This window comes from Streptomyces sp. NPDC006235 (assembly GCF_040613735.1).
In the GTDB taxonomy this organism is placed as follows: Bacteria; Actinomycetota; Actinomycetes; order Streptomycetales; family Streptomycetaceae; genus Streptomyces.
The window spans coordinates 1-55,531 of sequence record NZ_JBEXSR010000027.1 but is presented as its reverse complement, the minus strand read 5'-3'; the positions used below and the strand labels follow the sequence as shown (position 1 = coordinate 55,531).

The 55,531-nt window shown below is 71.3% G+C and carries 57 protein-coding genes and 1 pseudogene (1 of these 58 cut by a window edge); 21 read left to right on the top strand and 37 right to left on the bottom strand.

Annotation, left to right across the window (positions count from 1 at the left end; translation table 11 throughout):
• The 3 genes from ABZ192_RS27455 to ABZ192_RS27445 form a co-directional block, all read right to left on the bottom strand.
• A protein-coding gene (locus tag ABZ192_RS27455) for a LacI family DNA-binding transcriptional regulator (protein ID WP_356927136.1) crosses the window boundary here: on the bottom strand, positions 1–896 show its 5' portion. It extends 124 nt beyond the left edge of the window; only the first 896 of its 1,020 coding nucleotides appear in the window; its start codon is at positions 894–896; its stop codon lies off the left edge, out of view.
• Positions 897–1,010: 114 nt separating this feature from the next.
• Entirely contained in the window at positions 1,011–1,787 is a 777-nt protein-coding gene (locus ABZ192_RS27450; RefSeq protein ID WP_356927135.1) for a carbonic anhydrase, read from the bottom strand.
• Between the two features lie 123 nt (positions 1,788–1,910).
• On the bottom strand, positions 1,911–2,402 hold the full coding sequence (locus ABZ192_RS27445; protein ID WP_356927134.1) for a pyridoxamine 5'-phosphate oxidase family protein: 492 nt from the start codon (positions 2,400–2,402) through the stop codon (positions 1,911–1,913).
• A gap of 196 nt (positions 2,403–2,598) precedes the next feature.
• On the opposite strand from ABZ192_RS27445, the pseudogene ABZ192_RS27440 reads away from it, so the two are divergent.
• A pseudogene (locus ABZ192_RS27440) lies at positions 2,599–2,853 on the top strand (TetR/AcrR family transcriptional regulator); the annotation flags it as partial.
• 30 nt (positions 2,854–2,883) lie between these two features.
• Here the strand turns inward: ABZ192_RS27440 and ABZ192_RS27435 are convergent.
• Both ABZ192_RS27435 and ABZ192_RS27430 read right to left on the bottom strand, forming a co-directional pair.
• Complete coding sequence (locus ABZ192_RS27435) at positions 2,884–4,152, bottom strand: MFS transporter (RefSeq protein WP_356927133.1); 1,269 nt, start codon at positions 4,150–4,152, stop codon at positions 2,884–2,886.
• A gap of 302 nt (positions 4,153–4,454) precedes the next feature.
• A complete protein-coding gene (locus ABZ192_RS27430; RefSeq protein ID WP_356927132.1) occupies positions 4,455–4,919 on the bottom strand; it encodes a helix-turn-helix domain-containing protein in 465 nt (154 codons plus the stop codon).
• Positions 4,920–5,005: 86 nt separating this feature from the next.
• Between ABZ192_RS27430 and ABZ192_RS27425 the strand changes: the two genes are divergently transcribed.
• The 3 genes from ABZ192_RS27425 to ABZ192_RS27415 are packed head-to-tail and all read left to right on the top strand — an operon-like array spanning position 5,006 to position 7,719.
• Positions 5,006–5,866 (top strand): methyltransferase domain-containing protein, encoded by an 861-nt coding sequence (locus ABZ192_RS27425; RefSeq protein ID WP_356927131.1) that lies wholly within the window; start codon positions 5,006–5,008, stop codon positions 5,864–5,866.
• 51 nt (positions 5,867–5,917) lie between these two features.
• Entirely contained in the window at positions 5,918–6,628 is a 711-nt protein-coding gene (locus ABZ192_RS27420; RefSeq protein ID WP_356927130.1) for a ThuA domain-containing protein, read from the top strand.
• Positions 6,598–7,719: a Gfo/Idh/MocA family oxidoreductase gene (locus ABZ192_RS27415; RefSeq protein ID WP_356927129.1), complete on the top strand. Its 1,122-nt coding sequence runs from the start codon at positions 6,598–6,600 to the stop codon at positions 7,717–7,719. The genes ABZ192_RS27420 and ABZ192_RS27415 overlap by 31 nt, the downstream gene beginning before the upstream one ends.
• Before the next feature lie 19 nt (positions 7,720–7,738).
• Here ABZ192_RS27415 and ABZ192_RS27410 read toward each other — a convergent pair whose 3' ends face one another.
• The gene (locus ABZ192_RS27410) at positions 7,739–9,217 is read right to left on the bottom strand and encodes a glutamate--cysteine ligase (protein WP_356927128.1); all 1,479 of its coding nucleotides are present in this window, start codon (positions 9,215–9,217) and stop codon (positions 7,739–7,741) included.
• Positions 9,218–9,338: 121 nt separating this feature from the next.
• Here ABZ192_RS27410 and ABZ192_RS27405 point away from each other — a divergent pair, with 121 nt between their 5' ends.
• The 3 genes from ABZ192_RS27405 to ABZ192_RS27395 all read left to right on the top strand — a co-directional run bounded on the left by ABZ192_RS27405 (position 9,339) and on the right by ABZ192_RS27395 (position 12,308).
• Positions 9,339–10,508: an MFS transporter gene (locus ABZ192_RS27405; protein WP_356927127.1), complete on the top strand. Its 1,170-nt coding sequence runs from the start codon at positions 9,339–9,341 to the stop codon at positions 10,506–10,508.
• A gap of 139 nt (positions 10,509–10,647) precedes the next feature.
• A complete protein-coding gene (locus tag ABZ192_RS27400; protein ID WP_307173606.1) occupies positions 10,648–11,526 on the top strand; it encodes an SDR family oxidoreductase in 879 nt (292 codons plus the stop codon).
• 53 nt (positions 11,527–11,579) lie between these two features.
• Complete coding sequence (locus tag ABZ192_RS27395) at positions 11,580–12,308, top strand: maleylpyruvate isomerase family mycothiol-dependent enzyme (RefSeq protein WP_356927126.1); 729 nt, start codon at positions 11,580–11,582, stop codon at positions 12,306–12,308.
• A 44-nt stretch (positions 12,309–12,352) separates the two neighbouring features.
• Here ABZ192_RS27395 and ABZ192_RS27390 read toward each other — a convergent pair whose 3' ends face one another.
• Positions 12,353–12,748 carry a MarR family transcriptional regulator gene (locus tag ABZ192_RS27390; protein WP_356927125.1) on the bottom strand — a complete coding sequence of 132 codons (396 nt, stop codon included), beginning with the start codon at positions 12,746–12,748 and terminating at the stop codon, positions 12,353–12,355.
• 86 nt (positions 12,749–12,834) lie between these two features.
• Between ABZ192_RS27390 and ABZ192_RS27385 the strand changes: the two genes are divergently transcribed.
• A complete protein-coding gene (locus ABZ192_RS27385) occupies positions 12,835–14,316 on the top strand; it encodes an MFS transporter (protein ID WP_356927124.1) in 1,482 nt (493 codons plus the stop codon).
• 197 nt (positions 14,317–14,513) lie between these two features.
• Positions 14,514–15,761 (top strand): ABC transporter substrate-binding protein, encoded by a 1,248-nt coding sequence (locus ABZ192_RS27380; RefSeq protein WP_356927123.1) that lies wholly within the window; start codon positions 14,514–14,516, stop codon positions 15,759–15,761.
• Positions 15,762–15,785: 24 nt separating this feature from the next.
• Here the strand turns inward: ABZ192_RS27380 and ABZ192_RS27375 are convergent, their stop codons facing one another.
• Genes ABZ192_RS27375 through ABZ192_RS27360 form a run of 4 tightly spaced genes read right to left on the bottom strand, consistent with a single transcriptional unit; the run spans position 15,786 to position 19,381 of the window.
• On the bottom strand, positions 15,786–16,526 hold the full coding sequence (locus tag ABZ192_RS27375; protein WP_356927122.1) for an ABC transporter ATP-binding protein: 741 nt from the start codon (positions 16,524–16,526) through the stop codon (positions 15,786–15,788).
• 3 nt (positions 16,527–16,529) lie between these two features.
• Complete coding sequence (locus ABZ192_RS27370; protein ID WP_356927121.1) at positions 16,530–17,393, bottom strand: ABC transporter ATP-binding protein; 864 nt, start codon at positions 17,391–17,393, stop codon at positions 16,530–16,532.
• On the bottom strand, positions 17,383–18,375 hold the full coding sequence (locus ABZ192_RS27365; protein WP_356927120.1) for a branched-chain amino acid ABC transporter permease: 993 nt from the start codon (positions 18,373–18,375) through the stop codon (positions 17,383–17,385). The genes ABZ192_RS27370 and ABZ192_RS27365 overlap by 11 nt, the downstream gene beginning before the upstream one ends.
• Before the next feature lie 10 nt (positions 18,376–18,385).
• Positions 18,386–19,381 (bottom strand): branched-chain amino acid ABC transporter permease, encoded by a 996-nt coding sequence (locus tag ABZ192_RS27360; RefSeq protein WP_356927119.1) that lies wholly within the window; start codon positions 19,379–19,381, stop codon positions 18,386–18,388.
• A gap of 114 nt (positions 19,382–19,495) precedes the next feature.
• Here ABZ192_RS27360 and ABZ192_RS27355 point away from each other — a divergent pair, with 114 nt between their 5' ends.
• Entirely contained in the window at positions 19,496–20,407 is a 912-nt protein-coding gene (locus tag ABZ192_RS27355) for a class I SAM-dependent methyltransferase (protein ID WP_356927118.1), read from the top strand.
• A gap of 48 nt (positions 20,408–20,455) precedes the next feature.
• Positions 20,456–20,740, top strand: a complete 285-nt coding sequence (locus tag ABZ192_RS27350) for a DUF6332 family protein (protein WP_356927117.1) — start codon at positions 20,456–20,458, stop codon at positions 20,738–20,740.
• Here the strand turns inward: ABZ192_RS27350 and ABZ192_RS27345 are convergent.
• Genes ABZ192_RS27345 through ABZ192_RS27335 form a run of 3 tightly spaced genes read right to left on the bottom strand, consistent with a single transcriptional unit; the run spans position 20,701 to position 23,038 of the window.
• On the bottom strand, positions 20,701–21,366 hold the full coding sequence (locus ABZ192_RS27345; protein WP_356927116.1) for a response regulator transcription factor: 666 nt from the start codon (positions 21,364–21,366) through the stop codon (positions 20,701–20,703). The two genes, ABZ192_RS27350 and ABZ192_RS27345, sit on opposite strands and share 40 nt — an antisense overlap.
• A gap of 42 nt (positions 21,367–21,408) precedes the next feature.
• Positions 21,409–22,632, bottom strand: coding sequence for a sensor histidine kinase (locus ABZ192_RS27340; RefSeq protein WP_356927115.1), 1,224 nt, complete (start codon positions 22,630–22,632; stop codon positions 21,409–21,411).
• Positions 22,633–22,684: 52 nt separating this feature from the next.
• Positions 22,685–23,038, bottom strand: a complete 354-nt coding sequence (locus ABZ192_RS27335) for an MMPL family transporter (RefSeq protein ID WP_356927114.1) — start codon at positions 23,036–23,038, stop codon at positions 22,685–22,687.
• Between ABZ192_RS27335 and ABZ192_RS27330 the strand changes: the two genes are divergently transcribed.
• Complete coding sequence (locus tag ABZ192_RS27330) at positions 23,016–23,585, top strand: AfsR/SARP family transcriptional regulator (RefSeq protein WP_356927113.1); 570 nt, start codon at positions 23,016–23,018, stop codon at positions 23,583–23,585. The two genes, ABZ192_RS27335 and ABZ192_RS27330, sit on opposite strands and share 23 nt — an antisense overlap.
• Positions 23,586–23,594: 9 nt before the next feature.
• Here the strand turns inward: ABZ192_RS27330 and ABZ192_RS27325 are convergent, their stop codons facing one another.
• Positions 23,595–24,296 carry a TetR/AcrR family transcriptional regulator gene (locus tag ABZ192_RS27325; RefSeq protein ID WP_356927112.1) on the bottom strand — a complete coding sequence of 234 codons (702 nt, stop codon included), beginning with the start codon at positions 24,294–24,296 and terminating at the stop codon, positions 23,595–23,597.
• Positions 24,297–24,477: 181 nt separating this feature from the next.
• On the opposite strand from ABZ192_RS27325, the gene ABZ192_RS27320 reads away from it, so the two are divergent.
• The gene (locus tag ABZ192_RS27320; RefSeq protein ID WP_356927111.1) at positions 24,478–24,927 is read left to right on the top strand and encodes a nitroreductase family deazaflavin-dependent oxidoreductase; all 450 of its coding nucleotides are present in this window, start codon (positions 24,478–24,480) and stop codon (positions 24,925–24,927) included.
• Here the strand turns inward: ABZ192_RS27320 and ABZ192_RS27315 are convergent.
• On the bottom strand, positions 24,911–26,155 hold the full coding sequence (locus tag ABZ192_RS27315) for a geranylgeranyl reductase family protein (RefSeq protein ID WP_356927110.1): 1,245 nt from the start codon (positions 26,153–26,155) through the stop codon (positions 24,911–24,913). The genes ABZ192_RS27320 and ABZ192_RS27315 overlap by 17 nt on opposite strands.
• 134 nt (positions 26,156–26,289) lie before the next feature.
• Between ABZ192_RS27315 and ABZ192_RS27310 the strand changes: the two genes are divergently transcribed.
• Both ABZ192_RS27310 and ABZ192_RS27305 read left to right on the top strand, forming a co-directional pair.
• Positions 26,290–27,645: a dipeptidase gene (locus ABZ192_RS27310; protein ID WP_356927109.1), complete on the top strand. Its 1,356-nt coding sequence runs from the start codon at positions 26,290–26,292 to the stop codon at positions 27,643–27,645.
• A 60-nt stretch (positions 27,646–27,705) separates the two neighbouring features.
• Positions 27,706–28,425, top strand: coding sequence for an MBL fold metallo-hydrolase (locus tag ABZ192_RS27305; RefSeq protein WP_356927108.1), 720 nt, complete (start codon positions 27,706–27,708; stop codon positions 28,423–28,425).
• Positions 28,426–28,494: 69 nt separating this feature from the next.
• On the opposite strand, the gene ABZ192_RS27300 is transcribed toward ABZ192_RS27305, so the two are convergent.
• From ABZ192_RS27300 to ABZ192_RS27235, 14 genes are all read right to left on the bottom strand, one after another.
• Positions 28,495–29,580, bottom strand: coding sequence for a dipeptide ABC transporter ATP-binding protein (locus tag ABZ192_RS27300; RefSeq protein WP_356927107.1), 1,086 nt, complete (start codon positions 29,578–29,580; stop codon positions 28,495–28,497).
• A 26-nt stretch (positions 29,581–29,606) separates the two neighbouring features.
• Positions 29,607–30,707, bottom strand: coding sequence for an ABC transporter ATP-binding protein (locus tag ABZ192_RS27295; RefSeq protein WP_356927106.1), 1,101 nt, complete (start codon positions 30,705–30,707; stop codon positions 29,607–29,609).
• 28 nt (positions 30,708–30,735) lie between these two features.
• On the bottom strand, positions 30,736–31,728 hold the full coding sequence (locus ABZ192_RS27290; RefSeq protein WP_356927105.1) for an ABC transporter permease: 993 nt from the start codon (positions 31,726–31,728) through the stop codon (positions 30,736–30,738).
• A 74-nt stretch (positions 31,729–31,802) separates the two neighbouring features.
• Complete coding sequence (locus ABZ192_RS27285) at positions 31,803–33,488, bottom strand: ABC transporter substrate-binding protein (protein WP_356927104.1); 1,686 nt, start codon at positions 33,486–33,488, stop codon at positions 31,803–31,805.
• A 77-nt stretch (positions 33,489–33,565) separates the two neighbouring features.
• Positions 33,566–34,597, bottom strand: coding sequence for an ABC transporter permease (locus tag ABZ192_RS27280; RefSeq protein ID WP_356927103.1), 1,032 nt, complete (start codon positions 34,595–34,597; stop codon positions 33,566–33,568).
• Positions 34,598–34,901: 304 nt separating this feature from the next.
• Positions 34,902–35,945 carry an NUDIX domain-containing protein gene (locus ABZ192_RS27275; protein WP_356927102.1) on the bottom strand — a complete coding sequence of 348 codons (1,044 nt, stop codon included), beginning with the start codon at positions 35,943–35,945 and terminating at the stop codon, positions 34,902–34,904.
• Positions 35,946–36,089: 144 nt separating this feature from the next.
• The gene (locus tag ABZ192_RS27270; protein ID WP_356927101.1) at positions 36,090–36,290 is read right to left on the bottom strand and encodes a hypothetical protein; all 201 of its coding nucleotides are present in this window, start codon (positions 36,288–36,290) and stop codon (positions 36,090–36,092) included.
• 67 nt (positions 36,291–36,357) lie between these two features.
• Positions 36,358–36,594 carry a hypothetical protein gene (locus tag ABZ192_RS27265; protein ID WP_356927100.1) on the bottom strand — a complete coding sequence of 79 codons (237 nt, stop codon included), beginning with the start codon at positions 36,592–36,594 and terminating at the stop codon, positions 36,358–36,360.
• Between the two features lie 50 nt (positions 36,595–36,644).
• Positions 36,645–36,920, bottom strand: coding sequence for a hypothetical protein (locus tag ABZ192_RS27260; protein ID WP_356927099.1), 276 nt, complete (start codon positions 36,918–36,920; stop codon positions 36,645–36,647).
• Between the two features lie 141 nt (positions 36,921–37,061).
• A complete protein-coding gene (locus tag ABZ192_RS27255; protein ID WP_356927098.1) occupies positions 37,062–39,455 on the bottom strand; it encodes an excinuclease ABC subunit UvrA in 2,394 nt (797 codons plus the stop codon).
• Between the two features lie 119 nt (positions 39,456–39,574).
• Entirely contained in the window at positions 39,575–39,988 is a 414-nt protein-coding gene (locus ABZ192_RS27250) for a VOC family protein (protein ID WP_356927097.1), read from the bottom strand.
• A gap of 10 nt (positions 39,989–39,998) precedes the next feature.
• Positions 39,999–40,442: a helix-turn-helix transcriptional regulator gene (locus ABZ192_RS27245; RefSeq protein ID WP_356927096.1), complete on the bottom strand. Its 444-nt coding sequence runs from the start codon at positions 40,440–40,442 to the stop codon at positions 39,999–40,001.
• 75 nt (positions 40,443–40,517) lie between these two features.
• Positions 40,518–40,985 (bottom strand): hypothetical protein, encoded by a 468-nt coding sequence (locus tag ABZ192_RS27240; RefSeq protein WP_356927095.1) that lies wholly within the window; start codon positions 40,983–40,985, stop codon positions 40,518–40,520.
• 112 nt (positions 40,986–41,097) lie between these two features.
• A complete protein-coding gene (locus tag ABZ192_RS27235; RefSeq protein WP_356927094.1) occupies positions 41,098–42,051 on the bottom strand; it encodes an ROK family protein in 954 nt (317 codons plus the stop codon).
• A gap of 160 nt (positions 42,052–42,211) precedes the next feature.
• On the opposite strand from ABZ192_RS27235, the gene ABZ192_RS27230 reads away from it, so the two are divergent.
• Complete coding sequence (locus ABZ192_RS27230; RefSeq protein ID WP_356927093.1) at positions 42,212–43,276, top strand: LacI family DNA-binding transcriptional regulator; 1,065 nt, start codon at positions 42,212–42,214, stop codon at positions 43,274–43,276.
• A gap of 37 nt (positions 43,277–43,313) precedes the next feature.
• Positions 43,314–44,129 carry a hypothetical protein gene (locus tag ABZ192_RS27225; protein WP_356927181.1) on the top strand — a complete coding sequence of 272 codons (816 nt, stop codon included), beginning with the start codon at positions 43,314–43,316 and terminating at the stop codon, positions 44,127–44,129.
• On the opposite strand, the gene ABZ192_RS27220 is transcribed toward ABZ192_RS27225, so the two are convergent.
• Positions 44,075–46,228, bottom strand: a complete 2,154-nt coding sequence (locus ABZ192_RS27220; RefSeq protein ID WP_356927092.1) for a protein kinase — start codon at positions 46,226–46,228, stop codon at positions 44,075–44,077. The two genes, ABZ192_RS27225 and ABZ192_RS27220, sit on opposite strands and share 55 nt — an antisense overlap.
• Positions 46,229–46,382: 154 nt before the next feature.
• Entirely contained in the window at positions 46,383–47,684 is a 1,302-nt protein-coding gene (locus ABZ192_RS27215) for an aldolase/citrate lyase family protein (RefSeq protein ID WP_356927091.1), read from the bottom strand.
• A 194-nt stretch (positions 47,685–47,878) separates the two neighbouring features.
• Between ABZ192_RS27215 and ABZ192_RS27210 the strand changes: the two genes are divergently transcribed.
• Positions 47,879–48,784 carry an endonuclease/exonuclease/phosphatase family protein gene (locus ABZ192_RS27210; protein WP_356927090.1) on the top strand — a complete coding sequence of 302 codons (906 nt, stop codon included), beginning with the start codon at positions 47,879–47,881 and terminating at the stop codon, positions 48,782–48,784.
• Between the two features lie 57 nt (positions 48,785–48,841).
• On the opposite strand, the gene ABZ192_RS27205 is transcribed toward ABZ192_RS27210, so the two are convergent.
• The 4 genes from ABZ192_RS27205 to ABZ192_RS27190 form a co-directional block, all read right to left on the bottom strand.
• On the bottom strand, positions 48,842–49,804 hold the full coding sequence (locus ABZ192_RS27205; RefSeq protein WP_356927089.1) for an electron transfer flavoprotein subunit alpha/FixB family protein: 963 nt from the start codon (positions 49,802–49,804) through the stop codon (positions 48,842–48,844).
• A 55-nt stretch (positions 49,805–49,859) separates the two neighbouring features.
• A complete protein-coding gene (locus ABZ192_RS27200) occupies positions 49,860–50,648 on the bottom strand; it encodes an electron transfer flavoprotein subunit beta/FixA family protein (protein ID WP_356927088.1) in 789 nt (262 codons plus the stop codon).
• A gap of 219 nt (positions 50,649–50,867) precedes the next feature.
• Positions 50,868–51,359 (bottom strand): flavin reductase family protein, encoded by a 492-nt coding sequence (locus ABZ192_RS27195; protein ID WP_356927087.1) that lies wholly within the window; start codon positions 51,357–51,359, stop codon positions 50,868–50,870.
• 83 nt (positions 51,360–51,442) lie between these two features.
• Positions 51,443–51,856, bottom strand: a complete 414-nt coding sequence (locus tag ABZ192_RS27190) for a thioredoxin family protein (RefSeq protein ID WP_356927180.1) — start codon at positions 51,854–51,856, stop codon at positions 51,443–51,445.
• 78 nt (positions 51,857–51,934) lie between these two features.
• On the opposite strand from ABZ192_RS27190, the gene ABZ192_RS27185 reads away from it, so the two are divergent.
• Entirely contained in the window at positions 51,935–52,351 is a 417-nt protein-coding gene (locus ABZ192_RS27185) for a DUF4395 domain-containing protein (protein ID WP_356927086.1), read from the top strand.
• A gap of 184 nt (positions 52,352–52,535) precedes the next feature.
• On the top strand, positions 52,536–53,264 hold the full coding sequence (locus tag ABZ192_RS27180; protein ID WP_356927085.1) for a lysophospholipid acyltransferase family protein: 729 nt from the start codon (positions 52,536–52,538) through the stop codon (positions 53,262–53,264).
• Positions 53,265–53,300: 36 nt separating this feature from the next.
• On the opposite strand, the gene ABZ192_RS27175 is transcribed toward ABZ192_RS27180, so the two are convergent.
• Positions 53,301–53,873 carry a transglutaminase domain-containing protein gene (locus tag ABZ192_RS27175; RefSeq protein WP_356927084.1) on the bottom strand — a complete coding sequence of 191 codons (573 nt, stop codon included), beginning with the start codon at positions 53,871–53,873 and terminating at the stop codon, positions 53,301–53,303.
• 170 nt (positions 53,874–54,043) lie between these two features.
• Between ABZ192_RS27175 and ABZ192_RS27170 the strand changes: the two genes are divergently transcribed.
• The gene (locus ABZ192_RS27170) at positions 54,044–55,414 is read left to right on the top strand and encodes a hypothetical protein (protein ID WP_356927083.1); all 1,371 of its coding nucleotides are present in this window, start codon (positions 54,044–54,046) and stop codon (positions 55,412–55,414) included.
• Positions 55,415–55,531: the final 117 nt, after the last annotated feature.

Sequence of the window (55,531 nt, the reverse complement as noted above, 5' to 3'; positions counted from 1 at the left end):
CCGAGGTCCTCGACCGGCTGCCGGACCGTCGTGAGGGTGATGGCGCCGAAGGTCGCGACGTCGAGGTCGCCGTAGCCGACGACCTGGACCTCCTCGGGGATGCGCACGCCCCGGTCGGCCAGCCCGCGGCACAGGCCCGCCGCGAGGAAGTCGTTGGTGCAGAAGACCCCGTCGGGCAGTGCCGCGAGCCCGTGCGCGATCTGTGTGCCGTACGCGACGGTCATCCGCTCGGCGACGGCCTGGTCCAGCCGTGCCTCGCGCCGGCTGCGCACGGCCTGCCGGGCGCCCTGGTAGCGGTCGGCGCACTGGCGTATGCCGCGCTCGCCGTTGACGACGAGGATGTCGCGCGCCCCGCGGTCGAGGAGGTGCTGCACGGCGAGCCGGCCGCCGGCGATGTCGTCGACGGAGGCCGAGCAGCCCTCCCGGTCGGGCATCGCGCGGTCGGCCAGGACGAGCGGGATGCCCCGCTCGCGCAACCGGGCGAGCCGGCCCGGGTCGGCGCTGAGCGGCACGACGACGACGCCGACGGCCCGCTGCTCGACGAGCATGCTGAAGTAGCCCTGCTCCCGTTCCGGGTCGTCTCCGCTGTGGCAGAGGACGAGGGAGTAGCCGTGGTCGTAGGCCGCGTCCGCGGCGCCCCGGGCGATGCGCGCGTAGAAGGAGTTGGTCACGTCGGGCAGCACCAGGCCGATGGCCGAGGCGCGCCCGGTGCGCAGCCCGGCGGCTCCGGGGTGCGGGACGTAGTCGAGGGCGGCGACGGCGATGCGGACGCGCTCGGCGGTCTGTGCGGTGACGCGCTCGGGCCGGTTGAGCACGTTCGACACGGTGGACACCGAGACGCCGGCGGCGGCCGCGACGTCCTGGATGCGGGCGGGGCGTGCCGGAACGGCGTCCACCCCCTCGCTGTTGCAGCCGTGCGACCAGGCACGACCGTGGTCCTCTTGGGCGCCGCAAGTATAACGTGACCGGGCGTGGAACGTTTTTCCCGCCCGGTCGCCGTTGTCCCCGGGTCAGGCGGAGGGCGCGCCGGTGAGGACTTCCACGCGGCCGGTGTCGAGCGAGTAGTAGGCGCTGACGACGGCCAGGTCGCCCTTCTTCACGAGCGGGGCGAGGTCGCGGTTGGTCCGCAGCTCGGCGGCGGTCTGCTTGGTGTGGATCCGCACCATGGCGTCGACCGGGTCGGCGTGCTTCCCCCGGGTGGTCTCCCGGTAGGCCGGCCGCAGGGCGTCGGAGATCGCCTGGAGGTTGCCGGGCAGCTTCTTGCCGTCGCGCATCGCCTCGTAGGCCGCCTTGATCGCGCCGCAGCGCTGGTGTCCGAGGACCACGATCAGCGGGGTGCCGGACGTCATCGGCCCGTACTCCACGGAACCGACGACCACCGGTCCCACGACCTGCCCGCCGGTGCGCATCACGAACAGGTCGCCGAGGCCCGTGTCGAAGACGAGCTCCGGCGGGACGCGGGAGTCGATGCAGGAGAGGATGACGCCGTAGGGGTCCTGTGCCTCGGCGACGAACTCGCGCCGCTCCGGGTCACGGTCGGGGTGCTGGAGCTTTCCGTCCACCCAGCGCTTGTTGCCGTCCATCAGCCGGGCGAACGCCGCCCAGGGGGAGTCCGGTCGCGCACCCGCCGCGGGTGAGGGCGAGGGGGTCTGCGCCGCGCCGACGGCCGACGTCTTCTCCCCGTTCGCGCTGCCCGAGTTCGACGAACAGGCGGTGAGCATGGCTGCGGTGACAGCCAGCCCGCCGGTGAGTATGGCCCTGCGCTGCGGTGTCCTGGCGGTACTCATGTGGCCGTTCCCTTTCGGTCCCCGTTCTCCCTGGCGGGAGCGGTGATCCAACTGTCGTGGGAGGCCGGTTAGCGCTCGTACAACGCTGATGCAGTGCAGGAGAAGCGCTGTTCCAAAACTCGGTTACAGGATGACTGTGGTGCGGTGCTCGTAATCCAGCCCGTGGTCGGCGCAACGCCCCTCCCCGCGGGGGCAGATCATCGAGTACTCGCTGACCCGGGCTCGGTACACCCGCCACGGCGCGGGCGGACGGACCTCCTCCGGGCCGAGGGAGCGGCCGCCGCGGCCGGCGGGGCGGGGAATCACCCGCAGACCCGCCAGGGCTGCCTCCCCGTGGAGTTCCTCCGCCGTGGCCTTCAGGTACAGGGCGAGGGGGCTCGCCGTGCCCACCGGGGCCCGGGAGTCGTGGAGGACGATGCCGATCCGGGGTTCGTGGGCGATGTTGCGGGAGTGCGTGACCTCGGGGGACGAGACCCAGTACAAGTCCCGTCCGTCCTCGGTGGAGTAGAAGACGGGCGAGGCCCAGGGGGCGCCGTCCGCGCCGACGGTGGCCAGCACCATGTACAGGTTCCGGTCGATGATCGCGCGTGCCGCGCTGCGGGTATCCTCACTCATGCGTTCCCCCTGTTTGCCGTGTTGCCGGTGCTTCCGGCCGACACGGGTCACTCTAGGAGGGCGGGCACCCTGAAGCGGCATCAGCGGCGGGTGAGGCGGGTGAGGGTGCCCCCGTTGGGAAAGGCGGTGCGCTCGGCGACATCGAAGACCGTGAGGTCGAAGACACCGGCGACAGGGCACGACGGTGACGGCCGGGTCGATGTCCGGCTTGAGGGTGCTGGAGCGGCTCCAGCCCGACGAGGCCACGATCGCCCGCCACCGGGCGGCCGACCGCGACCGGGAGACCCACGCGGAACTGATGCGCGAGCTCGTCGGCCACGGCCGTCAAACTGCTCATGCTGACGCTGGACTGGCTGCTCGTCGAGCAGCTCACCCTGCCGGACGTCTTCACGGAGAAGAGCGCGAACAGCTGGTGACGGCCGCGGTGGAGCGCATCGTGGGGGCGGAGTAGACGGCTCGGCCCGACCGCCCCACTGGCCCGTCAGGGCTGGGCCGTGCCCGTCGTCGCCGTGGTCGGGGTGTGCGGGCCGCTGCTTCCGAAGTGGACGCCCTTGGCCTCCTTGCCGATCGCGCTCAGCAGGATCACCACGGCCAGGGTGGGCACGACGGTCCACGCCATCGCCGCCGGATATCCGTGACGCTCGGCGATGGCCTCCTGGATCGGCAGGTTCAGCGCGGCGATCAGGTTGCCGAGCTGGTAGGTGACGCCCGGGTAGAAGCCCCGGACGGCGTCCGGGCTCATCTCGGTCAGATGGGCCGGGATGACGCCCCAGGCCCCCTGCACGCACACCTGCATCAGGAAGGACGACAGCATCAGCCAGCCGACGGTCGTGGACAGCACGAAGAACGGCACCACGACCAGGCCACCGGCCGCCGCGATCATGATCGTCCGGCGGCGGCCCAGCCGCTCGGAGTACGCGCCGAGCAGCACGCCGCCGATCATGGCGCCGATGTTGTAGACGACGGCGATCGCGATCGAGGTGTTCGCGGACAGCTCCAGGCCCTTCTTCACGAAGGTCGGGTAGATGTCCTGCGTGCCGTGCGACATCCAGTTGAATGCGGTCATCAGAGCGACCAGGTAGACGAAGCGCCGCAGCACCGCGGGGTTCTTGAACACCTGGTGTGCGGGGGTGCGGTTGAGCCGGACGGACTTCTCCCACACCTCGCTCTCCTCCACCCGGCTGCGCACCCACAGCGCGACCAGTGCGGGCAGCAGGCTGAAGGCGAACAGTCCCCGCCAGCCGAACACCGGCTCGATGACGAAGAACGCCACGGCGGCCAGCAGGTACCCCAGCGAGTAACCGCTCTGCAGCAGACCCGACCAGAAGCCGCGCCTCGCGGTCGGGATCTTCTCCATGGCCAGGGCCGCTCCCAGGCCCCACTCGCCGCCCATGCCGATGCCGTAGAGCAGGCGCAGCACCAGCAGCACGGTGTAGTTGGGCGCGAAGGCGCAGGCGAAGCCGACAATGGAGTAGAAGACGACGTCCACCATGAGCGGGACGCGACGGCCGCGCCGGTCCGCCCACATGCCGAACAGCAGCGCGCCGATCGGCCGCATGACCAGCGTCGCGGTGGTGAGGAAGGCCATGTCGGTCAGGGAGACATGGAAATCGTCGGCTATCTCGCTGTAGACGAGCACGACCAGGAAGTAGTCGAACGCGTCCATCGCCCAGCCGAGATAGGCGGCTACGAAGGCGTTGCGCTGGTCTGCCGTCAGACCCGCTGCCTGCGCTTTCACGGTGTTCAGCACTGCGGCCTCCCGAAGTTCGCAGCCGAGGCTAGGCAGGCGCCACCGGGAATCGGGCAAAGCACGAACCACGATTGGACCAAGAGCACCGACGGCTCGCTGGGGCCCGTCTGACACATCCCCGTCGTCCGCCCGGAGGACGGGCTCCGCGGCATCCGGTGGTGCGATGGCGCCGGAGCGCCCTCGATGAGGTCCCCTGCGCGAAGTTGTTCGAGCGCCAGGGAGGAGCCACGTGGGCGCTTCGGCAACGCGGCGAGCGTGCGTGCCAGACGCCGCGGAGCAGGCGGGGATTTGTCAGAACGGCCCTAGCGGCCCGGAACCCGCCTTCGCGGCGCCGCCACACCGCCGGAGGCCGCCGCGTCGAGGAGGCGGCGGAAGGTCGGGCACTCCATGTGGCTGGGGGCGGGGCACGCGGCGGCATGGCGCAGGGAGTCGCGCAGGGCGCCCAGTTCGCGGATCCTGTGGTCGAGTTCGTCCGCCTTGGCCGCCAGCATCTCCCGGTCGATCCGCGGCCGCCCGTCCGGCGCGAACATGAGCGCGATCTCGTCGAGCGAGAACCCGGCCGTCCGCCCCAGCGCGATCAGTGCCAGCCGCTCCAGTACGCCGGGGTCGTATTGCCGGCGCAGGCCGCGCCGGCCCGTCGAGGAGATCAGCCCTTTCTCCTCGTAGTAGCGCAGGGTCGATGCCGGAACCCCGGCGCGGTGCGACACTTCGGCGATGTCCAGTTCTGCCGTTTGTGTCGCGTCTGTTGTGTCTGTCGTTTCTGCCATGCCCGTCGTTGCCTTGACTTCAAGTCGACTTGAAGTAGAACGCTGTCATCCCGGTACGCCGAGGGCAACCAGAAGGAGAGAAAGCCATGGACGCTGAGCGCAGGGCCGACGAGGAGCAGGCAGCCCGCTGGAAGGGGCGCGCCGGTCACGCCTGGGCCGATCTGAAGGGTGTGCTGGACGGGATGTTCAGGCCTTTCGAGGAGCTCCTCGTCGAAGCCGTCGCCGCCGAACAGGCGCGGCACGTGCTCGAGGTCGGCTGCGGTACGGGCGGCGTCACGCTGGCCGTCGCGCGACGGCTCGGCCCGGCCGGTCGCTGTGTCGGCGTCGACGTCTCCGACGCGATGATCACCACCGCCCGGGAGTACGCCGGTCAGGAGGACGTACCGGCGTCCTTCCTCTGCGCCGACGCACAGGACCACGCCTTCGAACCCGGCGCCTTCGACGCCGTCATCTCGCGGTTCGGCGTCATGTTCTTCAGCGATCCCGTCCGCGCCTTCGCCAACCTCCGGCGCGCGGCCCGGGACGAGGCGCTGCTGCGGTTCGTCGTGTGGCGCGATCCGGCCGAGAACCCGTTCATGACGACCGCCCAGCGCGCCGCGTCACCGCTGCTCCCGGACCTGCCCGTCCGCAGGCCAGACGAACCGGGGCAGTTCGCCTTCGCGGACCCGGACAAGGTGCGGCGCATCCTGAACGAGAGCGGCTGGGACGGGATCGACATCCAGCCGGTCGACGTCGTCTGCACCCTGCCCGAGAAGGAACTGGTCCGTTACTTCACCCGGCTCGGTGCGGTCGGCATGCACCTGCCCGAGGTGGACGAGCAGACCCGCGACCGCGTCGTCGAGACGGTCCGGGCCGCCTTCGACCCCTTCGTGCACGGCTCGGAAGTCCGTTTCACCGCGGCCTGTTGGACGGTCGGCGCCCGGGCCTCGACAGCGAAATTTTCGTGAGGCCCTGCCCTCTTTCGTGAGCGCGGACGCCCGCCGCATAGTGAGATCACGATGACGCAGAAGAGAGCACTGGTGGTCCGCGGCGGCTGGGAGGGGCACCAGCCGGTCGAGGCGACGGAACTGTTCCTGCCCTTCCTGCGGAGCAACGGATACGCCGTCCGGGTCGAGGAGTCGACCGACGTCTACGCCGACGCCGCCGAGTTGGCGGGCACGGACCTGATCGTGCAGTGCGTCACGATGTCGGAGATCACGCGCGAGCAACTCGCGGGGCTGAGCTCGGCGGTCGTCGCCGGCACCGGGTTCACCGGCTGGCACGGCGGCATCGCCGACTCGTTCCGCGCCTCCTCCGACTATCTCCACCTGGTGGGAGGGCAGTTCGCCACACATCCGGGCAAGGAGCCGTGCGAGCGCCGGGGCGGGCCGGAGGACAACTTCCTGCCGCACACCATCACCCTCACCGAGGCCGGCCGCGAGCACCCCGTCACCGTGGGCATCGAGGACTTCGAGCTGCACACCGAGCAGTACTGGGTGCTCCACGACGACCTCATCGACATCCTGGCCACCACCACGCACCCCACCCGGCCGTGGGAGCCCTGGCACCGGCCGGTCACCTCACCGGCGGTCTGGACCCGCCGGTGGGGCGCCGGGCGGATCGTGGTGACGACACCGGGGCACAGCGTCGACGTGCTGGAGAACCCCAACGTCCGCGCCATCATCGAGAGGGGCATGCTGTGGGCGACACGCACCGCGTCGGCGTCGTAGGGCTCGGCGTCATCTCCCGCGCGTACCTGGAAACCCTCGTCGGCCGTTCCGCCGTGCGGGTGACAGCGGTCGCCGACCTCGACGCCTCCCGGTCGGCCGCGGTCGCCGCCGAGCTGCCCGGCGTCCGGGCGCTGACCGTCGAGGAGCTGCTGAGCAGCCCGGACGTGGACACGGTGCTGAACCTCACCACCCCAGGGGCGCACGCCGCGATCGCCCTCGAGGCCATCGGCCACGGCAAGAACGTCTACGGGGAGAAGCCGCTCGCCGCCACGCTCGCCGACGCCCAGGCCGTCATGGCGGCCGCCGCGCGGGCGGGCGTAGGAGTGGGGTGCGCGCCGGACACCGTGCTGGGCACCGGGGTCCAGACGGCGCGGGCGGCCGTGGCGGCGGGGTGCATCGGACGCCCCCTGTTCGCCTCGGCCGTGATGGTCACCGCGGGCCACGAACGCTGGCATCCGCACCCCGACTTCTACTACAGCGAGGGCGGCGGCCCCCTGCTGGACATGGGGCCGTACTACCTCGCGTCCCTGATTCACCTGCTGGGTCCGGTGCGGGCCGTGACGGGCGCGTCCAGCCGGCTGCGCGCCGAGCGGGTCATCGGTTCCGGTCCGCGTGCGGGCGAGCGGATACCGGTGGAGGTGGACAGCCATGTCTCCGGTGTGCTGGAGCACGTGGACGGGACACTGACGACGATCACGACGAGCTTCGACGGGGTGGCCACCACGGCGTCCCCGATCGAGGTCCACGGCGAGGCGGGCACCCTCGCCGTCCCGGACCCGAACCGCTTCGACGGCGACGTACGGCTCTTCGGCCTGGGCGACACCCAGTGGCGCACGCTCCCGCCGTCGGCGGGGTACGTCGACGGCGCGCGGGGCGTCGGCCTGCTGGACTTCGTCGCCGCCGACGGCCGGCGGGCCCCGCGTGCGAACGGCGAACTCGCCCTGCACGTGCTGGAGACGATGACCGCGCTCCTGCGTTCGTCGGTCGAGGGACGGCGGATCGAGCTGACGACGTCGACGGAGCCGCCCGATCCCGTCCCGCTGACGGCCGCCGAGGAGTGGGGAGGCCAGGCCGCCCCCAGTCCCGCGTGAGCCGGCGATGTCAGGGCGGTCAGTCCACGGGCCAGGTGTGCGCGGGCGCGTTCATGTGCATGTAGTCCATGTACGTGGCGGTCATCTGCCGCAGCGCCTCACGCCGGTCGGTGACGCCGGTCTTCTCCAGATGATGGACCATCTCCGCCTGCCACAGGGCGCCGTTGCGGGCGGTGACACAGCGCTGCTCCACGATGCCGAGCAGGGGTTCGCGCCAGGCCGCGTCCATGCCGGCCAGCTCCAGGCCCCGGTGGGCCAGCGGGAGCAGACGCCGCAACACCAGTTCCGTGGCCGGTACTTCGCCCACGCCGGGCCAGTACAGGCGGGCGTCGATGCCGTCGCGGGCCGCTGTGTGCAAATTCTCCTCGGCGACCGCGAAGGACATCCGCGTCCACACCGGCCGGTCCTCGTCGACGAGGGCGCGGGTGAGGCCGTAGTAGAAGGCGCCGTTGGCGATGATGTCGGCCACGGTGGGGCCGGCGGGCAGCACCCGGTTCTCGATGCGCAGGTGCGGGCCGCTCTCGGTGACGGCGTAGACGGGGCGGTTCCAGCGGTAGATCGTGCCGTTGTGCAGGGTCAGTTCGCCCAGTTGCGGAACGCCGCCGCGGTCGAGTTCCGCTTGCGGGTCCTCGTCCTCGCACAGCGGAAGCAGGGCCGGGAAGTAGCGCACGTTCTCCTCGAAGAGGTCGAAGACGCTGGTGATCCACCGCTCCCCGAACCACACCCGGGGCCGTACGCCCTGGGCCTTGATCTCCTCCGGGCGGGTGTCGGTGGCCTGCTCGAACAGGGGGATGCGGGTCTCGCGCCACAGCTCCTTGCCGAACAGGAAGGGCGAGTTCGCCGCGAGGGCGATCTGCACGCCCGCGATGGCCTGGGCGGCGTTCCAGTAGTCCGCGAACTGTCTGGGGGCGACCTGGAGATGGAACTGGGTGCTGGTGCAGGCGGCCTCGGGGGTGATGGTGTCGGCGTACGTCGACAGGCGCTCCACGCCGTCGACCCTGATCCGCAGGTCCTCCCCGCGCGCAGCGAAGATCTGCTCGTTGAGCAGCCGGTAGCGCGGGTCGCCGGAGAGGGCGGACTCGCTGACGTCCGCCTCGTCCAGGGTGGGCAGGATGCCGACCATGATCAGGTGCGCGCCGACGGCCGCGGCCCGGTCCTCGGCGTGGTTCAGGGCGTCCCGGATCGTCTGCTCCCAGGCGCCGGGGCCGCCGGTCGTCAGCTCCCGCGGCGGGATGTCGATCTCCAGGTTGAAGCGGCCCAGCTCGCTGGACCAGGCGGGGTCGGCGATCGCCTGGAGGACGTCGGTGCTGCGCATCGCGGGCAGCCCGTGGTCGTCCACCAGGTTGAGCTCGATCTCCAGCCCGACCCGGGGGCGCTCGCTCTCGAAGCTGGACTCGCGCAGCATCCGCGCCAGCACTTCCAGGCCGGTCTGCATCTTGGCCCGGTACCGACGGCGGTCCTCCCGTGTGAACACCAGGGCCGGCACGTCACGTCCCATGTACGCTCCCGAGGTCCCTCGGCGGATGGCTCTCGTCCCAGCGTCGCACCTTGTCGCGGTGCCCGCACCCACCTAGCCTGACTTTGTGCCGCAAATAAACAAACCCCGAACGCACAGTGCCGTGCCGGGCAACGGCAACTCCCTCACCCGACTCCGTACGGCCATCACCGTCTTCTTCGCCCTCGACGGCTTCGTCTTCGCCGGCTGGGTCGTGCGCATCCCCGCCATCAAGGAACAGACCGACGCCTCCGCCAGCGCCCTGGGCCTCGCCCTCCTCGGCGTCTCCGCCGGAGCCGTCGTCACCATGGTCCTCACCGGCCGCCTGTGCCGCCGCTTCGGCAACCACCGGGTCACCGTCGCCTGCGCCGTCCTGCTCTCCCTCAGCGTGGCCCTGCCCCCGCTGACCCACTCGGCCCTCGCGCTCGGCCTCGTCCTGCTGGTCTTCGGCGCCGCGTACGGCGGGATCAACGTCGCCTTCAACAGCGCCGCCGTGGATCTCGTGGCCGCCATGCGGCGGCCGATCATGCCGAGCTTCCACGCCGCGTTCAGCCTGGGCGGCATGGTCGGCGCCGGGCTGGGCGCCCTGGTCGCGGGGTCCCTCTCCCCCACCCGGCACCTGCTGCTGCTCACCGTCACCGGACTGCTCGTGACCGCCGTGGCGGGGCCCGTACTGCTCCGGCAGGAGCCGCCGGCGCCGCCGGAACCGGAACGTCCCGCGGAGGACGCCCCGCGCCGCCTGGACGGCCGCACCCGGGGGCTCGTGCTCGTCTTCGGCCTGATCGCGGGCTGTACCGCGTACGGCGAGGGAGCGCTGGCCGACTGGGGCGCCCTGCACCTGGAAGAGGACCTGGCCGCCTCGCCGGGGGCCGCGGCCATCGGCTACTCCTGCTTCGCGCTCGCCATGACGGTGGGCCGTCTGACCGGCACCACACTCCTGGAGCGCCTGGGGCGGACCCGGACCGTCGTGGCGGGCGGCGCCACGGCGGCGGCCGGGATGCTGCTCGGCTCGCTCGCCCCCGCCCTGTGGGCGGCCCTGCTCGGGTACGCGGTCACGGGCATCGGCCTCGCGAACCTCTTCCCCGTGGCCGTGGAACGCGCGGGCGCGCTGGCCGGCCCGAGCGGAGTCGCCACGGCCTCCACGCTGGGCTACGGCGGCATGCTGCTGGGGCCGCCCGCCATCGGGTTCATGGCGGACTGGTTCTCCCTCCCGGCCGCGCTCACCAGCGTGGCGGTCCTGGCCGCCGTGGCCGCGCTCATCGGTTTCGCGACGCGGCGCGCGGCGGCGGGCTGACCCGGCGGACCGGCCTGCCGGACACCCCGGTGGACCACCAGGTGATCGGTGCCCCGGCAGTGGGGTACCCGGGGCCTCGCCCGTTGTGGTCACCGGCTGTGATCACCGGGCCGTACGCCATGGACAAGGAGGCAGACCCGTGACCGATCAACAGCACCCCGGCGAACAGCACCCCACCCCGGAGTTTCCCTCCCAGGACCAGCCGCACCCGGGCTGGACCGGCCCCATGGACCCGCCCCCGGACCACGGCGAGAAGTCCTACCGGGGCAGCGGCCGGCTGGACGGACGCAAGGCCGTGATCACCGGCGGGGATTCCGGGATCGGCCGCGCGGTCGCCCTGGCGTTCGCCCGGGAGGGAGCCGACGTGCTCTTCACCCACCTGGACGACGAGAAGGACGATGCCGCCGAGACCGCCCGTCTGGTCGAGGACGCCGGGCGGCGTGCCGTGCCCGTCTCGTGCGACGTACGGGAGGAGGAGAACTGCCGGGCGCTGATCGACCGTGCCGTCGCGGAGTTCGGCCGGATCGACGTCCTGGTGAACAACGCGGCGTACCAGATGTCGCAGCCCGACGGCATCGAGGCGATCTCCACCGAGCAGTTCGACCGGGTGCTGCGCACCAACCTGTACGGCATGTTCTGGCTGTGCAAGATGGCCCTGCCGCACATCCCGGAGGGCGGCAGCATCATCAACTCCACGTCGGTGCAGGCCTACAAGCCCAGTCCGCATCTGCTGGACTACGCGACGACCAAGGGCGCGATCGTCACCTTCACGCAGGGGCTGGCGCAGATGGTGATCGACAAGGGCGTGCGCGTCAACGCCGTGGCGCCCGGCCCGGTGTGGACGCCGCTGATCCCGGCGACCATGCCCGACACCCAGAAGTTCGGCAAGCAGGCACCCATCGGGCGGCCCGCGCAGCCGGCCGAGATGGCACCGGCGTACGTCTTCCTCGCCTCCCAGGAGGCGTCGTACATCACCGCCGAGATCGTCAACGCCACGGGCGGCACACCGCTGCCGTAGCCCCCGAGGAAATTCCGGCGCCCGGAGTGCGCCCGGTACGGCAGACTCGCGGCATGGAGACCGCCGAGTTCCTTCACGCGCTGGACACAGAGGGCCGTTTGCTGGCCGCGGCCGCCGAGGAGGCGGGGGCCGACGCCAAGGTGCCGACGTGTCCGCAGTGGCACGTGCGCGATCTGCTGCGGCACACGGGCGCGGTGCACCGCTGGGCGGCGTCGTACGTCGCCGAGGGGTACGGCGAGCGCCGTCCGCTGGATGAGGTCCCGGACCTCGACGGCGCGGCGCTCGTGGCCTGGTACCGCGACAGCCACCGCCGCCTCGTCGACACGCTGGCCGCCGCCGCCCCGGACGTGGACTGCTGGTTCTTCCTGCCCGCCCCGTCCCCGCTGGCCTTCTGGACCCGGCGGCAGGCGCACGAGACGGCGGTGCACCGGGTCGACGCGGAGTCCGCGCGCGGAGCCGGCATCACGGCCGTCACCCCGGACTTCGCGACCGACGGCATCGACGAGCTGCTGCGCGGCTTCCACGCCCGCTCCAGGAGCCGGGTACGCACCCCCGAGCCGCGCGTCCTGCGCGTGCGCGCGGACGACACCGGCGCGGTGTGGACCGTACGGCTGTCGTCCGAGCCGCCCGTGACCACGCCGGGCGCGTCCGGGGACGCCGAATGCGAACTGTCCGGCCCGGCCGAGCAGTTGTACCTGGCGCTGTGGAACCGGGCTCCCCTGCCGTCGGTCACGGGCGACCGGGCGCTCGCCGAGCTGTGGCGGGAAACCTCAGGAATCTGACCCGAATCCGGGAATCGGACCCGGCTCGGGACATCCGACCGGGCTCAGTCCTCCGCCAGCATCCGCGCCAGCACCGCACGCTGCACGGGCAGCACCTCACCGTGCAGCGTGCGCCCCTTCGCCGTGAGGGCGACGCGAACACCGCGCCGGTCCTCCGGGCACATGCAGCGCTCGACGAGCCCTTCCTTCTCCAGCCGCGCGATCAGCCGCGACAGCGCGCTCTGGCTCAGGTGGACCCGCTCGGAGATCTCCTGGACGCGGTAGGAGGGCCTGCCCTTCGCCGCCCGGCACCCGGCGAGGACGTCGAGCACCTCGAAGTCGCTGGCGCACAGGCCGTGTTCATGCAGAACCCGGTCGAGTTCGCACTGTGTTCGCGCATGCAGCGCCAGAATGTCGCGCCACTGTTCCACGAGCGCCTGCTCGGCCTGCTTCGCCGCCATGCGCCGCACCGTAACAGAGACCCGAGACTGTTGCACCTGAATTAAATGCGCTTGCATCTCATGCATGCGCATGTAATGTCTCGGGCATGACCTCTCCGCTCACCTCCCCCACGTCCGACGGGCGTTGGACTCCCCGGCTCTGGGGCACCCTCCTGGTGCTCTGCGCCGCGATGTTCCTGGACGCCCTGGACGTGTCCATGGTCGGCGTCGCGCTGCCCTCCATCGGTGCCGACCTCGGCCTGTCGACCTCGGCCCTGCAATGGATCGTCAGCGGCTACATCCTGGGCTACGGCGGTCTGCTGCTGCTCGGCGGACGCGCCGCCGACCTGCTGGGCCGGCGCCAGGTCTTCCTGGTGGCCCTGGGCGTCTTCGCGCTGGCCTCGCTGCTCGGCGGCCTCGTCGACTCGGGCCCGCTGCTCATCGCCAGCCGCTTCATCAAGGGCCTGAGCGCGGCCTTCACGGCCCCCGCCGGCCTGTCGATCATCACCACGACGTTCCCCGAAGGCCCGTTGCGCAACCGCGCCCTGGCCATCTACACCACCTGCGGCGCGACCGGCTACTCGATGGGCCTGGTCTTCTCCGGTCTGCTCACGGAGGCCAGCTGGCGGCTGACGATGCTCCTGCCCGCCCCCATCGCGCTGATCGCCCTGCTCGTGGGCCTGAAGCTGCTGCCGCGCACCGAGCGCGAGCGCGGCCGGGGCGGCTACGACATCCCCGGCGCCGTCCTCGGCACCGCCTCGATGCTGCTGCTCGTCTTCACCGTCGTCGAGGCGCCCGAGGCGGGCTGGGGATCGGCCCGGACCGTCCTGTCCTTCGCCGCCGTGGCCGTCCTGCTGGCGTCCTTCGTCACCGTCGAGCGGCGCAGCCCCAGCCCGCTGGTCCGGCTCGGCGTGCTGCGCTCGGGTCCGCAAGTGCGGGCGCAGCTGGGCGCGTTGACGTTCGTCGGCAGCTACATCGGCTTCCAGTTCTTGGTGACCCTCTACATGCAGCAGCTGCTCGGCTGGTCGGCGCTGCACACGGCCCTGGCCTTCCTGCCGGCGGGCGCACTGGTGGCGCTGTCCGCGACGAAGGTGGGGGCCGTCATCGACCGGTTCGGCACGGCCCGGCTGATGGTGCTGGGCTTCGCCCTGATGGTGACCGGCTACGTGCTGTTCCTGCGCATCGACCTCGACCCGGTCTACGCGGCGGTCATCCTGCCGACGATGCTGCTGGTCGGCTCGGGCTTCGCACTGACCTTCCCGTCCCTCAACGTCCAGGCCACCAACGGCGTCGACGAGCACGAGCAGGGCATGGTCTCCGGGCTGCTCAACACCTCGGTCCAGGTGGGCGGCGCGATCTTCCTCGCTGTGGTGACGGCGGTGGTGACCGCGAACGCCCCCGAGCCGGGCAACGCCTCCCCGCAGGCCGTCCTCGACAGCTACCGGCCCGGCCTGCTGGTCGTGACGCTCATCGCCCTCGCCGGCCTGCTCATCACCCTCACGGGCCTGCGTACCCGGCGCGAGCAGCCGTCCGTCGTGGTCGCCCAGTCCACCCCGAGGGAGCCCGAGCGCGTCGCCGTGCGCGACTAGGGAGCGTTTCCGGATGTGACCAAAGGGCCCTGCGTGACTCAAGGGGGGAACGCAGGGCCCGGGCGAGCGCCACCACCGGCCGATAAAGAGCACATTTCACCTTTTCCGGATTCCGGAAGGGTTCTACGCTCGTGTACAGATGGCGGGCGGGAGGCCGGCCAGTCGACCACCGCCGCCTGTAACGAGCGGAGGCGGAGATGAAAGCGTCGATACGGCGGTCCGCGGTCTTCGCAAGCGCGGCCGCTCTCGTGATTGCCGTCTGCGGTACGACGGGCACTGCCCAGGCCGAGCCGGGCGATGGTGAGCTCCAGTTCGGCTCCGTCCTGCCGGAGACGGGACAGCTGGCCTACCTCGGCCCGCCCCAGATCGAGTCGTTGAAGTTCGCGATACAGAAGATCAACGACGCGGGCGGCGTCCTGGGCAAGCCCGTGCCGAATGTGGTCTCCAGTGACGAGTCGGGACAGGAGGCCGTTGCCGCGCAGTCGGCGGACCGGGTCCTCGCGGCAGGCGTGGACGCGATCATCGGTGCCGCCGCTTCCGGCATGTCGCTGGCGTTCATCGACCGGGTGACCGGAGCGGGCGTCGTGCAGTGTTCGGGGTCGAACACCGCTCCCACCTTCACCGACTACGAGGACGACGGCTTCTACTTCCGCACCGTCCCGAGCGACGTGCTGCAGGGGCCCATCCTCGCGGATGTCGTCCGCGACGACGGCCACGACCGGGTGGCCCTGGTCGCACGGGCGGACGACTACGGGCGCGGCCTGATGGAGGCCACCCGCAAGTCGCTGGAGGAACGTGGCGCGACGGTGACGCTCGCCGAGACCTATGACCCGAAGGCGACCAACTTCGACCAGGTCGCCCAGCAGATCGAGAACTCCAGGCCGGACGCCGCCGTGGTGATCGCCTTCGAGGAAGGCACCCAGATCCTGCAGGGCATGATCGAGTCCGGAGTCGGACCCGACCGGATCGGCGTCTACGGCGCCGACGGACTGCGCAGTGAGGAACTGCCCTCGCTGGTCGCCCCCGGCCAGCCCGAGAGGCTCTCCGGGATGAAGGGGACCGCCCCGGCGTCGGCGGAGAACGCGCAGTACGTGAAGGACCTCAAGGAGTTCGCGCCGGACCTGAAGGAGCTGCAGTTCGCGCCGCAGGTGTTCGACTGCGCGACGACGATCGCCCTCGCCGCCGAGAAGGCGGAGTCCGACGACCCGGGCGAGTACGCGAAGGAGATGAACGGGATCACCAAGGACGGCGAGAAGTGCAACTCGTTCGCCGCCTGCAAGGAACTGCTCGCCGACGGCAGGGACATCGACTACGACGGTGTGAGCGGTCCGCTCGACTTCACCGACAAGGGCGAACCCGGCCAGGCGACGATCGAGGTGTACGGCTACGACGACGCAGGAAAGCTGCAGACCCTGCGTACCGAGACCAGCAAAATCCAGGACTGAACGGAGGACGGACAGCAGCGGCGGTCAACGGACGCGGGCGAGCGTGCCGAGGTAGAGCTCGATCACCTTCTCGTCGTGCAGCAGGGCCGTACCCGTGCCGGTGTACGCGTTGCGGCCCTGGTCGAGGACGTAGCCGCGGTCGCAGAACTGCAGGCACCTGCGGGCGTTCTGCTCGACCATGAGCACGGCGACGCCCGCGCTGTTGATCATTCGGCACCGGTCGAAGACGTGGTCCTGGTGGAGCGGTGACAGGCCGGCCGACGGCTCGTCGAGCAGCAGCAGGTGCGGCTCCATCATCAGGGCGCGGGCCATCGCGAGCATCTGGCGTTCGCCGCCGGACATCGCGCCGGCCTTCTGCTTGCGGCGGTCGGCCAGCACGGGGAAGAGCTCCTCGACCGCCGCGACCCGCCGCGCGTGGTCCTTGGGCCGCAGGTAGACCCCCATCCGCAGGTTCTCCTCGACGGTCAGCGTGGGGAACACGTTCTGCAGCTGCGGAACGTAGCCCACGCCCCGCCGGACCAGCTCGTGCGCGGGGCGGTTCGTGACGTCCTCGCCGCGCAGCCGCACGCTCCCGCCGCGCACCCGCAGGAGCCCGAAGACGGCCTTGACCAGCGTCGACTTGCCGGCCCCGTTGGGGCCGATCACCCCGACCACCTCACCCGGCCGCACCTCGAGACTGCATCCGCGCAGCACGTCGACACCGGGGACGTACCCGGCGACGATGTCGTCGGCCGCCAGCACCGGTACCTGCTCCTCGGCGGTCATCTCTCACTCCTTCCCCTCGGGCGTCCCCGGTTCGTCGTGCCGCTTGCCCAGGTAGGCGTCCACGACGGCGGCGTTCCGGCCGATCGTGTGCGGTGGGCCCTCGGCCACCAGATGGCCGTCGGCCATGACGGCCACCCAGTCGCTGATGCCCATCACCACGTCCATGTCGTGCTCGACGAAGCACACCGTGAGGCCCTCGTCCCGCAACTGCGTGATGTGCCCGAGCAGCGACTGGGTCAGCGCGGGGTTCACCCCGGCCATCGGCTCGTCGAGCAGGAGCATGTCCGGCCGGGCCATCAGCGCGCGGGCCAGTTCCAGCAGTTTGCGCTGCCCCCCGGAGAGCGTGCCGGCGTGGTCGTCGCGCAGGGGCCCGAGCCGGAACCGGTCCAGCAGTTCACCGGCCCGGCGCTCGCACTCCCGCTCCTGCCCGCGCCACAGCGGTCGCAGCAGCGCGGGCACCACCCGCTCACCGCGTTGCCCGGGCGCGGCGAGCAACAGGTTCTCCAGCACGGTGAGCCGGGCGAGGGTTCTGGTGAGCTGGAACGTACGGACCATTCCCCGCCGCGCCACCCGGTGCGCGGGGGCGCCGGTGAGCGGCTGTCCGTCGAACGACCACCGGCCGCCGTCGGCCCGGTCGAAGCCGCTCACCACGTTGAACAGGGTGGTCTTGCCGGCGCCGTTGGGCCCGATGAGCGCGGTGATGGCCCCGCGCTGCACCTCCAGGTGTTCGACCCGCACGGCGACGAGGCCGCCGAAGGTGCGGGTCACCTGGTCCAGGACCAGCAGGGGGTCGGGCTTGCGCACGCCCGGCTCGGGATCGATCGCGGAGAGCCGGCCGGTGCCGGGTGCGTGGGTGTCAGCGGCCACTGAGCAGCATCTCCTTCCGGCTGCCGAGGATGCCCTGCGGCCGGAACGCGACCAGCAGGATCAGGGCGATGCCGACCAGGACGAAGCGGACCGCGCCGACCTCCGACGTGCTGATGAGGTCCGGCGAGATGTACTCGGCGTCGATGGCCTGGCGGAGCGCGCTGTCGAGGAAGCTGAGGACGAACCAGAACAGGATCGAGCCGACGACCGGCCCGAGGATCCGCCCTGCGCCTCCGAGGACGAGCAGCGTGTACAGGAAGAACGTGACGCCCGGGTCGTAGTTGTCCGGGTTCACGGACTGCACCTGGATCGCCTGCATCATGCCCGCGACCGCCCCGATGACGCCGCCGAGCACGAGGCTCTGCATCTTGTACGCGTAGACGTTCTTGCCGAGGCTGCGCGCGGCGACCTCGTCCTCACGGATCGACCGGATGACCCGGCCCCAGGGGCTGTGGATCAGGAGGGCCAGCAGACCTCCGACCACGAGGACCAGCGCCCATCCGATGATCATCACCCAGAGGTCGCGGGAGCTGAACCGCACGAGCCACACGCCGTAGGTGCCGGGCTCGATGGGGCTCAGGTCGTAGAAGTCGTTGGCGAACCTCTGCAGTCCGAACACCCCTCCGGTGACCGGCTCGGCCCAGCTGGACCGGTAGAACAGCCGGAGCGTCTCCCCCGCCGCGATCGTGGTGATGGCGAGGTAGTCGGCGCGCAGCCGCAGGGTGGGCAGGCCGAGCAGCAGGGCCAGCACGATCGCGCAGGCGATGCCGCCCAGGACGCCGAGCCACATCGGGCCGTCGTACGTCGACACCGTGACGGCGAGTCCGTAGCCGCCGACCAGCATGAAACCGACCTGGCCGAAGTTGAGCAGCCCCGTGTAGCCGAAGTGCAGGTTCAGCCCCATCGCGGCGAGCGCGTAGACGGCGGCGATGGGGCCGATTCCCGACCGCAGGGCGTCGGAGACGATGGCCGAGAAGTCCATGGCACACCCCTCACCCGACGCGTTCGGCCCGGCCGAGGATGCCCTGCGGCCGGACGAGGAGGACGAGGATGAGGACGAGCAGCGCCCAGGCGTACTGCAGGTCGACCGGGAACCACAGGGTGGACATCTGGGCGACGATCCCGATGACGAGGCTGCCGACCATCGCACCGTAGGCGGAGCCGAGGCCGCCCAGGATGATGCCCGCGAACATGAGCAGCAGGAGCTTGAAGCCCATGTCCCAGGTGACGATCTCCACCAGGCCGAAGAAGACTCCGCCGAGCGCGGCCAGCCCGCCGGCGAGCATCCACACGAACAGCACCACCCGCTGCACGTCGATGCCCGACGCCTCCGCGAGGTCACGGTTGGCGGAGACGGCCCGCACCGCCGTGCCGATCCGCGTCTTCTGCAGGAGCGCGGCGACGCCGAGCAGCACCAGCACGGCGAGCAGGGTGACGGTGAGGTCCCGCGGGGTGATGCCGGCCGGGCCCAGGTCGATCGTGCTCTGGATGTCGTACTGCGCGTAGGAGGCGGGCCGGGTTCCGTACAGCACCAGGACGACGTGGCGCAGCAGCAGCGAGAGCCCGATGGTGACGATGAACATGTTGATCAGCCCGGTGCCGCGCGCTCGCAGCGGGCGCCAGATGCCGCGTTCGACCGCGCCGCCCAGCAGGGCGCCGAAGACCACGGCGGCGAGGGCGGCGGGGATCAGGTGCCAGCCCGGGCCGGCCGCGGCGACGTTGAGGAAGAACGCGAAGGTGGCGCCGATCGTCACGAACTCACCGTGCGCGAAGTTGATCAGATGGATGGTGCCGAAGATCAGCGAGAGCCCGACCGAGGTGATCGCGATGATCACCCCGAACTGGATACCGTCGATCAGCGCCTGCAGAGCGCGTGCGGCGAAGGTGGGGCCGCGCGGAACTTCCTCGCCCTGTGCCCGGGCTGCGATCACGGGCACCGTCAGGAGGACCAGGGCGAGGGCCGGTACGAGCATCCGCTGAGAGCGCACGGCGATTCCGGTACGTCACGAACGTCCCTTATGGACTCAGTGTAAGCGCAGGTCGAAGCGGTGACACGGACAGTGGGCCCGGTAGGAGTGCCCTCGGAAAGGGGTGGATGCGGGATGGGTGACAGCGGGGACCTCGCGAGTGCGTACAACGACGACAGCGTGCTCTTCCGGGTGCTGCGGCACCTCGGCTGGGACAGCCTGGTCGACATCGGCTACTTCACGCTGCCCACCCTGCCGCTCGTGGTCCTGGCCGGGCCGGCGCCCTTTCAGCGCCGACTGGCTCGCCGGTCGCTGGACCTGCTGGACGCCCGGCCCGGGCAGCTCGTCCTGGACGCCGCATGCGGTCGCGGCGACACCACGGCGCGGTTGGGCGCCTCGGGATGCCGGGCGCTGGGCGTGGACATCCAGCCCGGGCAGATCGACCAGGCGCGTCGCCGCTTCGGCGGCCTGTCCGGCGTGCGTTTCGCCGTCGCCGACGCCACCGCTCTGCCGCGGCAGGCGGCGCGGATCCCGCTGACGGATGGTTCCTTCGACCGGGTGCACTGCCTGGAGGCCGCCTTCCACTTCGGCCATGAGGGCCGCAGGTCGTTCCTGAACGAGAGCTTCCGGCTGCTCCGCCCGGGGGGTCGGCTCGTCCTCGTGGACGTCACGTCCCGTACGGACCAGCGGCTCGGGACCCTCGACCCGGACGGCCTCGTACGCGGGACCTGGCGCTTCGACGACATCGAACCGTACGAGCGGTACCCGCTGATGGCTTCCGCCGCCGGCTTCACCACGCGCCGGATCCTCGACTGGACCACTCCCGTGCTCCACAGGGCGGCCCAACTCTGCGCCCTGTTCGCCGCCACCGCGTCCACCCGGGCCGGCCGGCAGGCCCTGTGCGTGCGGTGGCCGGGCCTCAGGACACTCGACGCACAGGACTGGGACGAGGTCGTCGCCGTCGTCCGGGCCCACCGGGCCATCGGGGGCGTCACTCGCTACACGGCGTACGTCCTCGACAAACCGGCGGGAGGCGTTGCTCCCTAGCCGGCGGGGCACTTGCCCACCGGGGTGCCCTCCTGTTTGACTCGCCGTATGACCAGTCACGGGGGACGCCGCACGCAGGCCGAACGGGATGCCGTCACCGTCGAGATCGGGTACGCGCTGTGCAGTGCGGCATTCGCGGGGGCGGTGGTCTTCGGGGCCGTGGCCGGTCCCGCGCTGCTCTTCGACCTCCCGGACACGCCGGAGCGTCTGCTGCTGCGCGCCGGACTGGTGCTCGCGCCCGTCCTCTTCGCCGCCCGGGTCGTCAGTGTGCTGGTCCGCTTCCGCTCGGCGGCTCAGCCCAGCCAGCCCGGCCGCACCAGCCCCGACTCGTAGGCGAGCACGACCAGTTGGGCCCGGTCGCGGGCGCCCAGCTTCACCATCGTGCGGCTGACGTGGGTCTTCGCGGTGAGCGGGCTGACGACCAGGCGGCGGGCGATCTCCTCGTTGGACAGGCCGATACCGACCAGGGCCATCACCTCCCGCTCCCGCTCGGTGAGTCCGGCCAGCGCGCCGGCCGCCCCGGGTTCCTTGGAGCGCGCCGCGAACTCGGCGATCAGGCGGCGCGTCACCCCCGGCGAGAGCAGCGCGTCGCCGGCGACCACCGCCCGTACGGCGCGCAGGAGTTCGTCCGGCTCGGTGTCCTTGACCAGGAAGCCGGAGGCCCCCGAGCGGATCGCCTCGAAGACGTACTCGTCGAGCTCGAAGGTGGTGAGCATGACGACCTTGACGTCCTTCAGGTCCAGGTCCCCGGTGACCCGGCGGGTCGCGGCCAGGCCGTCGAGCACGGGCATGCGGATGTCCATCAGCACGACGTCGGGCCGCAGTTCGCGGATCCCGCGCACGGCCTCCTCCCCGTCGGCGGCCTCCCCGGCCACCTCGATGTCGGGCTGTGCGTCGAGCAGCGCCCGGAACCCGGCCCGGACCAGTGACTGGTCGTCGGCGAGCAGTACGCGGATCACCGGTCCTCCTTCGGCACATCTCTGGTTCCGTTCACGTGCGGTTCAGGTCCCGGCTGCAGCCGTCAGGGGCAGCACGGCGAGCACCCGGAAACCGCCGTCCGGGCGGGGTCCCGCCTCGATGGTGCCACCCAGCGCGGCGGCCCGCTCCCGCATCCCGGCCAGCCCGTTGCCGCTGCCGCCCGCGTCGGCGCCGGTCGCCGGCCCGTCGTCGTCGACCCGCAGCCGCAGCACGTCCGCGTCGTGCGCCAGGTGCACGCGCGCGTGGCGTGAGCCCGAGTGCCGTACGACGTTGGTCAGGGCCTCCTGGACGATCCGGAAGGCGGCGAGGTCCGTGCCGGGAGGGAGCCGGGGCGGCTCCCCCTCGACCTCCACCGTGAGCCCCGCGCCGGCGGCCTGCTCCACCAGCTCGGGCAGCCGGTCCAGCCCGGGCGCGGGCGCGCGCGGCGCGTCACCGGGTGCGCGCAGTGTGTCGAGCACCTGGCGTACCTCGCCGAGTGCCTCCTTGCTCTGGGCCTTGATCGTGGTGAGCGCCGTACGGGCCTGTTCGGGATCGGAGTCGAGGAGCGCGAGGCCGACACCCGCCTGCACGTTGATCACGGAAATGCTGTGGGCGAGCACGTCGTGCAGCTCCTGCGCGATCCGCAGCCGCTCCTCGTCGGCCCGCCGCCGCGCGGCCTCGGCGCGCTCGGCCCGGTCCCGGGCCCACTGCTCGCGCCGGACCCGGGCCAGCTCCGACACCGCGGCGATCGCCACCACCCAGGTGGCGACCACCAGTTCCTCGCCCCAGGAGGCGGCGGAGTCCCCCGACGGCGGCAGCCACTGGTAGAGCCAGTGCGCCACCAGGGCGTGCCCGGCCCAGAGCGTGCCCATCGCCGCCCACGCCGCCCGGCGATGCCCGGCGACGATCGCGCTGAAGCACGCCAGAGCGACGGTGAGGAGCACCGGCCCGTACGGATACCCGGCCCCCAGGTAGACCATGACGGCACCCGCGGTGCCGAAGACCACGGCCACCGGATACCTCTTGCGCCACAGCAGCAGCGCCCCGGCCACCAGCAGCAGCACCCGTGCGAACGGGTCCAGGGCCGCCCGCTCGCCCTCCTGGCCGTGAGCGGCGAAGTTCGAACCGACCAGCACGAAGACCGTGACGACGACGGTGGACCGCCAGGGCCACCGGGGCGCACGCTCCCCCTCGCCCCACCGGTCCCACCAGGGAGGTCCGTGCCGCCACCACTGCGGCGGACCACCCCGCACCCGCTGCTCGTCCATACGGCCACGCTAGACGCCACCGGCCCGCGGCGGCGTCACCCGGGCGTGGCGATCACACGTACTCCCCGCGGAGTACGTCGTCCGCCGGGACGGCCTCGCCCTCCCTGACCCGCAGTCGGCGCAGCCGCCGCGGCGCCCACCAGTTCGCCCGCCCGGCCGGCCGCATGGTCACCGGCAGCAGCACGACCCGGATCAGGGTGGCATCGACGAGGATCGTCAGGGCCGTGCCGATGCCGAGTTCCTTGAGGAAAACGACCCCTCCGGTGGCGTACGACAGGAAGGACAGCGCCAGGATCCCCGCGGCGGCCGTGACCAGCGGGGCGCTGCGCCGGATGCCCTCGCCGACCGCGCGCCGGGTGTCGCCGGTGCGGTCGTGCTCCTCCTTGATCCGCGCCAGCAGGAACACCTCGTGGGACAGCCCCGGGCTGTCCTGGACCGGCTCCGGTTACCGGCTGACCGGCGTCCGCGCCGACGATCTGGCGCAGCGCCGCCTGCTGGTGGACGAGGCGCTCGCGGCGCGGCAGGCCGGTGAGATGCGGCGTGCGGTCGAACTGGCCCACCGCGCCGAGGAACTGTGGCGCGGCGACTTCGCCGAGGGCCTGCAGGCGCCGTACCTCACCGCGGAACGGCTGCGCTGGACGGAGAAGCGGCTCACGGTCCTCGAAGCGCGGCTGGAGGGCGAGATCGAACTGGGCCGCTCCTTCGAGTACGTCCATGAACTCGTCCGGCTCGTCGCGGCCCACCCGCTGCGCGAACGCCTCGCCGAACTGCTGATGCTCGCCCTGTGCCGGACCGGCCGCCCGGCGGACGCGCTCACCGTGTACGAGGAGGCACGGCGGCGCCTCGCCGACGCGATGGGCGCGGACCCGGGGCCGGGCCTGCGAGCCCTGCACGCCCGGGTCCTGCGCCAGGATCCGGCGCTGCTGCCCGGGTCGCCGGTTCCCGTGGGCTGAGAGTCCTGGTCATCCCTTCTGCGGATACACCAGCCCCACCCCGTGGGCGAGTTGCCCCACCGCATACCGGAAGAACGCCTCCCGGTCCTCCACCACCCGGTTGAACTGCCCGAACAGCTCGAACCCGACCAGCCCGTACAGCTGGGCCCAGGCCGCGACGAGCACCGTCACGACCTCCGGCGGGAGGTCCGGCGCGAGGTCGGCCGCCATCCGCTCGGCCTCCGGGCGCAGGTCCGCCGGGAGCGAGGGCCGGGCCAGGCCGAGTCCGCGGTACGCGTCGCGCACGATGCCGATGAGCAGGAGACCGACGCGGGCGGCGGCCGGGACGGTGGTGTCGGGGGCGGTGTAGCCGGGGACGGGCGATCCGTAGATGAGGGCGTACTCGTGCGGATGGCCGAGCGCCCAGCGCCGCACCGCCTCGCACACCACGGTCCAGCGCTGCAGGGGGCCGGAGCCGGCGGCGGCCTCGTGGGCGGCCTCGGCGGCCTCGCCGAGGGAGTCGTAGGCGTCGATGATGAGGGCGGTCAGCAGGTCGTCACGGCTGGGGAAGTAGCGGTACAGCGCGGAGGAGACCATGCCGAGTTCGCGGGCGACGGCCCGCAGCGAGAGCCGGGCGGCGCCGTCGGCCGCGAGCTGTCTGCGGGCCTCGTCCTTGATGGCCGCGGTGACTTCGATCCTGGCCCGGGCACGGGCGCCGTGTGCGGTGCTCATGCGGGTCATCGTGCCACGAAAGCAGAGCACTGCACACAAACGAGAGCAGTAATCAAAACGAGAGCAGTGCTCTTGCCATGGAGCACCGACCTCGTGCAGACTGGCACCAGAGAGCGAGAGCAGTGCTCACAAAAGAGAGCACCGCTCCACACCGCCGCTCCACATCGACCAGGGGGACCCCATGTCCACGCACGTCCGCAAGCCCGGCTGGTTCACCGTCAACGTCTTCAACCGGCTCGTCGCCTGGCTGACCCGCCGCGGCATCAGCGTCTGGGGCTCCCGCGTCCTCGCCGTCCGCGGCCGCAAGAGCGGCCAGTGGCGCACCACCCCGGTCAACCTCCTGACCCTGGGCGGCCGGCAGTACCTGGTCGCGCCCCGCGGCCACGTCCAGTGGACGCACAACATGCGCGCGGCGGGCGGCGGCGAACTGCACCTCGGCAAGCGCGTGGACACCCTCACCGCGACCGAGGTGGCCGACGACGACAAGACCCCGGTCCTGCGCGCTTACCTCAAGCGCTGGAAGGCGGAGGTCGGGGTCTTCTTCAACGGCGTCGGCCCCGACTCCCCGGACGACCAGCTGCGCCGCATCGCCCCCGACCACCCGGTCTTCGAGATCACTCTGAAGGGCTGATCTCCTCGCCCGTCACGGCGGGACGGCGGTCCAGCGCGGTCAGGGCCCGCTGGGCCACCGGATACGTGCGGACGATCTCACCCAGCGACGTCGAGCCCTGCGTGATCTCCTTGAACGCCCGCCAGGCCGGACGGAAGCTCGTCAGCGCCGCGTGGAACAGGCCGGGGCGGCGCTCGAACACCGTCAGCAGCCGCTTGCCGACGCTCATCTCCACACCGAGCCCGGCCTTGACCGCGAACGCGTAGTTGAGGGCCTGCCGGCGCGTGTCCACGGCGTCATGCGCCTCGGCGATCCGCACCGCCCACTCCCCCGCGAGCCGCCCGGACCGCAGCGCGAAGGAGATGCCCTCGCGGGTCCACGGCTCCAGCAGCCCCGCCGCGTCGCCGCACACCAGCACCCGCCCGCGCGAGAGCGGCGAGTCGTCGGCGCGGCAGCGGGTCAGGTGCCCGGAGGAGATGCTCGCTTCGAAGCCGGCGAGGCCGAGCCGCCCGACGAACTCCTCCAAGTACCGCTTCGTCGCCGCGCCTTCGCCCCGTGCCGAGATCACCCCGACCGTCAGGGTGTCGCCCTTGGGGAAGACCCAGCCGTAACTGCCGGGCATCGGGCCCCAGTCGAGGAGCACCCGCCCCTTCCAGTCCTCGGCGACGGTCTCCGGCACGGGGATCTCCACCTCCAGGCCGAGGTCCACCTGGTCGACCTTGACCCCCACATGCGCCCCTATGCGGCTGGCGCTGCCGTCCGCGCCGACCACGGCCCGCGCGAGCAGGACCTCGCCGCCCTGGAGGAGCACGGCGACCGTGCGCCGGTCGGGCACCGCCGAGCCGTGCTGCTCGACGCGCTGGACCGTGACACCGGTGCGCAGCTCGGCGCCCGCCTTCTGCGCGTGCTCGACGAGCTGCTGGTCGAACTCGGGCCGGTTGATCAGCCCGAACAGCATCTGCTTGGACCGGCGGGTGCGTGTGAAGCGGCCGTTGTGGGAGAACGTCACCGCGTGCACCCGGTCCCTGAGCGGGAGCTCGAAACCGGGCGGGAGGGCGTCGCGCGAGGGGCCGATGATGCCGCCGCCGCACGTCTTGTACCGCGGCAGCTCCGCCTTCTCCAGCAACAGCACACGTCTCCCCGCGACCGCCGCCGCGTACGCGGCCGAAGCGCCCGCGGGTCCCGCGCCCACCACGACGACGTCCCACACCTGTCGCACGTCGTCCGCCGAAGAGTTCTCGCTGCTCACGATGGTCTACTGCTCCCGATCAAGCCGCCTGCCCCTGCTGTCTCCCGCATCCTACGGCGGACCTGGCCACAGGCCGCTGTGGGAGGATCTACGGCACTCACCGCTACAACGTCGCACCCACGAGGAGCGTGCCCATGTCGTCGCATCCGGTCGCCGAGACCGTCGCCTCTCTGATGCCCAGGGCGAAGGAGGAGCTCACCGAACTGGTGGCCTTCCGGTCGGTGGCGGACTTCGACCAGTTCCCCAGGAGCGAGAGCGAGGGCGCCGCCCGCTGGGTCGCGGCCGCGCTCGCCGCCGAGGGGTTCCAGGACGTGGCCCTGCTCGACACCCCCGACGGCACGCAGTCGGTCTACGGCTGCCTGCCCGGCCCGGAGGGCGCGAAGACGGTCCTGCTGTACGCGCACTACGACGTGCAGCCGCCGCTGGACGAGGCCGGCTGGGCGACCCCGCCGTTCGAACTGACCGAGCGGGACGGCCGCTGGTACGGGCGCGGGGCCGCCGACTGCAAGGGCGGCGTCATCATGCACCTGCTGGCGCTGCGCGCGCTGAAGGCGAACGGCGGTGTCCCGGTCCACGTGAAGGTGATCGCCGAGGGCTCGGAGGAGCAGGGCACGGGCGGCCTTGAGCGCTACGCGGAGGCGCACCCGGACCTCCTGGAGGCCGACACGATCGTCATCGGCGACGCGGGCAACTTCCGGGTCGGGCTGCCGACCGTCACCTCCACCCTGCGCGGTATGACGCTCGTCCGCGTGCGGATCGACACGCTCGCCGGCAATCTGCACTCGGGCCAGTTCGGCGGTGCCGCCCCCGACGCTTTGGCCGCCCTGATCCGGGTCCTGGACTCACTGCGCGCCGCAGACGGCTCGACGACCGTCGACGGACTCACCGGGGACTCGGCCTGGGAGGGCCTCCAGTACGACGAGGAGCGGTTCCGGCAGGACGCCAAGGTGCTGGACGGCGTGGAGCTGATCGGCTCCGGGACGGTCGCCGACCGCATCTGGGCGCGCCCGGCCGTGACCGTCCTCGGCATCGACTGCCCGCCCGTCGTCGGCGCCACCCCGTCCGTGCAGGCGAGCGCCCGGGCGCTGATCAGCCTGCGGGTGCCGCCGGGCGTGGACGCGGCCGAGGCGACCAAGCTGCTCCAGGCACACCTGGAGGCGCACACGCCGTGGGGCGCGCGGGTGAGCACCGAGCAGATCGGCCAGGGCCAGGCCTTCCGCGCCGACACCACCAGCCCGGCCTACCAGGCCATGGCGGACGCGATGGCCGTGGCGTACCCGGGACAGGAGATGCAGTACGCCGGCCAGGGCGGCTCCATCCCGCTGTGCAACACCCTCGCCGCCCTCTACCCGCGTGCGGAGATCCTGCTCATCGGGCTGAGCGAGCCGGAGGCCCAGATCCACGCAGTGAACGAGAGCGTGTCCCCCGAGGAGCTGGAGCGGCTGTCGGTGGCGGAGGCGCTGTTCCTGCGCAACTACGCGGCGAGCTGACCGCTCTGCCGTCAGCAAAGGCCCTCGTCCGCCGACGGGGGCCTTGCCTACGGTCGTCCGATGGACGTCATCGAGCTCCTCCCCCGCCTCCACCTACTGCGTTTCCCCGTCGGCCAGGCCTACCTCTGGCGCGACGGCGACGACCGCGCCGGCCATGCCGAGCTGACGCTGATCGACGCCGGGCCGCCCGGCTCCGGCGCCCCGATCGCCGAGGCCGTGACAGCGCTCGGCCGTGATCCGCGGGACGTACGGCGGATCGTGCTCACCCACTTCCACTGGGACCACGCGGGCGGAGCGGGCGAGTTCGCCGCGCTCAGCGGCGCGCAGGTGCTGGCGCATCGGCTGGAAGCGCCCGTCGTACGGGGCGAAGTCCCGGGCCCGGCGCCGGTGTTCGAGGACTGGGAGCGGCCCCTGCACGAGCAGGCGCTCAAGCACCTGCCCGAGGGCGACCACGTCCGGCCCCGGGCGGTCACCGCGGTGTCGGGCGGGGACGTGCTGGACGTGGGAGGCGGCGCGCACGTCGTCCACGTGCCGGGCCACACACCGGGCAGCATCGCGCTCCATCTCCCGGAGCATGGCGTGCTGTTCACGGGTGACACGGTCGCGGCGTCACCCGTGGACGGCTCGGTGATCCCAGGTGTGTTCAACGTCGATCGCGGCCAGGTCCTCACCGCCTGCGGGCGACTGGCGGAGCTCGACGCCGACGTGGCCTGCTTCGGTCACGGGGATCCGGCGCTCGGGCAGGCGGCCCGGGCGCTGCGGAACGCGGCGCGGGGGTAGCCGGCCCCAGGGCGTGTCCGCGAGGTCCCGCCTGTCCCGCGGCGCCCGGCACGCCCTGGCGGACACGACCTAGCCGAGCGCCGGATCGAGGACGATGTCCTCCTCGCGTGGTGCGACCGTCGGCGCCTCGGGGAAGTGGCAGGCGGTGAGATGGCCCGGGGGGCTGCCCTCGGCCCGGGCCAGCCGTGGTTCCTCCGTGGCGCACTTGTCCTGGGCCTTCCAGCAGCGGGTGCGGAAGCGGCAGCCGGAGGGCGGGTCGATCGGTGAGGGCACGTCGCCGGCCAGCCGGATGCGCTCGCGCCGCTCGGTGGCGTCCGGGTCGGCCTCGGGAACGGCGGACAGCAGCGCGTGCGTGTAGGGGTGCCGTGGCCGGGTGTAGAGCGACTCCCGGTCGGCGACCTCGACGATCTTGCCGAGGTACATCACGGCGACGCGTTCGGAGAAGTGCCGTACGACGGCGAGGTCGTGGGCGATGAAGACGAAGGCGATGCCGAACTCCCGCTGGAGGTCCTGGAGCAGGTTGACGACCTGCGCCTGGATGGAGACGTCCAGCGCGGAGACGGGTTCGTCGGCCACGATCAGCTTGGGCCGCAGGGCGAGGGCGCGGGCGATGCCGATGCGCTGGCGCTGCCCGCCGGAGAACTCGTTCGGGTAGCGGTTGTAGTGCTCGGGGTTGAGCCCGACCGTCTCCAGGAGTTCCTGGGCGCGCCGCTTGTGGCCCTGGGGCGGGTTGATGCCGTTGAGCCGCATCGGTGTCTCGATGATGGTGCCGACGGTGTGCCGGGGGTTCAGCGAGGAGTACGGGTCCTGGAAGATCATCTGGAGGTTGCGGCGGGCCTGCAGCATCCGTCCGGGGGGCCGGTGGGTGATGTCCTCGCCGTCGAACACGACGGAGCCGCCGGTGGGTTCGAGCAGCCGGGTGATCAGGCGGCCGGTGGTCGACTTGCCGCAGCCGGACTCGCCGACCAGGCCGAGCGACTCGGCGGGACCGACCGAGAAATCGATGCCGTCGACGGCTCGTACGGCTCCGATCTGCCGCTGGAAGATGATGCCCTGCCGGAGGGGGAAGTGCTTCTGGAGACCGCGCACTTCGAGGAGGTTCTCGCCGGTGGGGCGGTCGGTGGTCGGCCCGGTGAGGGGCTGGGTGGTGCTCACGGCATGTTCCCTTTCGTCCGCCGCCGTCACTGCGCGGCCCGTGCGGCTGCGGCGCCGCGGTCGTCCGGGCCGGTCCCGCCGCGGATCTCCTGTTTGGCCTCGTCGCTGAGATGGCACGCGGCGAGGTGTCCTGCGGTGCCGGGGACGGGGCGCAGCTCGGGCCGCTCCGTGGTGCAGCGGCCCTCCGGGACCCAGCCCTTGTAGGCGCAGCGCGGGTGGAAGGAGCAGCCGTCCGGCAGGTTGATCAGGCTCGGCGGGGTGCCGGGGATCGGGTTGAGCCGTTCGCCGACGTCGCCGGTGAGGTGCGGCATGGACTGCAACAGGCCCCAGGTGTAGGGGTGCTGGGGCTGCTTGAGGACCTCGCGGGTGGTGCCGTACTCGATGCGGCGGCCGCCGTACATCACCAGGATGTCGTCGGCGATGTCGGAGACCACGCCGAGGTCGTGCGTGATGATGACGACGGCGGAGCCGAACTCCTCCTGCAGGTCGCGGATCAGGTCCAGGATCTGCGCCTGGACGGTGACGTCCAGGGCGGTGGTGGGCTCGTCGGCGATGAGCAGGGCGGGGTCGCAGACCAGGGACATGGCGATCATGGCGCGTTGGCGCATGCCGCCGGAGAACTGGTGCGGGTAGTCCCTGACCCGGCGTTCGGGCTGCGGGATGCCGACCCGCTTCAGCATCTCCACCGCGCGGTCCTTGGCCTCCTTCTTGGAGACCTTGTGGTGGACGCGGTAGGCCTCGGCGATCTGGGAGCCGACGGTGAAGAAGGGGTGCAGCGCGGACAGCGGGTCCTGGAAGATCATGGAGACCGTGCGGCCGCGCAGTGCGCGCGTCTCGGCCTCGGGCAGGGCGACGAGTTCCCTGCCTTCCAGCCAGATCTCGCCGGAGACCTGTGCGCGGGTGCCCTTGTGCAGTCCGAGCAGGGCCAGCGAGGTCACCGACTTGCCGGAGCCGGACTCGCCGACGATGCCGAGGGTGCTGCCCTTCTCCAGGGTGAAGGACACGCCGTCGACGGACTTGACGAGGCCGTCCTCGGTGGGGAAGTGCACCCTCAGGTCGCGTACGTCGAGGAAGGGGGCGGGCGCGGGGGTGACGTCCGCGGGCTGCGGTGAGGTCGATACGGACACGGGTGTTCCTAAGGACGAAAAGAAGGGCTCAGGCGAGGCGGACGCGCGGGTCGACGAGGCCGTACACCAGGTCGACGACCACGTTGGCGAGGACGACGAACGTCGCGGCGAAGAGCGTGGTGCCGAGGATGACCGGCAGGTCGGAGTTCTGGACGGAGTCGACCGCGAGCTTGCCGATGCCGTTGATGCCGAACACGGACTCGGTGATGACCGCGGAGCCGCCGATCAGGGAGCCGACGTCCATGCCGAAGATGGTGATGATCGGGGTGATGGCGGCCCGCAGTCCGTGCTTGAGGACGACGGTGGCGGCCGGCAGGCCTTTGGCGCGGGCGGTGCGCATGTAGTCCTCGGCGAAGACCTCCAGCATGGAGGAGCGGGTGAGCCGGGTGTACATCGCGAGGTAGACGATGACCAGGGTGGCCCAGGGCAGGATCAGGCCCTTGAACCAGCCGGCCGGGTCCTCGGTGATCGAGGTGTAACCGGAGGTCGGCAGGATCTGGAACTTGTCGACGAAGAGGTACAGCAGGAGCAGACCGATGAAGTAGATCTGCACCGACACACCGAACAGGGCCAGTCCGACCGCCGCCTTGTCGGCGGCCTTGCCCCTGCGGACCGCGGCGACGGTGCCGAGGCCCACGCCCAGGACGAGGAACGCCACCGCGGCGCCGAGTCCGAGGGAGAGGTCCGCCGGGAAGTCCTGGAGGAGCGTCGTCAGCACGGGGGTGTCGGTCTGGAAGGAGATGCCGAGGCAGGGCGCCGCGCAGTGGATACGGACGCTCTGGTCGCCGTAGTCGCGGCCCACGACCAGTCCCTTGACGAACTCCCAGTACTGCGTCAGGTAGCTCTGGTCCAGGCCCAGCGAGTGCTTGATCTCCGCGAGGCGGGAGGGCGAGCAGGTCTTTCCGCAGGCCAGGAGCGCGGGGTTGGACGGCAGCGCGAAGAAGATGAAGAAGGTGATCGTCGTGATCACCAGCATGATCACGGCCGCTGCCAGCAGGCGTCTGATGAGGTAACGAAACATGGGGTGCCGGGACCTGACGTGAGTGGGGTGCCCGCCGGCGGACCGGGCCGCCGGCGGGGTTCAGAGGGGTTGCGTCACTGCTTGATGTAGGCGTGCACCAGGCTGGGTTCGGCCATGATCGAGTCGTCGATGACACCGCCGACCTTCGAGCCGCTCACCTCGCTGAAGTTCATGTACATCAGCGGGACCACGGCGGCGTCCTTCAGGATCTGCTCGTCCAGCTCCCCGTAGGCGGTGTTGCGCTGCTTGATGTCGGTCATCTTGCCGATCTTGTCGATCTGGGCGTTGATCTTCGGGTCGTTCAGGTACGAGATGTCGTTGTTGGACTGCGGGAGCTTCTTGATCTGGCGCCCGTCGAAGAGGGTGGGCAGCACGGTGGAAGCGTTCGGCCAGTCCGCGATCCAGTCGCCCCACGTCAGGTCGTACTGGTTCTTCACGTTGTCCACGGTGCTGAAGTAGTTGTTCTTGTCGATCGGCGTGATGTTCACCGTGATGCCGATCTTCGCCAGCGCGGTCTTCACGGCGTCGGCGAAGTGCTCGTGCGTGGGGATGTTCTCCACCGCGAGCGACATCGTCGGCTTGGGGTTGCCGGCCTGCTTCATCAGGGCCTTGGCCTTGGTGAGGTCACCGGCGGGGTTGCTGCTGTAGAGGTTGAAGTCCTTGTGGCCGTCGATGCCGGGGGCGAGCATCGTGGTGGCGTAGTTGCCGTAGGCCGAGCCGCCGAAGGCGCCGCGTACGGTGGTCTTGTTGACGGCGTACTCGATCGCCTCGCGGACCTTGATGTCCTTGACCCGGTTCATGTTGATCGCCATGTAGTTGATGCCCGGGGCCGGGATCTTGTAGTAGCGCGACTTGAGCGACGGGTCGGTCGCCATCGTCGTCAGGTCGGATCCGGCGATCGGCGTCTGTGTGATCGCGGTCTGGGCGGAGCCGCCGTCGGACTTGATCTGCTGGTCGATGGCGGCCTGGTCCTGCCCGAACTTCGCGTCGATCTCGTCGAGGTTCTGCTGACGGATCGGATCGGTCGGCTGGCTCCAGTTCTTGTTCCGGACGAGGACCATTTCCTTGTTCTTGGCGTACGACTTGATCATGTAGGGCCCGTCGGACCAGACGTGCGTGTCGTACGTGGCGCCGGTGTCATGGGCCTTGGGCACCGCCGACCACCCGGTCATGGTGGTCGTCTCGTTGAAGTCGGCGACGGGCTGGTTGAGATGGAAGACGAGGGTGTACTTGTCCGGTGTCTGGATCGAGGCCAGCTGCTTGCCCTGGTACGGGCCCTTGTAGGAGTCGCCGCCGACCAGCCACTGACTGGCGTACGGCGGGCCGCCGTTGATGTCCGGGGAGAACGCCCGCTCGACGCCGTACTTGACGTCCTGCGCGGTGACCTCCGTCCCGTCCTGCCACTTGACCCCGTGGCGCAGGTGGAACGTCCACACCGTGGCGCCCTTGCTGGGCGTGCCCGTGTCGGTGGCCAGGTCGCCGACCAGCTTGGGCGCGGCCCCCGTCTCGTTCCATCCGGTCAGGGTGCGGACGAGTTCGTAGTCCATGCTCGAACCCTCGGTGGTGTACGTCCGCTGGGGGTCGATGTGGTTGAAGTCGGCGTCGTCGAGGATCGTCAGCGTGCCGCCCTTGGACGGGGAGCCGCCGGCGCTGTTGCCGGAGGACCCTCCGCATGCGGTGGCCCCCAGGGCGATCACCACGGCAGAGGCCGTGAGAGCGACCGTGCGCGATCTGCGCGTGCTGCGCGTGCTGCGCGTCATTGAGGAAACTCCGTTTCTTGCTACGGGCTCGGCGGCCGTTCGTGGGGCCGCCGGGCCGACACTCGGGGGGTGGTTCGTCAGCCGCGCCGGGCGCGGGGATCCAGGGCGTCCCGGACGCCGTCCCCGAGGAGGTTGAGCGCCAGGACCAGGAGGAAGAGCAGGACGCCGGGCACGAAGAGGTACATCGGGTCCTGGAGGAAGAACTGGGAGGCGTCCGACAGCAGGGATCCCCAGTCGGGATTGGGCGGGATGACGCCGACACCCAGGTACGACAGGGCCGCCTCGGTGGTGATGTTCTGCGGGACGGCGAGGGCGAAGGAGATCAGGATCGGCGCCCACAGGTTGGGCAGCAGCTGCCGGAAGAGGATGTGCCGCCGGCCGGCGCTCATCAGCCGCGCGGCGTCGACGAACTCCCGCTCGCGCAGGGACAGCACCTGTCCGCGCACCAGACGCGCGGTGTACGCCCAGGCGAAGACGGCGATGTTGAGGACGAGGACGAGCAGCCGGAGGTTCTCGTCGGTGCCGCCGTGGCTGTTGGTCTGCAGGGCGTTCTGGATCACCGGGGTGAGCGCGATGATGAACAGCAGCTGCGGGAAGGCCAGCATGACGTCCATGACCCGGGACAGCAGGGAGTCGACCCAGCCGCCGAAGTAGCCGGCCGCGAGCCCCGCCACGACACCGACCACGGTGGACAGCAAGGCCGAGGCGAAACCCACGTAGAGGGACGTGCGCAGGCCGTAGACGATGCGGGCGAACAGGTCGTAGCCGGTGCCCGGTTCGACGCCGAGGAGGTGCTGGGCGCTGATGCCGCCGAGCGATGCGTAGGGGAAGTTGCCCGTGTCGGGGTTGATCGCCTTGTTGTCGGGGGTGATCGGTCCCCAGCTGGTCAGCGCGGTGAGGACCGGTGCGAGCAGTGCGACCGCGATGAACAGGAGGGTGGCCGCCAGGGCGGCCGTGGTGACCTTGTCCCGCTTGATCCGCTTCCAGGCCATGCGGGCCGGTGAGCGGCCGGTGACGGCCGTGTCGGCGGGTCTGGGGTCCTGAGTCGACGGCTCGGCCAGCAGGGCGGTGCCGCCGCCGGCGTCGGCCGGCTGGTGTTGCGTGGTCATCGTACGGACATCCCGGATCTGCCCCTGAGGCAAGGAAATTGGGTGGCGGTCGAAAGTGCCGCCGTGAGACTCTGCGGACTTTCGCAACGGCGTGCGAGTCCGGTCAAGCCGAGCAGGGGCCGGAAAAGGGATTGTTTGCGGTCATGGAAAAGTGTTGACGAGCACGGGGAATGTGATTACCCGCCGCGTGAGGGAGTGCGGGAGATTCCTTGGGCAGCGGTTGGCAGTGGCTCCGTGGATGTTTCCTTTTGCTTTTCCCTCGGAATCCCCCGCACCCGGTAAAGGGCGAGCGGAAAGCCCGGTGTCAGCCGACCGGCACCCCGGCTTCCAGATAGAACGCCGCTCCGCGTTCGCGTGCCCTCAGGGCCCAGCGCAGCCGCTCGTAGCGCACCGGTGGCAGCAGGTCGGCGGCCTCCTCCTCGGTGACGAACCGCCAGTCACGCAGCTCCGGCCCGGGCAGCAGCAGCCGCCCGGCCTCGGCGGAGTCGAGGACGCCGCCGTCGAAGAGAAGCCGCAGTCCGCCGAATCCGGGGGGCGAGGGACGCTCCCAGTCGACGACGAGGAGGCTCGGTACCTCGTCGAGGTGGATGCCGGTCTCCTCGGCGACCTCCCGCACTCCGGCACGCGCGGGCGCCTCGCCGGGTTCGACGACCCCGCCGGGGAACTCCCAGCCGGCCTTGTAGGTGGGGTCGACGAGCAGCACCCGGTCCTGTTCGTCGAAGAGGAGCACTCCGGCGGCGAGCGTCTCGGCGGTGGGCTCGGGCGTCTGCACGATGTCGCAGGCGGGCACGGACCCGCTGGTGACGGCGTCGGCTATCCGGGCGGCGGTCTCGCGGGGCGTGAGGTCGCTGCTGTCGACGAGGTGGGCGTCGGCGGTGAGCCAGGAGGCGAGGGCGGCGCGGTACGGCTCGATGTGGTCGAAGGACCACCGGCGTATTCGCATCTCGCCGTCCGGCAGGTCCGGCGGAACCTCGCGGCCCGCTATCCGCTCCCGCAGTATCGTTTCGGCCGGAGCGAGCAGGATGTGGCTGACCGGAATCCTGCGGGCGGCCAGGCCGCCGAAGATCTCGTCGCGGTACTCCTGGCGCAGCAGGGTCATGGGGACCACCAGGGTCCCGCCGAGCTCGGCGAGCATCGCGGCCGCCGTGTCGATCACGAGCCGTCGCCAGATCGGCAGGTCCTGGAAGTCGCCGACCTCGGCGAGGTGTTTGGGCGGCAGCAGGTACCGGAGCGCTCCGCCGATGACCTCGGGGTCGAAGAGCGTGCTGTTCGGGATCAGTTCGATCAGTTCCTGTGCGGTGGTGGTCTTCCCCGCACCGAACGCGCCGTTGATCCAGACGACGGTCACAGGTCCCCCTCTTCTGTTGGCCCCCTGAGGCTTGCCCGCTCCACCCTGCCACGGAAACCAGCCGCAGTTGAGGGCGCATGACGACGGCGCCGGCGCCCCCTGACTCGGGTGCGCCGGCGCCGTGGGCCGGGGACGGGCGGGCCGTCAGCCCTTCTCCTTTTCCTGGGCGCCGTCCTCCCTGTCCAGGGACAGGCTGTCCTCGGCGACGGTGTCGGGGAGGGTGCGGAGGGTCTCGTCCACGTTGAGAGGGCCGAGGCTCTCTCCGAGGGCGTGCGACGGGGTGACCGCCGCGACGACGAACCCGGTGGCGAGGGAGGCGATGGCGAGCATGCTGCGCTTCTTCATGCCCGGCTCAACTGCCGGACCCGCCGCGCGGTCACGCACCCGGACCCGACCGGGCGAAGCCGGCACGTCACGCCAGGTCGTCGTCCGGGGCGGTGCCCCACGCTCCGGGGCCGCCGCCACGCCACTCGATCAACCCGGACGCCGCCACGTACGCCTCGTCCGCGTCCTCGATCCCCGCCCGCCGCAGGAACTCGGCGACGTCCAGCAGCCCGTAGGCGATCCCCAGGAACTGGTCGTCCACGCGCACCCGCCGGCCACCGTCCGCGGCGGGCGGATAGACGACGACGGGTTTCACGGACGCCATGGCACCAGCGTGCGCGGGAACGGCGCCGGGCGCTCGCCGGAGTGGGCCGTTCAGCCCGCCTTCTGCGTCTGGCGGAACTCGTGGACGTCGGCGGTGAGCGTGCCGTCCTGCTGTTCGTAGTGGGACAGGGCGAGTCCGAGACCGAAGAAGGTGGGCGCCCATTCGCCGACGAAGATGCCCCAGCGGTCGGCGCGGGCGACGTTGACGCCGGGCTCCACCTTCAGGGAGCCCGCCCAGGCGACGACACTGAGGCCGATGGATGCCATGGCGGCCATGTAGGCGTGCTCGCTGCGGACGCCCATCTCGTGCATCTTCTTGATGATCATCAGCGGCTCCGTTCTGTGGGGGGTCAGGGGACGGAGTGCCCTCGAAGGGTGCCGTTATTCACACTTTTGCCGCTTATGACCAAAAGGTAGGGGCCGTGCGACGAGCTCGGTGTACTCGTCTCACGGCCCCGCGGAACGTCGTCAGGCGCCCACGTAGGCGGCCAGGTGCTCCCCGGTCAGGGTGGAGCGGGCCGCCACGAGATCGGCCGGTGTGCCCTCGAAGACGATCCGGCCGCCGTCGTGGCCGGCGCCGGGGCCGAGGTCGATGATCCAGTCTGCGTGGGCCATGACCGCCTGGTGGTGCTCGATGACGACGACCGACTTGCCGGAGTCCACCAGCCGGTCGAGCAGGCCGAGCAGCTGCTCCACGTCCGCGAGGTGGAGGCCGGTGGTCGGCTCGTCGAGGACGTAGATGCCGCCCTTCTCCGCCATGTGCGTGGCCAGCTTGAGGCGCTGCCGCTCACCGCCGGAGAGCGTGGTGAGCGGCTGGCCGAGGGTGAGGTAGCCGAGCCCGACGTCGGCGAGCCGCTCCAGGATCTTGTGCGCGGCCGGGGTGCGCGCCTCTCCGGCGCCGAAGAACTCCTCGGCCTCGGCCACGGACATCGCCAGCACCTCGCTGATGTCCCGGCCGCCGAGGTGGTACTCCAGCACCGAGGCCTGGAACCGCTTGCCCTCGCAGTCCTCGCAGGGGGTGTCGACGCCGGCCATCATGCCCAGGTCGAGGTAGATGACTCCGGCGCCGTTGCAGGTGGGGCAGGCGCCCTCGGAGTTGGCGCTGAAGAGGGCCGGCTTCACGCCGTTGACCTTCGCGAAGGCCTTGCGGATCGGGTCGGCCAGCCCGGTGTAGGTCGCGGGGTTGCTGCGCCGCGAGCCCTTGATCGGGCTCTGGTCCACCGAGACGACCCCCGCGTCGGCGGGGATCGACCCGTGCAGCAGGGAGCTCTTGCCGGAGCCGGCGACACCGGTGACGACGGTGAGCACCCCGAGCGGGATGTCGACGTCGACGTCACGGAGGTTGTTCGCCGAGGCGCCCCGGATCTCCAGCGCGCCGGTGGCCTTGCGGACCGTCTCCTTGAGGGTGGCCCGGTCGTCGAGATGACGGCCGGTGACGGTGTCCGCGGCCCGCAGCCCTTCGAGCGTGCCCTCGAAGCAGACGGTGCCGCCCGCCGTGCCGGCGCCGGGACCGAGGTCGACGACGTGGTCGGCGATCGCGATCGCCTCCGGCTTGTGCTCCACGACGAGCACCGTGTTGCCCTTGTCCCGCAGCCGCAGCAGCAGGTTGTTCATCCGCTGGATGTCATGGGGGTGCAGGCCGATGGTCGGCTCGTCGAAGACATAGGTGACGTCCGTGAGCGAGGAGCCGAGGTGGCGGATCATCTTCACGCGCTGCGCCTCACCGCCGGACAGCGTGCCCGCCGGCCGGTCGAGCGAGAGATAGCCCAGGCCGATCTCCACGAACGAGTCGAGCGTCCCCTGCAACGCGGTGAGCAGCGGCGCCACGGACGGCTCCGAGAGCTTCCGGACCCACTCGGCCAGGTCCCTGATCTCCATCGCGCAGGCGTCGGCGATGCTGATGCCGTCGATCTTCGAGGATCTGGCGCCCTCGCTCAGCCGGGTGCCGTCGCACTCGGGACAGACGGTGAAGGTGACCGCCCGCTCCACGAACGCCCGGATGTGCGGCTGCATCGCCTCCTTGTCCTTGGACAGGAACGACTTCTGGATCTTGGGGATCAGCCCCTCGTAGGTGAGGTTGATGCCGTTGACCTTGATTTTGACCGGTTCCCCGTAGAGGAAGGCGTGCATCTCCTTCTTGGTGTACTCGCGGATCGGCTTGTCCGGGTCGACGAAGCCCGACTGGGCGTAGAGCTGCACGGTCCACTGGCTGTCCGACTTCCAGCCGGGGATGGTGAACGCCCCCTCGGACAGCGACTTGGAGTCGTCGTAGAGCTGGGTGAGGTCGATGTCGGAGACCTTGCCGCGGCCCTCGCAGCGGTTGCACATGCCGCCGGTGCGCTCGAAGGTCGCTTTCTGGGCCTTGGTCTTGGCACCGCGCTCGACGGTGATCGCGCCGCTCGCCCGGACCGAAGCGGTGTTGAAGGAGTACGCGCTGGGCGGACCGATGTGCGGCTTGCCCAGCCGGCTGAAGAGGATGCGCAGCATCGCGTTGGCGTCGGTGGCGGTGCCCACCGTGGAGCGGGGGTCGCCGCCCATCCGCTGCTGGTCCACGGCGATCGCGGTCGTCAGCCCGTCGAGCACGTCGACCTCGGGCCGGGCCCGGTTCGGCATGAAGCCCTGCAGGAAGGCGCTGTAGGTCTCGTTGATCAGCCGCTGCGACTCCGCCGCGATCGTGTCGAACACGAGCGAGCTCTTGCCCGAGCCGGACACACCGGTGAACACCGTCAGCCGGCGCTTGGGGATCTCGATGCTGACGTCCTTGAGGTTGTTCTCGCGCGCGCCGTGCACACGGATCACATCGTGGCTGTCGGCGACGTGCGGTCCGGACGACTCTCTGTCCGTCCTCGTGGCCATGCTCATCGGTCTCCCCTGTGTCGGGCGGCGCTGCCGCGGTCGGGCGATCTGGTCTCCCCGCGCCGGCCCGGAGGTGCGGCGCGGGGGTGGTGCGGGTGGATCCGTGGGCCGGCGCTACCGGGCCGTCACGGCTTGAGCTGCTGGATGCGGACCATGTTGCCCGCGGGGTCGCGGAAGGCGCAGTCGCGAACGCCGTACGGCTGGTCCACGGGCTCCTGGACCACCTCGGCGTCGCCCGCCTGCACCTGTTCGAAGACGGCGTCGACATCGCGCGTGGCCAGCACGATGCTGGCGTAGGTGCCCTTGGCCATCATCTCGGCGATGGTCTTGCGCTCGTCCTCGGTGATGCCGGGGTCGGCCGCCGGCGGATGCAGCACGATGTTCGTGCCGGGCTGGCCGACGGGGCCGACCGTGATCCAGCGCATGCCCTGGTATCCGACGTCGTTGCGGACTTCGAAGCCGAGGGTGTCGCGGTAGAACGCCAGGGCGGCGTCCGGGTCGTCGTGCGGAAGGAAGCTGGCGTGAAGGGTGAGGTCCATGGCCATCACGCTAGTTTCGGCCCGGGGTGGGCGCTTCTCGATTCCTGATCGGTCTGGTCACCTGTTTCGCCACGCACGACGGAATGCCCGCGGTGGCGAGGACGGCCTGGCGCCGGAAAGCGCTGGGCGGCATGCCGACCAGTTCCGTGAAGCGCGTGCTGAACGTGCCCAGCGACGAGCAGCCGACTTCGAAACACACCTCGGTGACGCTGAGGTCCCCACGGCGCAGCAGCGCCATGGCGCGCTCGATGCGGCGCGTCATGAGATAGCTGTACGGCGACTCACCGTAGGCGCGCTTGAACTCGCGGCTGAGATGCCCGGCCGACATGTGCACACCCCGGGCCAGCGCCTCGACGTCCAACGGCCGTGCGTACTCCCGGTCGATCCGGTCCTTGACCCGGCGCAGGAGGGCGAGGTCGCGCAGGTGCTGCGCCGGGGCGGGTCTGCTGCTCACATGCGCGATCGTGCCACATCGCACTGACATTCGGTTGCTTTCCGCGGGAAAGCGTGTATTCCGGATAGGCGCCCGTCAGGTGTAGTAGGTGTCGAACGTTCCGATCCACCATGCGGCGAGCGGCAGAACGCCCACCTGCACACCGGCCGTGATCCAGCACCGGCCCAGGACCGCGATTCCGAAGGTCCACCACGCCGTCGAGCGCAACGCGCTCACCACTGCGGCCTGGTATCCCTGCCCGGTGGGATCCATCATGCCGGGATAGCCCATCCAGTCCTCGGTGAAGACGCCGTCCGCCCCGAACACGATGGCCGTCGACACGAGCCACAGGTCGGCCAGAAAGGCCGTCACGGCGAGCGCCACGTCGAAGCGCAGGTACGCGGGTGCCGGCAGCAGCAGCCGCGCCGCGGGGTGTCCGTCGCGCCGCATCCAGTCCTCCGGCCAGACGCGGACGAGCGTGGCGGCGGCGTGCACCAGGGCGCCGGCCACCGCCGCCCAGCCACCCATGAACGCGAGCCCGAAGAACATCATCCCGACACCCACGCCGGGCCAGATGCCGCCCGCGCCGGAGTGGTTCCCTCCGTATCAGCAGCTGCCCGGGGTCAGGAACGCGGCGGGCTCCGGAGATACTCCGCATGAACGTTCCTGCCCGGTCTCACACCCCCGCCGCGGCCGCGTCCGTCCGCTTCGCCAGCGCTGCCGCCGCCGCGCCCACCAGCCCGGCGTCGGTGCCCATCTGGGCCGGGGCCACGGTCAAGTGCCGGACGAAGGACAGCGTCGCGTAGGCGCTCAGGGCCTTGCGCAGGGGGGCGAACAGGACGTCGCCCGCCTTGCCCACTCCCCCGCCGATCACGGCGATGTCGATCTCCACGAGGGTCGCGGTCGCGGCGATCCCGGCGGCCAGGGCCTGGGCGGCCCGCTCGAAGGACGCGACGGCGACCGGGTCGCCGGCCCGGGCCGCGGCGGCCACCGCGGCGGCGGAGGTGTCGCCGTCGGGACCGGGCCGCCAGCCGTTCTCCAGGGCGCGCCGGGCGATGTTGGGGCCGCTCGCGATGCGCTCCACGCAGCCGTGCGAGCCGCACGGGCACGGATCGCCGTCGAGGTCCACGCTGATGTGGCCGATGTGGCCCGCGTTGCCCGTGGGCCCGGCGTGCACCCGGCCGTCGAGCACCAGGCCGCCGCCGACGCCCGTGGAGACGACCATGCACAGCGCGTTGTCATGACCGCGGGCGGCGCCCTGCCAGTGTTCGGCCGCCGTGATCGCCACACCGTCGCCGATCAGCTCGACGGGCAGGTCCCCGGCCGCGGCCCGCACGCGCCCCACGAGCGGGTAGTCGCGCCAGCCGGGCACGTTCACCGGGCTCACCGTGCCCGCCGACCGGTCGACGGGACCGGCGCTGCCGATCCCCACGGCCGTGACCCGCGCCCACAGGGACGCCCCGGCGAGTTCGCCGAGCACCTGCTCCACGGCCCGCATCACGGTGTCGCCGTCCTCCCGGGCGGGCGTCGGCCGCTGGGCGCGGACCAGGATCCGTCCCTGACCGTCCACCAGAGCGCCGGCGATCTTGGTGCCGCCGATGTCGAGCGCGGCCACGAGGTCGGTGTGCATGAGTGTCGGAACTCCCCGTCTACGGTGAAAGAACTGGCCGGCCAGCAGCGGAGCACGGTCCGGAGATTGCGGTGGACAGTCTCCCCCGAGCCTGACAACGTTGTCCAGGCTCTATGCTCGACGCCACATCCTCATACAAACCCAGGACCGACGCACCCCCGTGGACCACAGGACAGGACACCGCACCGTGCCCCAGACCAACCTCCGATCCGCAGCGCGCTACGGCACCCGGCCGACCATGAAGGACGTCGCGGCACGGGCCGGGGTCGGACTGAAGACGGTCTCCCGCGTCGTGAACGGGGAGCCGGGCGTGACCCCGGAGACGGAGCGGCGCGTCCAGGAGGCGATCGAGGCACTCGGTTTCCGCCGCAACGACAGCGCGCGTGTGCTGCGCAAGGGCCGGACGGCGAGCATCGGCCTGGTGCTGGAGGATCTCGCGGACCCGTTCTACGGGCCGCTGAGCCGGTCGGTCGAGGAGGTGGCCCGCGCGCACGGCGCCCTGCTGATCAACGGCTCCAGCGCGGAGGACCCGGACCGGGAGCAGGAGCTGGTGCTCGCCCTGTGCGCGCGGCGGGTGGACGGGCTGGTGGTGATCCCGGCCGGTGACGACCACCGGTATCTGGAGCCGGAGCTCAAGGCGGGTGTCGCCACGGTGTTCGTGGACCGGCCGGCCGGGCACATCGACGCCGACGTGGTGCTGTCGGACAACTTCGGCGGTGCCCGGGACGGCGTCGCCCACCTCATCGCGCACGGGCACCGCCGGATCGGCTTCATCGGCGACATGCCCCGCATCCACACCGCCGCCGAGCGGCTGCGCGGCTACCGGGCCGCGATGGAGGACGCGGGCATACCGGTGGCGGACTCCTGGATGTCCCTCGGTGTCACCGACCCCGAGCGGGTGCGCAGGGCGGCCGGGGAGATGCTGTCCGGCCCGGAGCCGGTCACCGCGATCTTCGCGGGCAACAACCGGGTGACGGTCACCGTGATCCGCGTCCTCGCCGAGCATCCCCGCCGCGTCGCCCTGGTCGGCTTCGACGACATCGAGCTCGCCGACCTGCTCCAGCCGGGCGTCACCGTCGTCGCCCAGGACGCGGCGGCCATCGGCCGTACCGCGGCGGAGCGCCTCTTCCGGCAGTTGGACGGCACCCTCGTCGCCCCCGAACGCATCGAGCTGCCGACCAGGCTGATCACCCGCGGCTCGGGCGAGCTGCCCCCGGCGGACTGAGCGGCCCATGGACCATCCCACGGAACATCCGGAGCATATGGAGCACCTCACCGATCGCACGCTGCGCGCACTCGGCCTGGCCGAGGCCCCGCGCGAGCACCCCCTGCTCTACCCGGGCGCTTGGCCCGTCGGCTCCGGGCTCCTCGACGGGGACCGCTACCTGCCGCTCGACCAGCTCGTGCACGAGGACCGCACCCCCGTTCTCGCCATCGGCTCCAACGCCTGCCCGGGGCAACTGCGGCACAAGATGGAGGAGTTCGGGATCATGTCGCCGATCCCGATGGTGAAGGCGCGGGTGACGGGCGTCGACGCCGGCGTGTCGGCGCATGTGAGCCGCATGGGGTACGTGTCGGCCTCGCCGGTCAGCGCCCCGGACACCGTGCGGGAGTTGTTCGTCCTCTGGCTCGACGCCGAGCAGCTCGCCGTGATCGACGCGAGCGAGGGCGTGCCGGTGCCGACGGGCAACTACGACCGTGCCTGGCTGCCCTCGCCCGACGTGCGCATCGACTTCGAGGACGGCACCCGCCTGCCGGGCGCGTACGTGTACGTCAACCGGCACGGCGTCCTGCACGACGGCACGGGCGTGCCGCGCACCCACCCGGGCCAGCGGGCGCTGCTCACCGAACTGCTCGTCGGCCTGCCGCGCTTCCGGGAGCTGTTCGGTGTCGTGCCCGAGGAGTTCTGCGCACGGGCCCGCTCCGACCGGCGGCTGTGCGAGCGGGGGACGCGGCTGTTCGTCGAGGAGAAGCTGGTGACGGCCTCCGGGCTGGAGCGGTACGCGGCGGTGTCGCTGCGCGCTCAGCAGACCGGGAGCCCGGGGACGGGCGCGTCGTTGTCGCCGCCCTTGATGTAGACATCGCTGACCCAGACGTCCGTGTTGCCGCTGTCGTCGTCCGTCTTCGCCCACCAGACGTTGGTCCACCGGCCGTCGGTCTCCCGCCGGCCCAGGTTCTGCTGGCAGTAGAAGTAGTTGGTGCCGGCGTTGAGGACGCCGACCTCCGTGCCGGAGGCGGTGTACGACTTGGCGGTCTTCCAGACGGTGCAGTTGTGTTTGCCGCCGCCGATGGGGTCGCAGACCGGTGCGGGCGTGGGGGAGCCGCCGCCTGTCGTGCCGCCGTCGCCGGAACCGCCTGTGGTGGTGCCACCGCCGGTGGTACCACCACCCGGCTTGTGGCCGGTGGTGCCGCCGGAGGACTTCTCCGGGGCCGGGGCGGAGGGTCGGCCGGAGGACTCGGGCTTCTTGTCGTCCTCGGCCTTCTCGGAGGGGGACTTGCCCTCCTCCTCGCCCTGGGGGGTGGGCCTCTGCTCGTTCGAGCCGTCGTCGATGCGGCCGGGGTCGGAAGAGGCCGCCGCGTCCACGCCGGCGGCGTCGGTCCGGTTGCCGGGGTCCGGGTCGTCCGAGCCTCTGAGCACGGCGACCGTGGTGCCGGCCGCCGCGAGGACGACCGTGACGGCCGCTGCGGCGAGCAGGGCGCGGGTCTTCTTGCGGCGGGGGGCGGGGCTCGGGTTCATCGGGCTGGTCGGCGAGGTGCTGCCCGGGTCGGCCGGACCGGAGCCGTGGATGCCGGGGGTCGAGGCATGGGTGCCGGGGGCCGAGGCATGGATGCCGGCCCGAGTGGCGGGGCCCGGGCCTGGCGGTCCTGACATCTGCGAGCCGGGGCCCGAGGCCTCGGTGCCGGGGTTCGGAGTCTGCGGTCCTGACATCTGTGGGCCGAGGCCCGAGGCCTCGGTGCCGGGGCCCGGGCCCTGCGGTCCTGGCGCCTGCGGTCCTGACGCCTGCTGACCGGGTCCCGGGGGCTGAAGGCCGACGTTCGGGTCCTGCGGGCCGGGGCCTGCTTGCGCCGGCTGCCCGGTGCCCGGTCCGTCAGCCCCGGTCCGCTGTCCTGCCGCTCCTGGAGCCCCGGCGGCCCCGAAGGCCGCTGCCGGGCCGAACCCGGGCGTGCTCTGGCTCTCGTGCGGCCCGGCAGCGCCCGGCCGCGCCTGCTGCGGCGGCCCGAACCCCGGCGGCACCGACGGGGCACCACGCTCCGTCTCCGGGCGCGGGGACGGAGCGGGCACCGGCCCTCGCAGCGATGACGTCGGCGTGTCCGTGCCGCCCGAGTCCGCGATGGCCTGGAGCGTCTCGCGGGCCTGTTCCGCCTCCGGGCGGGCCTCGGGGCGCTTGTCCAGCAACCGCTGGAGGACGGGGGCGAGGGGCCCGGCGCGGCGGGGCTCGGGCAGCGGCTCGGAGACGATCGCGGTGAGCGTCGAGAACGTGGACGTACGGCGGAAGGGCGAGGCGCCCTCGACGGCCGCGTACAGCGTGGCGCCCAGGGCCCAGACGTCGGAGGCGGGGCCCGGGTCGGCACCCTGGGCCCGCTCGGGGGCGAGGTAGTCGAGGGAGCCGACGAGTTCGCCGCTGCGGGTGAGGTGCGTGGCCGAACCGTCGCCCGGGTCGTCCATCGTGGCGATGCCGAAGTCGGTGAGGACGACCCGTCCCGAGCGGTCGAGCAGGATGTTGCCGGGCTTCACGTCGCGGTGCAGGACGCCCGCCCGGTGGGCGGCGGCCAGGGCGTCCATGACCTTGGCGCCGATCCCGGCCGCCTCGCGCGCGTCCAGCGGACCGCGGTCGCGCAGTACGTCGTCCAGGGACGGCCCGTCGACCAGTTCCATGACGATGAGGGGGCGGCCGTCGACCTCGGCGATGTCGTGCACGGCGATGACGCCGGGGTGGCGCACGCGGGCGGCCGCACGCGCCTCGCGCTGCATCCGCACTCGCAGACCGGCCAGTTCGGGGCCGGCCGTGTCGGTGTAGGTGCGCAGTTCCTTGACGGCCACCTCACGGCCGAGGACCTCGTCGACTGCCTTCCAGACGACGCCCATGCCGCCGCGCCCCAGCTGGGCCGTGACGCGATAACGGCCTGCCAGCAGCCGGCCGGTCCCCTCGGCCTGCCCGTACTCCCCCGTCGACACCGCTGCCCCGTTCTCGTGACACCACTGGATCACTGACTCGTCAGTGTGTGGCGTACAGAGTACGGGGCGGCGGTGACACGGACAGCCGGTGGTGACGGCTGTGACAGGGCCGGTACGCGGGACGGAACCTCCGGGCAGGCCCGGGGAGAAGCGGTCAGGCGGACGCCGTCAGGTCGCCCCGCCGGGGCACCGCGAAGCTCTCCAGGTCGGCGCGGGTCAGACCGGTCAGCCGGGCGACCTCCCCGATGTCCAGGGCGCCGCAGTCCAGGCCGCGCAGCAGGTAGCCGCTGAGGGCCTTGGCGGTGGCGGGCTCGTCCATGACGTCGCCGCCTGTGCGGTTGGCGTAGCGGGCGAGGCGGGCGGCGGCCTGCTCGAAGCCCTCGCGGTAGAAGGCGAAGACGGCCGCGTAACGGGTGGGGATGTGGCCGGGGTGCATGTCCCAGCCCTGGTAGTAGGCGCGGGCCAGGGCGCGGCGGGTGAGACCGTAGTGCAGGCGCCAGGCGGCGTGCACCTTCTCGGTCGGGCCGATGGGCAGGACGTTGGTGGAGCCGTCGGAGACGCGGACGCCGGTGCCGGCCGCGGCGACCTGCATGACGGCCTTGGCGTGGTCGGCGGCGGGGTGGTCGCTGGCCTGGTGGGCGGCGGAGACGCCGAGGCAGGCGCTGTAGTCGAAGGTGCCGTAGTGCAGGCCGGTGGCGCGGCCCTCGGCGGCCTGGATCATGCGGGCGACGGTCGCGGTGCCGTCGGCGGCGAGGATGGACTGGCTGGTCTCGATCTGGATCTCGAAGCCGATCCGGCCGGGCTCCAGGCCGTGCGTCTTCTCGAAGGCGCCCAGCAGCCGTGCCATGGCGGTGACCTGCTCGGCGTAGGTCACCTTCGGCAGGGTGAGGACCAGTCCGCCGGGCAGGCCGCCGGCCTCCATCAGGCCGGTGAGGAAGATGTCGAGGGTGCGGATGCCCCGGGCCCGTACGGGCGCCTCCATGCACTTCATGCGGATGCCCATGTATGGAGCCGCGGTGCCGTCCTCGTACGCCTCGGCGATCAGCCGGGCGGCGCGTGCGGCGGCCTCGTCCTCCTCGGCGTCGGGGCGGTTGCCGTAGCCGTCCTCGAAGTCGACGCGCAGGTCCTCGATCGGCTCGCGTTCCAGCTTGGCGCGCACGCGCGCGTGGACGGGCTCGGCGAGTTCGTCCGAGAGACCGAGGACGGCGGCGAAGGACGCGGCGTCCGGGGCGTGTTCGTCGAGGGCGGCCAGGGCCCGGTCGCCCCAGGAGCGGAGGGTGTCGGCGGCGAAGACGTCGCCGGGGACGTAGACGGTGTGGACGGGCTGTCGGGTGCCGGGGTCTCCGGGGTAGCGGCGCTCCAGTTCGGCGTCGACCGGCGCGAGGGAGGCGCTGATCTCCTCGCTGACGGCGCCCGCGAGGCTCGTCGCCACCTTCTCCTGCCGGCCCTGACCCATTCCGAGACCCTCCTTTTTTCCGCTGTACGGAATCAACAATCCGTAGAGCGAAGTTATCGGCCACCCTTCCGCCTGGTCAACACCGTCTTGAAGTGGTGTTCCCCATCCTTCACCTTCGGCCACTGTCGACCCGCCTTCTTCTTCCGTATTCAGAAGGCAAGCTTCATCCTGACGTGCAAGGGGAGGGAGATCACGTGCCGAACGAGGTCGGAGTGACGCGCCGCCACGGGCTCAAGGCGGCGGCCGCCGCCGCCATCACGGGACCGCTGCTCACCACCGCGGGCCCGACACAGCCCGCTTCCGCCGGCGAGCACCCGGGCGCCCTGAACGTCATGACGTTCAACGTGCGCTTCGGGACCGTCGTCGACACGACACCGCGCTGGGACGTGCGCCGACCGGTGATGCGAGAACTGCTGCGCCGCGAGCGACCGCACGTCATCGGCACCCAGGAAGGGCTCTACCGGCAAGTGCGCGCGATCGAGAAGGATCTCGGCGGGCACCACGACTGGATCGGCACCGGACGCGGGGGCGGCAGCAAGGACGAGTTCATGGCGATCTTCTACGACACGCGCAGACTCGACCCGATCGAGTTCGATCACTTCTGGCTGTCCGACACCCCGTACACGATCGCTTCGAACACCTGGGGCGCGGACTGGCTGCGCATGGTGACCTGGGTCCGTTTCGCCGATCGCGCCGACGGGGGACGGGAGTTCTACGTCCTCAACACCCACCTGGACAGCGTCAGCCAGTACGCCCGGGAACGCTCGGCCGGGCTCATCGGCGAGACGATCGCCGGGTGGGACCGGTCGTTACCGGTCATCGTCACCGGCGACTTCAACGCGGACGCCCACAACAACCGGGTGCACGATCTGATGCTGGACATCGGACTGGTGGACGCCTGGGACGCGGCGGCGTCGCGGAGCCCGGCATACGGGACGCACCACGGCTACCGAAGGCCCAAGCCGGGCGGGCGGCGCATCGACTGGATCCTCACCACGCCCGGGGTGACCACGCACTGGGCCGGGATGAACACCTTCTCCATGGACGGGACGTACCCGAGCGACCACCTGCCGGTGCAGGCCTCGATGACCTTGGGATGAGCAGAGGCCCCCGTGACCGTTCGTGCGGTCACAGGGGCCTTCCACAACCCGAGTCGATCAGCCCTTGCGGGTCTTGATCTCCTCGGTCAGCTGCGGGACGACGTCGAAGAGGTCGCCGACGACGCCGTAGTCGACGAGGTCGAAGATCGGAGCCTCGGCGTCCTTGTTGATCGCCACGATCGTCTTCGAGGTCTGCATACCGGCGCGGTGCTGGATCGCACCGGAGATGCCGGAGGCGATGTACAGCTGCGGCGAGACGGACTTGCCCGTCTGGCCGACCTGGTTGGTGTGCGGGTACCAGCCGGCGTCGACGGCGGCACGCGAGGCACCGACGGCCGCGCCGAGGGAGTCGGCGAGGGCCTCGATGATCGCGAAGTTCTCCGCACCGTTGACGCCACGGCCGCCGGAGACCACGATCGCGGCCTCGGTCAGCTCCGGACGGCCCGTCGACTCACGCGGCGTGCGGCCGGTGACCTTGGTGCCGGTGGCCTTGTCGGAGAAGGTCACGGACAGCGCCTCGACCGCACCGGCGGCCGGGGCGGCCTCTACGGCCGCGCTGTTGGGCTTGACCGTGATGACCGGGGTGCCCTTGGAGACACGGGACTTGGTGGTGAAGGACGCGGCGAACACCGACTGCGTGGCCACCGGGCCCTCGTCGCCGGCCTCCAGGTCGACGGCGTCGGTGATGATGCCGGAGCCCAGACGCAGCGCCAGACGGGCGGCGATCTCCTTGCCCTCGGCGGAGGAGGGGACCAGCACGGCGGCCGGGGAGACGGCGGCGACGGCGGCCTGGAGGGCGTCCACCTTCGGTACGACCAGGTAGTCGGCGTACTCGGACGCCTCGTGCGTGAGCACCTTGACCGCGCCGTGCTCGGCGAGCGTGGCGGCGGTGTCGGCGGCGCCGCCTCCCAGCGCGACGGCGACCGGCTCGCCGATGCGGCGGGCCAGGGTCAGCAGCTCCAGGGTGGGCTTGCGGACGGCACCGTCCACGTGGTCGACGTAGACGAGAACTTCAGCCATGGGACTTCTTCTCTCCTGCTTGCGAAAGATGAGGGGCGGTCAGCGAATGCGGGGCTCAGATGAACTTCTGGCCCGCGAGGAACTCAGCGAGCTGCTTGCCGCCCTCGCCCTCGTCCTTGACGATCGTGCCCGCGGTACGGGCCGGACGCTCGGCCACGTTGTCGACCGTGGTGTACGCGCCCGCCAGGCCGACCTCCTCCGCCTCGATGTCGAGGTCGGACAGGTCCCAGGACTCCACCGGCTTCTTCTTGGCCGCCATGATGCCCTTGAAGGACGGGTAGCGCGCCTCGCCCGACTGGTCGGTGACCGACACGACCGCCGGCAGGGACGCCTCCAGGCTCTCGGAGGCGGCGTCGCCGTCGCGACGGCCCTTGACCGTGCCGTCCTCGACCGACACCTCGGAGAGCAGGGTCACCTGCGGCACGCCCAGACGCTCGGCGAGCAGCGCGGGGACGACGCCCATGGTGCCGTCGGTGGAGGCCATGCCGGAGATCACCAGGTCGTAGCCGGCCTTCTCGATCGCCTTGGCCAGGACCAGGGAGGTGCCGATGGCGTCGGTGCCGTGAATGTCGTCGTCCTCGACGTGGATCGCCTTGTCGGCGCCCATGGACAGCGCCTTGCGCAGGGCGTCCTTGGCGTCCTCGGGGCCCACCGTCAGGACGGTGATCTCCACGTCGTCGTCGGAGTTCTCGGAGATCTGCAGCGCCTGCTCGACCGCGTACTCGTCGAGCTCGGAGAGCAGACCGTCCACGTCGTCCCGGTCGACGGTCAGGTCATCGGCGAAGTGCCGGTCGCCAGTGGCGTCGGGCACGTACTTCACAGTGACAACGATCCTCAAGCTCACGCCGGCTCTCCTACTGCATCGTCATTTCCATGCTGCCTACTTGCAGGCAGCATAGGCGCCTCAAGCGGCCGATCCCGGTCGGGGCGATCCACGCTCCGAGCGAAATATTACTCGTCAGTACACCCAGTTCATTCCCGCTAAGCAAGCGCTTTGAACTGTGACCTTCGCAACGCAGCGTAACCGGAACTCGACCGTCACGCAGCCCGGGGGACGCGCGGATCAGTCGTGCAGGCGGTTGTAACGCCCCTGGTGGTAGAGGAGCGGCCGGCCGGTGCCCGTGTCGTCTCCGTGTACGACCTCCGCGATCACGATCCGGTGGTCTCCGGCGGGCACGCGCGCGACGACCCGCCCCACCAGCCAGGCCGGCACGCCGTCGAGCACGGGGACCCCGTCGGGCCCGTCCCGCCAGGCGGTGGGCGGCGCGAAGCGGTCGGCTCCGCTGCGGGCGAAGGTGGCCGCCAGTTCCTGCTGGTGCTCGCCGAGGATGTGGACGCCGACATGGCCGGCCGTCGCGATCACGGGCCAGCTGGAGGAGCCGGTGCCGACCCCGAAGGACAGCAGCGGCGGCTCGGCGGAGACAGAGGCGAGGGAGGTGGCGGTGAAGCCCACCGGGCCGGTGTCGCCACGGGCGGTGATCACGGCGACCCCTGCCGCGTGCCGCCGGAAGACCGAGCGCAGGAGGTCGGGCGTGGCGAGAAGGTCCGCAGGCATGGGGTCAGGCTGACGATAAATGGTTGGCGCAGTCAAGTTCGTTCCCGGATGTGGGAGATGGCTCACTGACCGGGTGGCGTCCCTCACACCGCCTCCCCCAGCGCGGCGATCACATCCGCCTTGCGCGGCTGGCCGGTGGCCCGCCGCACCACCCGGCCGTCGGCGTCGAGGACCAGCACGGTCGGGGTCTTGAGGATGTCCAGCCGTCGCACGAGGTCCAGATGGGCCTCGGCGTCGATCTCGACGTGGGTCACGCCCGGGACCATGCCGGCGACCTCGCCGAGGACCCGCCGGGTCGCCCGGCAGGGCGCGCAGAACGCGCTGGAGAACTGCACGAGTGTGGCCCGCTCGCCCAGGTCCGCGCCCAGTTCACGCGCGTCCAGCCGCTTGCCGTCGTCCCGCCCGCGCACCCGCACTCTCCCGCTCCGCCGCCGTTGCAGCACTCCGTAGGCGCTCGCCGCCGCGAGCACCAGTACGCACACCACCAGTCCGGTCATCACCTGCTGCAAGCGTTCACGAGACCGCAAAGATTCCCGCCCACCGCACCGGCCCGTGGTGCGGAATGCTTGGTTCCCATGGACATCGATGCACGAGGGCCGCGTTTCGGCGCGGCGGTGACGACCGTCGTCCTGGCGGTCGTCCTGGTCACGGGGAGCACGTGGCTGCTGGCCTGGCAGACGCTGGCGTTCCTGCTGGGCGCGGCCGGCGGGGTGGCCCGGTCGCCCTACGGGCTGCTGTTCGCCAAGGCCGTACGGCCGCGACTCGGGCCGCCGAGCGCGTTCGAGGCGCCCGAACCGCCGCGTTTCGCCCAGGCGGTGGGGCTGGTCTTCGCCGGACTCGGGCTCGTCGGCTATGCCCTGGGGCCCGGCTGGCTGGGTCTCGCGGCGACCGGCGCCGCACTCGCGGCCGCCTTCCTGAACGCCGCGTTCGGGTACTGCCTGGGGTGCGAGATGTACCTGCTCATGCGGCGGGTGACGGTACGCGCGGGGTAATGGGGGCGTAAAAGCACGAGGTGGGATCGGCGACTACGTGACGAGAATCTCCTCCCGCGCGGGCACGGGGGCTGGCTACCCGGCCGTTCTTGGGGCACGATCTGCGACAAGCCGTAAACCTACGGCTGCGTAACTTCCACTGGGAATCCCTTCCCAGGCAGAGCAGGAAGGGTCCGACCCGCCCATGGCAGAGCTCGTCTACCGTCCCGTCGTCGGTTTCGCCCGCACGCTGTTCAAGGCGTGGGACCTCAAGATCGACTGCCAGGGTTCGGAGAACATCCCGCGCTCGGGCGGCGCCGTGCTGGTGAGCAACCACATCAGCTACCTGGACTTCGTCTTCAACGGCCTGGCGGCGCTGCCGCAGAAACGTCTCGTGCGCTTCATGGCGAAGGAGTCCGTCTTCCGCCACAAGATCTCGGGCCCGCTGATGCGCGGGATGAAGCACATCCCGGTGGACCGCAAGCAGGGCGAGGCGGCCTACGCGCACGCCCTCGACTCGCTGCGGTCGGGCGAGATCGTCGGGGTCTTCCCGGAGGCGACCATCTCGCAGTCGTTCACGCTGAAGAGCTTCAAGTCGGGTGCCGCGCGCATGGCGCAGGAGGCCGGCGTCCCGCTGATCCCGATGGCGGTGTGGGGCACGCAGCGGCTGTGGACCAAGGGCCACCCCCGCAACTTCAAGCGCAGCCACATCCCCATCACGATCCGGGTGGGCGAGGCGATCGAGGCCTCCCGCGACAAGTACGCGGGCGCGATCACCCGCCAACTGCGCGAGCGCGTCCAGGAACTCCTGGAGGCCGCCCAGCGCGCCTACCCCGTACGCCCGAAGGGTCCGGACGACACCTGGTGGATGCCGGCCCACCTCGGCGGCACGGCTCCGACGCCGGAGCAGGTGCGGGAGGCCGAGGCACTCTGACGCTCCGGCGCAGTCGATCCGGCCTCCGGTCCCGCCTCAGAGCGCGGTGGGAAGTGTCCGCCACAAGTGGGGCCGGTCGACGGCCGACTTGAGGGTGTCGAGCACGGCCGGGTGAGGCGCGGCGTACAGGACCGGACAGTCGGTCTCGCCGAGCGCCGGATCGGGCGTGAAGGCGAGCCGCTCGCCGTCGAGGGAGAACTGCGCGTCCACCCCCGGTTTGTTGCCCCGGGGGTCCTGGCGGTGCCACGCCCCGTTGAACCGCACGGCGACCAGACCGTGCACGACGTCGAACGTCTGGTAGCACAACGCGGTCGGGATGTCCTCGGCGCGGAGCAGCGCCGCGAGCGCGTGGGCCTTGGCGTAACAGATGCCGGTGCGCTGCTCCAGGACATCGGAAGCGCGCCAGGTGACGCGCGGGTCGCCCGCATCCTGCGAGTGCGGGATGGTGTCGCGCACGAACTCGAAAGCCGCCCGCGCATACTCATACGAGTGCGCCACACCCTCAGCCAGCGTGGCCGCCGTCTCGCGAACGAGCGGATGGTGATGGTCTATCGCCTCGTCGGCCGCCAAGTAGGCGGAGAGGTCCGGGTTTTCCTGGATCAGCTGCATGCACGCAGAGCATAGGGACAAGATCAGTACGCAGTCAATTTATTTTCGAGCATTCGCATACTTATGCATGGCCGGAGAACGGCTGAACATCGCCGCAACCACTCCCCCGGTCACAACCCTTCCCCGGCGCCACGGGTCGGCATCCGCAGTTCCGTGACAAGGGGGAAGACATGAAGGACCCACGGCGCCTGATCGGCGCCGCGCTCGTGAGTGGTGCCCTGGCGGCGTCCGGAGTCGGGGCCGGGCCCGCGTACGCGCAGGAGAACCGGTTGTGGATCAGCGCGCCGTACGAGACGGTGCTGCCGGGCGCGGACACGGACGGCGGCGCGCGCGAGCGCAGTCTGGCCGTGGAGATCAGCCGGGACGTCGCCGACGACCGGGTGCCGGCCGGGCGCCTGACCGTCGACATCAGTGAGATCGCCTCTTTCGCGCGGGCGTCGTGGCCCGCGAACTGCGAACCCGAGTCGGAGGTCCGTGCGGTCTGCGACGTCCCCGAGATGCCCGCCGGGACGGAGAGGGTGCCGGCCGCCACCTTCGGGCTGCGCGCGCTGCCCGGAGCGGACACCGGCGCCTCCGGGTACGTGCGCTACTCGGCCGTCGCCGGAGAGGCGACGGCCCACCCGGCCGAGACCAGGGTCGGCGTCGGCAACGGTCCGGACCTCGGTCTGAGCCAGGCCGACTACCAGCACGACCTCAGGCCGGGCTCGAGGACGAGTGTGCGGGCCACGCTGTCCAACAGCGGCAACCGCACCGCGGAGCGGACACTGCTGTGGCTCAACGCCTCGTACGGGCGGCGTTTCGAACAGCGGCACGCCAACTGCGAGTACCGGGATCACGACACCGGCACGTCCGCCCTGTGCGTGCTGGACGAGGCGGTGGCACCCGGGCAGGAGTACGCGCTGAACACCGGTCTCGGCGTGGGCCGCAAGGCGCTGTACGAGCGGTTCGACCACTCCGTCCACCCGTACTCCGACGAGGCGCTGGCGCAGATGCGCGGCGACTGGACGTGGGCCCGGGGCACGGGCGCCGAACTGGACCTGCGTCCCGTGCCCGCCGCCCGGGCCGCGGCGGCGGACCCCGACATCGACCCGCAGGACAACTACCGGGCCGTCATGCTGAACGCCCGGAACACCGCCGACCTGAAGCTCGGCGGCAGCAGGGTGCGCGGGGCCGCCGGTGACACCGTCACCGCCCGGGTCACCGTGCACAACCGCGGTCCGGCCTGGGTGGCGTCGCTGGGCGCGGGCGCGGCCGTGGCGACGGTGCGGTTCCAGGCGCCGGAGGGCACCACGGTGATGGTGCCCCCGGAGGAGGAGTGCTGGACCTCGGAGGACCCCGCGTCCCCCACGACGTACTACTGCAAGACGCCGATCTACCTGCACGACAAGGCGTCGTACACCTTCGAGATCCCGCTGCGGATCGACCGGGTGGTGCGCGGCGCGCGCACCACCGTCGCCACCGTCAACGACGATTCCGAGCTGAGCATCAGGGAGTTCGACCCGAACCTGCGCAACAACAGCGCACGGCTCGTCGTCAACTGACGCGGCGGCCGCGAGGAGGTGGCCCTAGGCCGTGTCCGCAATGTCAGGGAAGCCAGAGCCTGAGACAGGCGATGGTGACCAGGGCTTGGTAGTGACGAGCGCGCTTGTCGTAGCGGG

Coding starts and splice junctions, on each gene's coding strand:
- ABZ192_RS27450 (WP_356927135.1), bottom strand. CDS start 1,787: ATGAGTACCGCCAGGACACCGCAGCGCAGGGCCATACTCACCGGCGGG.
- ABZ192_RS27445 (WP_356927134.1), bottom strand. CDS start 2,402: ATGAGTGAGGATACCCGCAGCGCGGCACGCGCGATCATCGACCGGAAC.
- ABZ192_RS27430 (WP_356927132.1), bottom strand. CDS start 4,919: ATGGCAGAAACGACAGACACAACAGACGCGACACAAACGGCAGAACTG.
- ABZ192_RS27425 (WP_356927131.1), top strand. CDS start 5,006: ATGGACGCTGAGCGCAGGGCCGACGAGGAGCAGGCAGCCCGCTGGAAG.
- ABZ192_RS27420 (WP_356927130.1), top strand. CDS start 5,918: ATGACGCAGAAGAGAGCACTGGTGGTCCGCGGCGGCTGGGAGGGGCAC.
- ABZ192_RS27410 (WP_356927128.1), bottom strand. CDS start 9,217: ATGGGACGTGACGTGCCGGCCCTGGTGTTCACACGGGAGGACCGCCGT.
- ABZ192_RS27395 (WP_356927126.1), top strand. CDS start 11,580: ATGGAGACCGCCGAGTTCCTTCACGCGCTGGACACAGAGGGCCGTTTG.
- ABZ192_RS27390 (WP_356927125.1), bottom strand. CDS start 12,748: ATGGCGGCGAAGCAGGCCGAGCAGGCGCTCGTGGAACAGTGGCGCGAC.
- ABZ192_RS27385 (WP_356927124.1), top strand. CDS start 12,835: ATGACCTCTCCGCTCACCTCCCCCACGTCCGACGGGCGTTGGACTCCC.
- ABZ192_RS27380 (WP_356927123.1), top strand. CDS start 14,514: ATGAAAGCGTCGATACGGCGGTCCGCGGTCTTCGCAAGCGCGGCCGCT.
- ABZ192_RS27375 (WP_356927122.1), bottom strand. CDS start 16,526: ATGACCGCCGAGGAGCAGGTACCGGTGCTGGCGGCCGACGACATCGTC.
- ABZ192_RS27365 (WP_356927120.1), bottom strand. CDS start 18,375: ATGGACTTCTCGGCCATCGTCTCCGACGCCCTGCGGTCGGGAATCGGC.
- ABZ192_RS27355 (WP_356927118.1), top strand. CDS start 19,496: ATGGGTGACAGCGGGGACCTCGCGAGTGCGTACAACGACGACAGCGTG.
- ABZ192_RS27350 (WP_356927117.1), top strand. CDS start 20,456: ATGACCAGTCACGGGGGACGCCGCACGCAGGCCGAACGGGATGCCGTC.
- ABZ192_RS27340 (WP_356927115.1), bottom strand. CDS start 22,632: ATGGACGAGCAGCGGGTGCGGGGTGGTCCGCCGCAGTGGTGGCGGCAC.
- ABZ192_RS27325 (WP_356927112.1), bottom strand. CDS start 24,296: ATGAGCACCGCACACGGCGCCCGTGCCCGGGCCAGGATCGAAGTCACC.
- ABZ192_RS27320 (WP_356927111.1), top strand. CDS start 24,478: ATGTCCACGCACGTCCGCAAGCCCGGCTGGTTCACCGTCAACGTCTTC.
- ABZ192_RS27310 (WP_356927109.1), top strand. CDS start 26,290: ATGTCGTCGCATCCGGTCGCCGAGACCGTCGCCTCTCTGATGCCCAGG.
- ABZ192_RS27305 (WP_356927108.1), top strand. CDS start 27,706: ATGGACGTCATCGAGCTCCTCCCCCGCCTCCACCTACTGCGTTTCCCC.
- ABZ192_RS27290 (WP_356927105.1), bottom strand. CDS start 31,728: ATGTTTCGTTACCTCATCAGACGCCTGCTGGCAGCGGCCGTGATCATG.
- ABZ192_RS27285 (WP_356927104.1), bottom strand. CDS start 33,488: ATGACGCGCAGCACGCGCAGCACGCGCAGATCGCGCACGGTCGCTCTC.
- ABZ192_RS27280 (WP_356927103.1), bottom strand. CDS start 34,597: ATGACCACGCAACACCAGCCGGCCGACGCCGGCGGCGGCACCGCCCTG.
- ABZ192_RS27270 (WP_356927101.1), bottom strand. CDS start 36,290: ATGAAGAAGCGCAGCATGCTCGCCATCGCCTCCCTCGCCACCGGGTTC.
- ABZ192_RS27265 (WP_356927100.1), bottom strand. CDS start 36,594: ATGGCGTCCGTGAAACCCGTCGTCGTCTATCCGCCCGCCGCGGACGGT.
- ABZ192_RS27260 (WP_356927099.1), bottom strand. CDS start 36,920: ATGATCATCAAGAAGATGCACGAGATGGGCGTCCGCAGCGAGCACGCC.
- ABZ192_RS27255 (WP_356927098.1), bottom strand. CDS start 39,455: ATGAGCATGGCCACGAGGACGGACAGAGAGTCGTCCGGACCGCACGTC.
- ABZ192_RS27250 (WP_356927097.1), bottom strand. CDS start 39,988: ATGGACCTCACCCTTCACGCCAGCTTCCTTCCGCACGACGACCCGGAC.
- ABZ192_RS27235 (WP_356927094.1), bottom strand. CDS start 42,051: ATGCACACCGACCTCGTGGCCGCGCTCGACATCGGCGGCACCAAGATC.
- ABZ192_RS27225 (WP_356927181.1), top strand. CDS start 43,314: ATGGAGCACCTCACCGATCGCACGCTGCGCGCACTCGGCCTGGCCGAG.
- ABZ192_RS27215 (WP_356927091.1), bottom strand. CDS start 47,684: ATGGGTCAGGGCCGGCAGGAGAAGGTGGCGACGAGCCTCGCGGGCGCC.
- ABZ192_RS27205 (WP_356927089.1), bottom strand. CDS start 49,804: ATGGCTGAAGTTCTCGTCTACGTCGACCACGTGGACGGTGCCGTCCGC.
- ABZ192_RS27195 (WP_356927087.1), bottom strand. CDS start 51,359: ATGCCTGCGGACCTTCTCGCCACGCCCGACCTCCTGCGCTCGGTCTTC.
- ABZ192_RS27190 (WP_356927180.1), bottom strand. CDS start 51,856: ATGACCGGACTGGTGGTGTGCGTACTGGTGCTCGCGGCGGCGAGCGCC.
- ABZ192_RS27185 (WP_356927086.1), top strand. CDS start 51,935: ATGGACATCGATGCACGAGGGCCGCGTTTCGGCGCGGCGGTGACGACC.
- ABZ192_RS27180 (WP_356927085.1), top strand. CDS start 52,536: ATGGCAGAGCTCGTCTACCGTCCCGTCGTCGGTTTCGCCCGCACGCTG.
- ABZ192_RS27175 (WP_356927084.1), bottom strand. CDS start 53,873: ATGCAGCTGATCCAGGAAAACCCGGACCTCTCCGCCTACTTGGCGGCC.
- ABZ192_RS27170 (WP_356927083.1), top strand. CDS start 54,044: ATGAAGGACCCACGGCGCCTGATCGGCGCCGCGCTCGTGAGTGGTGCC.